The sequence below is a fragment of the Curtobacterium sp. NPDC089991 genome (assembly GCF_044748425.1).
In the GTDB taxonomy this organism is placed as follows: domain Bacteria; phylum Actinomycetota; class Actinomycetes; order Actinomycetales; family Microbacteriaceae; genus Curtobacterium.
Window position 1 is genome coordinate 171942 of sequence record NZ_JBIVGB010000002.1, and the last position, 57671, is coordinate 229612.

The 57671-nt window shown below is 70.4% G+C and carries 46 protein-coding genes, 3 tRNA genes, 1 other RNA gene and 1 pseudogene (2 of these 51 cut by a window edge); 17 read left to right on the forward strand and 34 right to left on the reverse strand.

The features are described from left to right. Positions 1-141 carry the 3' end of an HAD family acid phosphatase gene (locus tag ACIPV1_RS05925; RefSeq protein WP_123938666.1) on the forward strand. 1539 nt of this gene lie to the left of the window's left edge, so 141 of the gene's 1680 nt are visible here — the last part of the coding sequence; its start codon lies beyond the left edge, outside the window; it ends in the stop codon at positions 139-141. Positions 142-144: 3 nt separating this feature from the next. Here the strand turns inward: ACIPV1_RS05925 and ACIPV1_RS05930 are convergent, their stop codons facing one another. The 10 genes and pseudogenes from ACIPV1_RS05930 to ACIPV1_RS05975 all read right to left on the reverse strand — a co-directional run. Beyond that, positions 145-585, reverse strand: coding sequence for a BLUF domain-containing protein (locus ACIPV1_RS05930; RefSeq protein ID WP_123938665.1), 441 nt, complete (start codon positions 583-585; stop codon positions 145-147). A gap of 127 nt (positions 586-712) precedes the next feature. Further along, positions 713-1516 (reverse strand): glycoside hydrolase family 16 protein, encoded by an 804-nt coding sequence (locus tag ACIPV1_RS05935; RefSeq protein WP_123938664.1) that lies wholly within the window; start codon positions 1514-1516, stop codon positions 713-715. 194 nt (positions 1517-1710) lie between these two features. Beyond that, positions 1711-1783 (reverse strand) — tRNA-Thr (locus ACIPV1_RS05940). 46 nt (positions 1784-1829) lie between these two features. After that, positions 1830-2465: a TetR/AcrR family transcriptional regulator gene (locus ACIPV1_RS05945; RefSeq protein ID WP_402725931.1), complete on the reverse strand. Its 636-nt coding sequence runs from the start codon at positions 2463-2465 to the stop codon at positions 1830-1832. Between the two features lie 48 nt (positions 2466-2513). After that, positions 2514-3656 carry a DNA polymerase III subunit delta' gene (locus ACIPV1_RS05950; protein WP_123292158.1) on the reverse strand — a complete coding sequence of 381 codons (1143 nt, stop codon included), beginning with the start codon at positions 3654-3656 and terminating at the stop codon, positions 2514-2516. Positions 3657-3717: 61 nt separating this feature from the next. Beyond that, positions 3718-4353 (reverse strand): dTMP kinase, encoded by a 636-nt coding sequence (gene tmk / locus ACIPV1_RS05955; protein WP_123938662.1) that lies wholly within the window; start codon positions 4351-4353, stop codon positions 3718-3720. Next, positions 4350-7157, reverse strand: coding sequence for a type I DNA topoisomerase (gene topA / locus ACIPV1_RS05960; RefSeq protein WP_402725932.1), 2808 nt, complete (start codon positions 7155-7157; stop codon positions 4350-4352). The genes tmk and topA overlap by 4 nt, the downstream gene beginning before the upstream one ends. Beyond that, positions 7133-7582 carry a hypothetical protein gene (locus ACIPV1_RS05965; protein ID WP_402725933.1) on the reverse strand — a complete coding sequence of 150 codons (450 nt, stop codon included), beginning with the start codon at positions 7580-7582 and terminating at the stop codon, positions 7133-7135. The genes topA and ACIPV1_RS05965 overlap by 25 nt, the downstream gene beginning before the upstream one ends. A gap of 16 nt (positions 7583-7598) precedes the next feature. Next, complete coding sequence (locus ACIPV1_RS05970) at positions 7599-7961, reverse strand: TadE family type IV pilus minor pilin (protein WP_402725934.1); 363 nt, start codon at positions 7959-7961, stop codon at positions 7599-7601. Beyond that, positions 7945-8049 (reverse strand): annotated as a pseudogene (locus tag ACIPV1_RS05975) (DUF4244 domain-containing protein); the annotation flags it as partial. The gene ACIPV1_RS05970 and the pseudogene ACIPV1_RS05975, both read right to left, overlap by 17 nt. A gap of 67 nt (positions 8050-8116) precedes the next feature. Here ACIPV1_RS05975 and ACIPV1_RS05980 point away from each other — a divergent pair. Together ACIPV1_RS05980 and ACIPV1_RS05985 are read left to right on the forward strand one after the other, a co-directional pair. Beyond that, the gene (locus ACIPV1_RS05980) at positions 8117-8842 is read left to right on the forward strand and encodes a hypothetical protein (RefSeq protein WP_402725935.1); all 726 of its coding nucleotides are present in this window, start codon (positions 8117-8119) and stop codon (positions 8840-8842) included. Continuing rightward, positions 8829-9320, forward strand: coding sequence for a hypothetical protein (locus tag ACIPV1_RS05985; protein WP_402725936.1), 492 nt, complete (start codon positions 8829-8831; stop codon positions 9318-9320). Before ACIPV1_RS05980 ends, ACIPV1_RS05985 begins: the two co-directional genes overlap by 14 nt. A gap of 49 nt (positions 9321-9369) precedes the next feature. Here ACIPV1_RS05985 and ACIPV1_RS05990 read toward each other — a convergent pair whose 3' ends face one another. Then, positions 9370-10521: a TIR domain-containing protein gene (locus ACIPV1_RS05990; protein WP_402725937.1), complete on the reverse strand. Its 1152-nt coding sequence runs from the start codon at positions 10519-10521 to the stop codon at positions 9370-9372. Positions 10522-10606: 85 nt separating this feature from the next. Beyond that, positions 10607-10849 carry a helix-turn-helix transcriptional regulator gene (locus ACIPV1_RS05995; protein WP_402725938.1) on the reverse strand — a complete coding sequence of 81 codons (243 nt, stop codon included), beginning with the start codon at positions 10847-10849 and terminating at the stop codon, positions 10607-10609. A gap of 52 nt (positions 10850-10901) precedes the next feature. On the opposite strand from ACIPV1_RS05995, the gene ACIPV1_RS06000 reads away from it, so the two are divergent. After that, a complete protein-coding gene (locus ACIPV1_RS06000; protein WP_402725939.1) occupies positions 10902-11525 on the forward strand; it encodes a hypothetical protein in 624 nt (207 codons plus the stop codon). On the opposite strand, the gene ACIPV1_RS06005 is transcribed toward ACIPV1_RS06000, so the two are convergent. Further along, the gene (locus ACIPV1_RS06005; protein ID WP_402725940.1) at positions 11522-12376 is read right to left on the reverse strand and encodes a DNA-processing protein DprA; all 855 of its coding nucleotides are present in this window, start codon (positions 12374-12376) and stop codon (positions 11522-11524) included. The genes ACIPV1_RS06000 and ACIPV1_RS06005 overlap by 4 nt on opposite strands. Before the next feature lie 3 nt (positions 12377-12379). Next, positions 12380-13231, reverse strand: a complete 852-nt coding sequence (locus tag ACIPV1_RS06010; protein WP_402725941.1) for a ComF family protein — start codon at positions 13229-13231, stop codon at positions 12380-12382. 574 nt (positions 13232-13805) lie between these two features. On the opposite strand from ACIPV1_RS06010, the gene ACIPV1_RS06015 reads away from it, so the two are divergent. The 4 genes from ACIPV1_RS06015 to ACIPV1_RS06030 all read left to right on the forward strand — a co-directional run bounded on the left by ACIPV1_RS06015 (position 13806) and on the right by ACIPV1_RS06030 (position 18824). Next, positions 13806-16085 carry a bifunctional DNA primase/polymerase gene (locus ACIPV1_RS06015; RefSeq protein ID WP_402725942.1) on the forward strand — a complete coding sequence of 760 codons (2280 nt, stop codon included), beginning with the start codon at positions 13806-13808 and terminating at the stop codon, positions 16083-16085. A gap of 520 nt (positions 16086-16605) precedes the next feature. Next, positions 16606-16920 (forward strand): WhiB family transcriptional regulator, encoded by a 315-nt coding sequence (locus ACIPV1_RS06020; RefSeq protein ID WP_402725943.1) that lies wholly within the window; start codon positions 16606-16608, stop codon positions 16918-16920. An 87-nt stretch (positions 16921-17007) separates the two neighbouring features. Continuing rightward, on the forward strand, positions 17008-17250 hold the full coding sequence (locus tag ACIPV1_RS06025; RefSeq protein ID WP_402725944.1) for a hypothetical protein: 243 nt from the start codon (positions 17008-17010) through the stop codon (positions 17248-17250). Beyond that, the gene (locus ACIPV1_RS06030; protein ID WP_402725945.1) at positions 17247-18824 is read left to right on the forward strand and encodes a recombinase family protein; all 1578 of its coding nucleotides are present in this window, start codon (positions 17247-17249) and stop codon (positions 18822-18824) included. The genes ACIPV1_RS06025 and ACIPV1_RS06030 overlap by 4 nt, the downstream gene beginning before the upstream one ends. 190 nt (positions 18825-19014) lie before the next feature. On the opposite strand, the gene ACIPV1_RS06035 is transcribed toward ACIPV1_RS06030, so the two are convergent. Next, positions 19015-19815 carry a type II secretion system F family protein gene (locus ACIPV1_RS06035; RefSeq protein ID WP_402725946.1) on the reverse strand — a complete coding sequence of 267 codons (801 nt, stop codon included), beginning with the start codon at positions 19813-19815 and terminating at the stop codon, positions 19015-19017. Between the two features lie 59 nt (positions 19816-19874). Further along, positions 19875-20771, reverse strand: coding sequence for a CpaF family protein (locus tag ACIPV1_RS06040; protein WP_402725947.1), 897 nt, complete (start codon positions 20769-20771; stop codon positions 19875-19877). A gap of 920 nt (positions 20772-21691) precedes the next feature. Here ACIPV1_RS06040 and acs point away from each other — a divergent pair. Further along, positions 21692-23644 (forward strand): acetate--CoA ligase, encoded by a 1953-nt coding sequence (gene acs, locus ACIPV1_RS06045; RefSeq protein WP_402725948.1) that lies wholly within the window; start codon positions 21692-21694, stop codon positions 23642-23644. Positions 23645-23722: 78 nt separating this feature from the next. Here the strand turns inward: acs and ACIPV1_RS06050 are convergent, their stop codons facing one another. Together ACIPV1_RS06050 and ACIPV1_RS06055 are read right to left on the reverse strand one after the other, a co-directional pair. Further along, on the reverse strand, positions 23723-24184 hold the full coding sequence (locus ACIPV1_RS06050; RefSeq protein ID WP_402725949.1) for a RidA family protein: 462 nt from the start codon (positions 24182-24184) through the stop codon (positions 23723-23725). Then, complete coding sequence (locus tag ACIPV1_RS06055) at positions 24181-24339, reverse strand: DUF4177 domain-containing protein (RefSeq protein WP_017888699.1); 159 nt, start codon at positions 24337-24339, stop codon at positions 24181-24183. The genes ACIPV1_RS06050 and ACIPV1_RS06055 overlap by 4 nt, the downstream gene beginning before the upstream one ends. 50 nt (positions 24340-24389) lie before the next feature. Here ACIPV1_RS06055 and ACIPV1_RS06060 point away from each other — a divergent pair, with 50 nt between their 5' ends. The 5 genes from ACIPV1_RS06060 (at position 24390) to ACIPV1_RS06080 (ending at position 29859) form a co-directional block, all read left to right on the forward strand. After that, on the forward strand, positions 24390-26951 hold the full coding sequence (locus ACIPV1_RS06060; RefSeq protein WP_402725950.1) for a transglycosylase domain-containing protein: 2562 nt from the start codon (positions 24390-24392) through the stop codon (positions 26949-26951). Then, a complete protein-coding gene (locus ACIPV1_RS06065) occupies positions 26948-27904 on the forward strand; it encodes a metallophosphoesterase (protein ID WP_402725951.1) in 957 nt (318 codons plus the stop codon). The genes ACIPV1_RS06060 and ACIPV1_RS06065 overlap by 4 nt, the downstream gene beginning before the upstream one ends. A gap of 91 nt (positions 27905-27995) precedes the next feature. Then, positions 27996-28069, forward strand: a tRNA-Pro gene (locus ACIPV1_RS06070). 150 nt (positions 28070-28219) lie between these two features. Then, positions 28220-29245: a sensor histidine kinase gene (locus ACIPV1_RS06075; protein WP_402725952.1), complete on the forward strand. Its 1026-nt coding sequence runs from the start codon at positions 28220-28222 to the stop codon at positions 29243-29245. After that, a complete protein-coding gene (locus ACIPV1_RS06080; protein WP_131879233.1) occupies positions 29242-29859 on the forward strand; it encodes a response regulator transcription factor in 618 nt (205 codons plus the stop codon). The genes ACIPV1_RS06075 and ACIPV1_RS06080 overlap by 4 nt, the downstream gene beginning before the upstream one ends. An 87-nt stretch (positions 29860-29946) precedes the next feature. Here ACIPV1_RS06080 and ACIPV1_RS06085 read toward each other — a convergent pair whose 3' ends face one another. From ACIPV1_RS06085 to ffs, 13 genes are all read right to left on the reverse strand, one after another. Then, positions 29947-31008: an LLM class flavin-dependent oxidoreductase gene (locus ACIPV1_RS06085; RefSeq protein ID WP_402725953.1), complete on the reverse strand. Its 1062-nt coding sequence runs from the start codon at positions 31006-31008 to the stop codon at positions 29947-29949. Between the two features lie 279 nt (positions 31009-31287). Next, positions 31288-31914, reverse strand: coding sequence for a thymidine kinase (locus tag ACIPV1_RS06090; protein WP_123292145.1), 627 nt, complete (start codon positions 31912-31914; stop codon positions 31288-31290). Then, positions 31914-32615: a response regulator transcription factor gene (locus ACIPV1_RS06095; protein ID WP_235035937.1), complete on the reverse strand. Its 702-nt coding sequence runs from the start codon at positions 32613-32615 to the stop codon at positions 31914-31916. Before ACIPV1_RS06095 ends, ACIPV1_RS06090 begins: the two co-directional genes overlap by 1 nt. Continuing rightward, positions 32602-33861, reverse strand: coding sequence for a hypothetical protein (locus ACIPV1_RS06100; protein ID WP_402725954.1), 1260 nt, complete (start codon positions 33859-33861; stop codon positions 32602-32604). Before ACIPV1_RS06100 ends, ACIPV1_RS06095 begins: the two co-directional genes overlap by 14 nt. Next, complete coding sequence (locus tag ACIPV1_RS06105) at positions 33858-35111, reverse strand: sensor histidine kinase (protein ID WP_402725955.1); 1254 nt, start codon at positions 35109-35111, stop codon at positions 33858-33860. The genes ACIPV1_RS06100 and ACIPV1_RS06105 overlap by 4 nt, the downstream gene beginning before the upstream one ends. A gap of 153 nt (positions 35112-35264) precedes the next feature. Next, a complete protein-coding gene (locus ACIPV1_RS06110) occupies positions 35265-36371 on the reverse strand; it encodes an Rv2578c family radical SAM protein (RefSeq protein ID WP_402725956.1) in 1107 nt (368 codons plus the stop codon). Positions 36372-36417: 46 nt separating this feature from the next. After that, positions 36418-37905, reverse strand: a complete 1488-nt coding sequence (locus ACIPV1_RS06115; RefSeq protein ID WP_402725957.1) for a malate:quinone oxidoreductase — start codon at positions 37903-37905, stop codon at positions 36418-36420. A 34-nt stretch (positions 37906-37939) separates the two neighbouring features. Next, complete coding sequence (locus ACIPV1_RS06120; RefSeq protein ID WP_402725958.1) at positions 37940-38998, reverse strand: aspartate-semialdehyde dehydrogenase; 1059 nt, start codon at positions 38996-38998, stop codon at positions 37940-37942. A gap of 32 nt (positions 38999-39030) precedes the next feature. After that, positions 39031-40296 carry an aspartate kinase gene (locus ACIPV1_RS06125; protein WP_123292139.1) on the reverse strand — a complete coding sequence of 422 codons (1266 nt, stop codon included), beginning with the start codon at positions 40294-40296 and terminating at the stop codon, positions 39031-39033. A 116-nt stretch (positions 40297-40412) separates the two neighbouring features. After that, entirely contained in the window at positions 40413-41012 is a 600-nt protein-coding gene (gene recR, locus ACIPV1_RS06130) for a recombination mediator RecR (protein WP_111084231.1), read from the reverse strand. Further along, positions 41012-43810: a DNA polymerase III subunit gamma and tau gene (locus ACIPV1_RS06135; RefSeq protein ID WP_123938644.1), complete on the reverse strand. Its 2799-nt coding sequence runs from the start codon at positions 43808-43810 to the stop codon at positions 41012-41014. Before ACIPV1_RS06135 ends, recR begins: the two co-directional genes overlap by 1 nt. Before the next feature lie 164 nt (positions 43811-43974). After that, the gene (locus ACIPV1_RS06140; RefSeq protein ID WP_402725959.1) at positions 43975-51588 is read right to left on the reverse strand and encodes a choice-of-anchor G family protein; all 7614 of its coding nucleotides are present in this window, start codon (positions 51586-51588) and stop codon (positions 43975-43977) included. 185 nt (positions 51589-51773) lie between these two features. Beyond that, positions 51774-51870: signal recognition particle sRNA small type (gene ffs, locus ACIPV1_RS06145), an RNA gene on the reverse strand. Between the two features lie 37 nt (positions 51871-51907). Between ffs and ACIPV1_RS06150 the strand changes: the two genes are divergently transcribed. Beyond that, positions 51908-52582 (forward strand): SDR family oxidoreductase, encoded by a 675-nt coding sequence (locus ACIPV1_RS06150; RefSeq protein WP_123292136.1) that lies wholly within the window; start codon positions 51908-51910, stop codon positions 52580-52582. A gap of 508 nt (positions 52583-53090) precedes the next feature. Here the strand turns inward: ACIPV1_RS06150 and ACIPV1_RS06155 are convergent. Beyond that, the gene (locus ACIPV1_RS06155) at positions 53091-54287 is read right to left on the reverse strand and encodes an acetate/propionate family kinase (RefSeq protein WP_402725960.1); all 1197 of its coding nucleotides are present in this window, start codon (positions 54285-54287) and stop codon (positions 53091-53093) included. A 66-nt stretch (positions 54288-54353) separates the two neighbouring features. Beyond that, positions 54354-56462, reverse strand: coding sequence for a phosphate acetyltransferase (pta, locus tag ACIPV1_RS06160; RefSeq protein WP_123292134.1), 2109 nt, complete (start codon positions 56460-56462; stop codon positions 54354-54356). A gap of 121 nt (positions 56463-56583) precedes the next feature. Between pta and ACIPV1_RS06165 the strand changes: the two genes are divergently transcribed. Further along, a tRNA-Ser gene (locus tag ACIPV1_RS06165) sits at positions 56584-56671 on the forward strand. A gap of 292 nt (positions 56672-56963) precedes the next feature. Continuing rightward, positions 56964-57608 carry a hypothetical protein gene (locus ACIPV1_RS06170; RefSeq protein ID WP_132100064.1) on the forward strand — a complete coding sequence of 215 codons (645 nt, stop codon included), beginning with the start codon at positions 56964-56966 and terminating at the stop codon, positions 57606-57608. A gap of 19 nt (positions 57609-57627) precedes the next feature. Here ACIPV1_RS06170 and ACIPV1_RS06175 read toward each other — a convergent pair whose 3' ends face one another. After that, on the reverse strand, positions 57628-57671 hold the 3' portion of the coding sequence (locus ACIPV1_RS06175) for a helicase HerA-like domain-containing protein (RefSeq protein WP_402725961.1). It continues 1975 nt past the right edge of the window; only the last 44 of its 2019 coding nucleotides appear in the window; its start codon lies beyond the right edge, outside the window — the gene reads right to left on this strand; it ends in the stop codon at positions 57628-57630.

A 57671-nucleotide genomic window follows, 5' to 3' on the forward strand; every position in this document is an offset into this window, starting at 1 on the left:
CAGACTCGGGCGCACATCGAGTCACGATCGGGCGGCCGCTACGACGTGGTCGCGAACTTCGGCGACCAGTACAGCGACCTGCTCGGGGGCTCGGCGGACCGCAGCGTCAAGCTGCCGAACCCGACGTACTACCTGCCCTGACCCTCAGCGCCGGTGCTTGCCGAGTGCGGCGTCGGGCGCGGCCATCGGGTGGGTGCGGAACCAGCGCAGCAACGCTCGCGCCTTGCTGGTGTCCGCACTCCGGTCGCCGTCGGACAGGAACGTGTCGAAGCCATCGGGGAGCGCGGTCTCGTGGTCGCGGTCGAACGCCATCGTCCACTCGCCGAACCGCGGCGTGTGGATCCGCTCCTCGACGAGCAGCCCGACGTCGGTGTGCCGGGGGTCCTCGGTGATGCGCTGGTACGTCTCGAGGACCGCGGCCTCAGGACCCTCGAGCAGCTGCATGAAGCGGCCGTCCTTGTACACGAGCAGACCGGACAGGCCCGATGCGGCGTTCCGGGCCCTGGCGTGTTCGAGGAGCGCGTCGAGGCGGGGCTGGTCGAAGGGTTCGTCGGCGGCGCTCATGTAGACGAGTGACAGGAGCATGACGACCTTCCGAACGGAGAACACGGCTTCGGTTCGATCGTCCCGCACGACGGAGGTCCGGCGCAGCCCCAGAACGGGGAGCGGGCCGGCGCGGCCCGGCGTCACCGCGCGTCGGCGCGGCCCGGGCTCACTGCGCGTCGTAGGTGCGGACCCAGTCGATCTGCAGGTGGCCGGCCTTGCCCCAGTCGCCGACCTGCACCATGTAGCGGTGCGGGGTCGTCGGGACGTTCCGCGCGACCGTGAAGACGAGCTTGCCGTCGAGGTAGTAGTGGATCGCCCGCCCGGGGATCCACTCCGTCGTGTAGGTGTGCCAGTCCCGCCAGGACACCCGGGTGTTGTAGTTGTCCGACGCCTTCTCGTCCCCGGGCAGCATCGAGTGGTGGAACACCCGCGGCGAGCCGTCGAAGTTGCCCTCGGGGTAGTTGAGTTCGCCGTCCGCCCAGTCGTTCGACGTCGGCCAGAGCATGATCGCTGCGCCGTTCTTGTCGCCGCCGGTGGCACGGGCGCGGACGCTGAACGACCCGCCGACGTGCGACCAGGCGTCCTCGGGCGTGCCGAACGTTCCGGCCGAACCGTGCTCGCCGTCGAGGGCGATGTCCATGTACCCGTCGTGGGCGCTGACCATCTTGCTCGACCAGTACTTGCCGCCGGTGCCGTCCGGGTACGGCTGCCACGACTGCGCGTACGTCGCCGCGAACGGGCCGTTCGCCGCAGCCGGCGTGTCGAAGTCCACCGAGAAGGTCGGCGTGCGCCCGATGGTCGGATCGGTGGCCACCGTGGTCGGGTGCGGCGTCGGGGTCGCGCTGCTGCTCGATCCACCGGCCGGGGCCGCCGATGACGTCGCCCGCGACTCCGGTACCGCGGCGGCCGTGATGGCCAGCGCAGCAGCCGCAGCAGCCACCAGGACGACGGTCGTCGCACGCTTGAACACGGTACCTCCGTCGGTCGTCCGCCGAGGGGTACGGGGCGGTGCAGGTGGTCGGTCGCGGGGATCCCCGCGTCCTGACGAGGCTAACCCGCGGCCTCCTCCGCTGTCTGGTCCGGAGCCAAGGGGTGCGGTTTCCCGCAGATGCAGAAATCCCCGGTCAGGACCTGTTGCAGATCCGTGACCGGGGACGTGTTCTGAGCCGCCTGTCGGAATCGAACCGACGACCTATTCATTACGAGTGAATCGCTCTACCGACTGAGCTAAGGCGGCGCGCTCGCTCCGAACCCGGAGCGGCACGATCAATGACTATACAGGTTCAGACGAGTGAACGCGAAACGAGCACGCCGAGCTCGGCGAAGGACCTGCGGAGCTCGTCGACCAGGTGCGAACCGGCCTCGGACCCGGACCACTCCCACCACGCGTGCCGGAGCGCACCGAGCGCCACGATCGACGCCAGGCGCGCCCGACGACGGAGCGCATCGGGGTCTGCGGCGAGTTCGGGGTCCTCGCGTTCGAGCCGCCGGGCGACCGCCGCCTGGATCTCGGCCTGGAACTCCTTCATCGACTCCATGCGACGGCCGAAGAGTTCGGGGTTCGCCCGGAGCACCTGCTGCCGCTCCTCGATGAGTCCGCGTTCCTCGATGAGCTCCTGCGTCGAGTGGACGAGCAGTGCGCCGAGGTCCGACAGCAGGTCGCCGCCCGGTCCCCCGTCGACGAACTCCTGCAGCGCGGCGTCGTCGGGCAGCTCCGGGTCGTCCCCGAGGATCGCCTGTTCCTTGCTCGGGAAGTAGTTGAAGAACGTGCGGGGTGAGACGTCGGCGCGACGCGAGATCTCGTCCACGGTGACCGCTCCGAGGCCGTCCTCGATCGCGATGCGGAGCGCGGCCGCCTGGATGGCGCGGCGGGTGGCGCGGCGTTTCCGTTCGCGCAGGCCGGGTTCAGCGTCGGGCATGCCGCGATTGTCCCATGCCCCACTCGTCGCGGGGAGAGTCCGTCACGGTCAGTGCCGGACGCGGGCGATCGTGACGAGCAGCGCCTCGAGCGCGAGCAACGCCGCCACGTTCGCCGCGATCCGCTGCCGGGCGAGGGCGATCGCGTCGAGCACCTCGAGCGCCGCGGCCGGCGTGACCGACTGCAGGGCCTGGTCGAGGTGGTCGCGCATCGCCAGGTTGACGGGTTCCGCCGGGGCACCGAGACCGAGCAGGAGCAGGTCGCGGTACAGCGAGGACACGTCGACCAGGATGCGGTCGAGACCGTCGCGCAGGCTGCGGGTCGCACGGCGCTTCTGGTCGTCCTCGAGCAGCCGGAGCTGCGAGCGGAGGGCCGGCGGGATCGTCCCGCCGGGTTCGATGCCGAGCGATCGCAGTGCGGCGTCGCGTTCTTCGGAGTCGCGCTGCTGCGTGATCGCCTTGGCGTCCTCGTCGGCGACGGCGAGCAGGTCGGCGGCGGCCATCACGGCGTCGCCGACGCTCCGGACGCCGAGCACGGTCGTCAGGGTGCGGCGGCGACGATCGCGGGCGTCCTCGCTCGTGGCCAGGCGCTGCGCCATGCCGATGTGGCTCTGCGCCTGCCGTGCTGCGTCCATCGCGAGGGCGCGGTCGATGCCGGTGCGGGCGACGAGCAGGTCGGCGACGGACTCGATGCCGGGGACCCGGAGGCGTACGGAGCGGACGCGCGACCGGATGGTGGGCAGCAGGTCGGCTTCACTCGGGGCGCAGAGGATCCAGACGGTGCGCTCCGGAGGTTCTTCGAGCGCCTTGAGCAGCAGGTTCGAGGTGCGTTCCGTCATGCGGTCGGCGTCCTCGATGATGACGATGCGGTACCGCCCGACCGAGGGCGAGTAGTACGACGAGGTCACGAGCTGCCGGATCTCGTCGATCGTGATGATCACGCGCTGCGTCGTGAGCACCGACACGTCGGGATGGGTCTTCGCGGTGATCTGCTGCAGGGTGTGGTCGTCGTCGGGACCGTTGCCCACGAGGGCCGCGGCGAACGCCGTCGCCACGTTCGACCGGCCGGACCCGGGCGGCCCCGTGATCAACCACGAGTGCGTCATGCCGCCGGTGCCGTCGGTCGACTCCGCGGCGTTCCGGAGGGAGGCGACTGCTTCTTCCTGACCGGTCAGGCCGTCCCACACGCTCACGGGACCATCCTGTCAGCGACCACCGTCATGCGGGCGACCACCACCATGCGGGCGACCACGGTCATGCCGGGTCGATCGCGACGAGCGGGGCGACCGCGGCACGGATGGCACGCTGCACGTCATCGGTGGATCCGCCGGCGTCGACCACCAGGAAGCGGTCGGGCTCGGCCGCCGCCATGTCCAGGAAGGCCCGTCGCACCGACTCGTGGAACGCCTCGGCCTCGGACTCCAGGCGGTCGAACGTGTCGCCACGGGCCGCGGCAACCCGGGCGCGTCCGACCGTCACGTCGAGGTCGAGCAGGATCGTCAGGTCCGGCGCCAGGCCGTCCGCCGCCCACTCCGACACCGAGCGGATGTGTTCGGCGCCGAGGCCGCGCGCGACGCCCTGGTAGGCGACCGACGAGTCGATGTAGCGGTCCTGCAGCACGACCTCGTCGCGGGCGATCGCGGGACGCACGACCGTCTCGACGTGGTGCGCGCGGTCGGCCGCGTACAACAGCGCCTCGGCCCGGGGCGACACGTGCCCGCGCTCGTGCAGCACGATCTCGCGGATCCGGAGGCCCAGGTCGGTGCCGCCGGGCTCGCGGGTGCGCAGGACGGTGCGGCCGTGCTCGACGAGCCACGCCGAGAGCAGCTCGGCCTGGGTCGTCTTGCCCGCGCCGTCGCCGCCCTCGAGCGTGATGAACCGTCCGGTCACTTCTTCTTCGCCGGCGCCCGTCGGGCCGGCGTCTTCTTCTTGACCGGACCCTTGGCGCGCTTGTCCGCGATGAGCTGGACCGCACGGGCGTGGTCGACCGCCTCGACGTCCTCGCCCTTCGGGATCGTCGCGTTCGTCTCGCCGTCGGTGACGTAGGGGCCGAAGCGGCCGTCCTTCATCTTGATCGGCTTGCCGGACACGGGGTCCGCCTCGAACTCCTTCAGCGCGGAGCTCGCGGCACGGTTCCCGCCGTACTTCGGCTGCGAGAAGATCTCGAGCGCACCGGGGAGGTCGATGTCGAAGATCGCGTCCTCGCCCGGGAGCGTCCGGGTGTCCGTCCCCTTCTTCAGGTACGGGCCGTAGCGACCGTTCTGCGCGGTGATGTCGTTGCCGGTCTCCGGGTCCTGTCCGACGACGCGGGGCAGGTCGAGGAGCTTCAGCGCGGTCTCGAGGTCGACGGTCGCCGGGTCCATCGACTTGAAGAGCGAGGCGGTCCGTTCCTTGGGCGCCGCGGCCTTCTTCGTCGTCTTCTTCGCGGGGGCCTTCTTCGCCGGGGCCTTCTTGCCGGTCGTCGTCTCGGCGGGGGCCTCGGCTGCTGCGGGCTCCGGGGCGGCGGCCGCGGCGTCGACGACCTCGCCGGTCTTCGGGTCGACGGTGGGCTCGGGCTCGGGGGTGCGCTCCGTGACGTAGGGGCCGAAGCGGCCGTCCTTCGCCAGGACCTCCTTGCCCGTGTCCGGGTTGATGCCCACGACGCGGTCGCCGATGACGGGGGCGTCGACGAGTTCCTTGGCCTTCTCGACGGTCAGCTCGTCGGGTGCCAGGTCCTCGGGGACGTTGACGCGACGCGGCTTCTCCGGGTCGTCGCTCGGCACCTCGATGTAGGGGCCGTAACGACCGATCCGCAGGGTGAGGCCCGGTGCGAGCTCGACCGAGTTGATCTCACGCGCGTCGATCTCGCCGAGGTTGTCGATGACGGTCCGCAGGCCGCGCTGGTCGTCGGCGCCACCACCGAAGTAGAAGCCCTTGAGCCAGTCGACCCGGTCGGCGTCGCCGCGGGCGATCCGGTCGAGGTCCTCTTCCATCTCGGCGGTGAAGTCGTACTCCACCAGTTCGCCGAAGTACTCCTCGAGCAACCGGACCACGCTGAACGCGATCCAGTTCGGCACGAGCTGGGTGCCGCGCAGGGACACGTAGCCGCGGTCGATGATCGTCGGGCTGATCGTCGGGTAGGTCGACGGACGCCCGATCCCGAGCTCTTCCAGCGTCTTGATGAGGCTGGCCTCGGTGAAGCGCGGCGGCGGCGTGGTGTCGTGCCCCTTCGCCAGCACGTCGTGCACCTCGAGGTGCTCGCCCTGCTTGACGTCGGGCAGTGCGACGTCCTGACCGGCACGCTCGCTCGACTCGTGGCGGTCCTCGTCGCGGCCTTCTTCGTAGGCGCTGAGGAACCCGCGGAAGGTGATGACGGTGCCGGACGCGGTGAACTCGGCGTCCGTGCCGTTCGCGGTCGACGTGATGCCCTCGACCGACTCGGTCGACGAGATACCGAGCACGATCGATGCGGTCGACCCCTTGGCGTCCGCCATCTGGGAGGCGACGGTGCGCTTCCAGATGAGGTCGTAGAGCCGCCACTCGACACCGGTGAGCGTGCCCTGGAGCTCCTGCGGAGTGCGGAAGGAGTCGCCCGAGGGACGGATCGCCTCGTGCGCCTCTTGCGCGTTCTTGCTCTTGCTCGCGTACAGACGGGGCTTGTCCGGCACGGTCGCGGCGCCGTACAGGTCGGCCGCCTGCTTGCGGGCCGCGTCGATCGCCTGCTTCGAGAGCGAGACCGAGTCGGTACGGATGTAGGTGATGTACCCGTTCTCGTACAGCGTCTGCGCCGCACGCGCCGTCTGCCGCGGCGACAGGCGCAGCTTGCGCGCTGCCTCCTGCTGCAGGGTCGACGTGGTGAACGGCGCCGCCGGACGGCGGGTGTACGGCTTCGAGTCGACGCTGCGGACGGTGGCGTCCCCGGCGCGCTCGAGCACGGTGGTCAGCGAGGCGGCTGCGGCCTCGTCGAGACGCACGACGTCACCGCTGAGCGCACCGCGGTCGTCGAAGTCGCGCCCCGAGGCGACGCGGGTGCCCTGGATCCGGGCGAGTCGCGCCGAGAAGGAGGACTCCCCCGTCTTCTCGAACCGAGCGGAGAGGTCCCAGTAGTTGGCCGAGACGAACGCGAGACGCTCGCGTTCGCGGTCGACCACGAGCCGGGTCGCGGCGGACTGCACACGACCGGCGGAGAGGCCGGGAGCGACCTTGCGCCACAGGACCGGCGAGACCTCGTACCCGTAGAGACGGTCGAGGATGCGGCGGGTCTCCTGCGCGTCGACGAGGGCGGTGTCGAGCTCACGGGTGGCCTCCTGCGCCCGCTGGATCGCCTCCTTCGTGATCTCGTGGAAGACCATCCGCTTGACGGGGACCTTCGGCTTGAGGACCTGGAGCAGGTGCCAGGCGATCGCTTCCCCCTCGCGGTCTTCATCTGTTGCGAGGTAGAGCTCGTCGGCATCCTTGAGCGCACGCTTGAGTTCGGCGACCGTCTTCTTCTTGGCGTCGGACACGACGTAGTACGGCTCGAAGCCGTTGTCGACGTCCACCGAGAACTTGCCGAGGGAGCCCTTCTTGAGCTCGGCCGGCAGGTTCTTGGGCTCGACGAGGTCGCGGATGTGTCCGACCGAGGCCTGGACTTCGTATCCGTCACCGAGGTATTGCGCGATCGTCTTCGCCTTCGCAGGGCTCTCGACGATCACGAGCTTCTTCGTGCCTGGCACGTGTCTCCTTGATCCGTGGTGCTGGTCGGCCCTGGACACGAACGTGTCCGGGTCGCCCGGGACATCGGTGACCGGTGGCCGACAGGCACACCATACACACCGTGGTCGGGGTGGTCGTCCGCCGGACCGGCGACCGCGGATGCGCCGACGGCGAACGGTCCGGAGCCGACGACCACCCGCACCCGGGCCGTCGCGGCGGCGAGGTCGCAGGCCACGAGGGCCGAGCCGTTCGCCCGTGCGACCCGCTCGGCGACGTCGCACGGCGAGCCGGTCAAGAGTCCGACGGACGTCGCAGCGGCCGAGGTCGCGGCGGCGTCGGCGGCGTCCCCGGCCCGGACCGCCTGCGTGCGGTGTCCGGCGCCGGCGAGCGCTGACGACGCGACGAGCACCCCGACGCCGAGCACGGCGGCGACGAGTACGGTCACCGAACCGCGCTCGAGGTCAGCGTCCCCCGGCCGCAGCACACGCCGTCGCCCGGAGCGGCAGCGCCGAGAACGGACCGGTGCCGCCGCGCGTGGCGTCGACGCACACGAGGTCGTCGGTGCGCCGGACGGTGACGGAAGATCCCGGCGCGATCCGCTCGGCGTCGGCGAGTCCGACGGCGTCGTCCCCGCGCCCGACGCCCCGCGCAGCCGCCGCGGCGGCCGACTGCAGGCGTCCCTGTCCGTCGACGACCAGCACGGCCGCGACGAGCAGGGTGAGGACGAGTGCGACGGCGGGCAGCACGACCGCGAACTCGACCGTGACCGAGCCCCGGTCGGAGTCCCGGTCGGGGCGCCGCGCCTGGTCACAGCGAGAGGGCACCGCGGACGAGCTCGGTGAGGATGGTCTGCACCTCGCCCGAGCGCATGACGGCGACGAGCACGCCAGCGAACGCCACGGCGGCGAGGGTCCCCCGTCGCAGAGTTTCCCCGTTTCGACTTCCGCCTTGCAGCCTGACAACGGAAGGAAACCAACCAATGAGTACATACGCCGACGCCTACGTCGCATTCCGCAAAGCAGAGCGGGAGGCTGTCCTCTTCGACAACTCCGACTGGCACCGCCGCGCAGTCCACGACGAACGCATCAAGCGGCTGGAGTCCGCGCGTGAGACCCTCGAGAAGGCGATGCCCGCTCCCGCAGCCACCGACATCTCCGCGGTTCAGGAGAAGGCCGCGGACGCTCTCCGGAGCCTGCGCCCGGCCAACGCCGACGCGGTTGCGGTGACCAGCAACGAATGGGCCAAGGTCGAGGCGCGGCTCAACGCCGGACAGAACCTCGCCAAACTGATCGAGGCGGCCGACCGGGAGACCCTCTCCGCTGTCATCGACCGGATGCCGACGCGCCTCGTGTCGACGTCCCCGGAGCCGGAAGACGCGATCGCCGAGATCGAAGCGCTGGCCGTGCGCCGCCTTGCGGAACTCGGCGACGAGACCGCCGCCTCGGCTATCGCTGCGCAGCGGACCGCCTCGGTGGCCTCCGCGTGGGGAGCGATCCTGGAACAGGCGTCGACGCGCCACTCGATCACCGCTGACGCCTCGGCGCTGCTGTACAACGCCGACGTGGACGAGTGGCGGGCTACCCTGGCCGAAACGCCGCAGGACGACCACCTGATCGAACAGGCCATCCGTGAGGTCGGAGCGAACCTGGACTTCGGCGGGTCGCCCTTCGAGACCGCCTCGGGAGGTCTCGATGGCACTCGATGAGGCCAAGCGCCGCAGTATCGTCGCGATGATCGAAGAGGGCACCGGGCGGAACGAAGTCGCCCGGTCCGTGGGGGTTGCTGCTTCCACCGTCTCCAGCGTCGCCAAGCAAGCCGGACTGACGTTCGACCGGCAGCAGACCGCCGTGGCATCGGTGGCGCAGGCATCCGATGCGAAGGCAAGGCGGCAGGCGCTCGGCGCACGGATGTTAGGCGACCTCGAGGAGGCCCGGCTCCGACTGGCGAAAGAGCCGCAGGCGCGTGGGTTCCAGGCCGCGGCGCAGGGTCTCGACGCGCTCGCCCGGGCTTATGGCAACATCGCCAAGATCGACGGTCCGGACACCACCGAGCAGGACCAGGCTGTGTCGATGCTCGGACGCCTCCAGATCGACCTGCAGGCGGTTGTGGCCTCCTCCGGGTGGGGGCCGAGCGGTCCGGACTCTTCGCCGAGTGATCCGCCCATCGTCGGGGAGCCAACGTAGCTCGGCATGACGGAAGGGGAGGATGCGTAGAGGCGTCCTCCCCTCATCGTCACTCTGGATCGGGCAGGTCCCAGCCGAGTCGGTCAATCTGCTCGATCCATCCGTGGATAACTGCCACCCCTTCTTGCACGTGCACCAAACCGTTCTGTAGTGCTTGGACCGGCTTCTTCATGTCACGCGAGGTCTTGGTGATCGGCCGAACTGATTCGAGCAAACCGGACACACCGATGACCGCCCCCTGGGCCTCGCGGTCGAGACCCTTCAGACTGGCAAAGAACTTCGCCAGACCTTCCCGTGCCTCCGTGTCCCCCTCGGCCGCTTCATCTGCTCGGGCAATGAGGATCTGCACTCCACGATCAACCGAAGCGAGTCTCGTGGCGAACTCCCCTCCGTGAACTTCCGCTGCGTCTGCCGGTACTTGTAGCTGCTGCGCCATCTGCCGCACAAGCGTCAGGCGACCAGCGAAACTCTTGGTCTGAGGCGACTCCGAGTTCAGGTCCGCCGCGCCCGCCTCTGCAACCGTGCCGAACGCCTTGACGTCCTCCGTGATGTCGGACATCGCCTCGATCCAGTTGGGCATCGCCTCTTCCATTTCGGCGAGGCGCTCCATGTCGTCAGGAGCCTCGTCCTCGACCTCTTCAGCTGCAGTCGCGAGGTGAGCGAGATCCAACTCATCTACAGCAGCGTTGACGGATGAAATGCGGGCCGCCAGCGACTCGACGGCCTTCGTGTACTCAGGCGAGTCGCGGGTCGCGTGACGGAGGTTCGTGAGGGGCTCCCACTGGAAGTCCACGACCATATCCATCACGTCGTCGCGCTTCGCTGGGTCGTGGAGGTCTGGAACGTCGATCCAAAGGATTGGCATGATGAGTTGCTTCACGCCGAGGGCCTTGGCGCGGTCGGCAAACTGCTTGAGTTCCCGGCGGCACTCCACACTCTTGAAGAACCGTGGCGTGACGACGGGGATGAAGAACGCCACCGAGGCAAGGGCCTCATCAATGACGCTGCGCCACGCATCGCCCCACTTGAGGTCGTCGCGATCCAGGAACAGTTGGATCTTCTCGGTGGTCTGAGCCTCGTACTCGGCCACGATGTCTCTTGCGAGTTGCGCGATGCGGCCGTGAGTCGCCTCGTCATCAGCATGTACGTAGGACCAGAAGCCGCTGGCCGATGCGGTTGTACTTGGCGTGATAGTTGTCATGTGCTCATGTTACGAAGCTCCGCCGACACAGCGACCGGTCGGCTTTCGCGCGCGCGAGTCGCGCGTGAGCCCATTGAATAGAGACTCAGTCTTCGAGCGAGAGCGGAGCGAGCAACTCTCCGAGAGGCAAGTCGAACGCCTCAGCGATGCGGAACCAGGAGTCGAGCGCACCTCGTGTGGCCCCGGTCTCGATAGAGATCAACGTTCTCCGAGTCACTCCAGTCTTCTCGGCAAGCAGATCGTAGGACCAACCGCGGTTCGCGCGAAGACGTGACAGGTGCAGGCGGAGAGCCGGGAAGTTTGGCTCTCTCGTCGGATGCTGCACCACACAAGTTCAACGGCGGCGTGGCTTCGCGCGCAGTGTCGAAACCTTCACTACCGTGAAGACTTCTTCACTGCTCGGAGGTGCCGTGGAAGCGTTCGAACAGTTTGTCGCGCTCGCGATGGAGGGCGAGGGCCTGGTGGTCTCGGGGGCACTCAAGTTCCCAGTTCGACTACAGACCCGCAAAGCGGCGTACGCCGAGTTTCAGACACACGGCTTCGAGGTCGACCTCGTGGGGGCGCGCCACGATCGGCTGGTGCTCGCGACTGTCAAGTCGTTCTTCGGGTCACGAGGCGTGGTTGCAGACGAAGTGACAGGTGCGCATCCGACGAACTCTGGCAGGTACGCGATGCTCAACAACCTCGCCGTGCGAACCGCCCTCGTCCAAGGGGCAGCGAACCGGTTCGGCTTTGACGAGCCTGACGTGGAGTTGCGTCTCTACGTCGGCCGCTTCGCCAGCGGCCACGAGGAGCGCGTGCGGTCGTGGTGCGCAGCCCAGGAGTTGCCATCTGGCCCGATCCGTGTCGTCGGAGCGGGTGAGGTCGTGACACACGTGCGAGACATCGCCAGGGCGAAGCAGTATCGCGACAACCCGGTGCTCGCCGCACTCAAAGTGCTAGAGGCTACCGGTTCCCTCACACAGGTTTCCTCGGGGCATCTGAGTTCCCTGGAAAAGCTCTAGAAGAGCGGCACCTGGTCGTCGGCCTCGGGGACAGCTGAAGCAACCCAATCAAGCGCCGCTTTCAGCGCGCCAGCGCTCCGGATTGGATGAGCCCCTTGCTCCAAGAGTTTGACGTTGCCCGGAGGTGTTTCATCGGCGAAGTCGACAACAAGCACTGGCCGACCCAGTTTCAGTGCTCCCTCTCCGGCAGCGAGAGTTCCACCACGCTCACCCGCCTCGATCACGACAAGGGCCTTTGACAGGCCAAAGATTACACTGTTTCGCGCCATGGCAGCGTGTGCTTGCCAGGTCTGGGTGGGGCCAAACTGGGACACAACTAGAGCACGGTCTGGGTCGTAATCATGGGCGAAGTCGCGCTTGACGCGCCAGAAGTCGATCCCTTCCGCGAGGACAATTACCGTATTACCCCCGGATCGGAGCGCGGCAAGGTGCGTCGCTGTGTCAACGCCCTTGGCATACCCGGAGACAATTGTCCAATCGCGGGAACTAGCAGCGACTCCGCATCTATCCGCCGCCTCGAGCCCCTTCATCGAAACATTCCTAGACCCGCACATGCCCACGCCGTCTCGATAGAACAGCTCTTTGTTTCCCATGTAGAAGAGGATCGGCATCAACGGTCGGGTTTCATGGACGAGCGATTGAGGGAAGTCATCGTCCCGCCAGAGCATCGCATCGACGCCCTTCGCAGCTAATTCTCTAGCCTTTACCCGGATGTCTACCTGATCTTGCTCAGGAAGATTTTGGTACTCAGCAACGATCCCTTCACGTCCGCCAGAGCGTAATGCATTCGTGATTCGCACCGGCGTGCGAAAGACTAGGAACGCGGTCAGGGCCACTTGAAGTGAATCCATTTACTACCTCTTGAGCGTGCGTGTTGTTGTGAGCACAAGCACCTCTGTCGCGCCAGCCTCTCGGCAGGCCATGCTTGCCGCATCCATAGTTGCTCCGGTGTGGTACACGTCGTCGATGATCAGGACGCGGCCATGCAAGCGCTGCGTCACGGCAAATTCTCCCGTCAGGTCGATTTGTCCCGTTTCGCCCGACTTCAACTCAGCCCGCGGGCCCTTCGCCGTCATCGCAACATAGGGCTTGCCAACGGCTACGGCCACGGCGTGCGCAAGACGCTCACCCCAGCTGTTGCCGTCGGCCAGATGGCCGGGCGGGGCAGTAATTGTAGTCGCGTGAGCGTAAATCGGGTGGTGGCGAATGAATTGCTCAAGGGCTTCGACCATCTCGCGCCACGCCTTTCGAGAGCCAGAACCCTTGGGGTACGGAGCGTACTTAGTGTATTGTACCCACCTGCCCGCCTCGGTATTCACTAGCTCGCCTGAGCCGTCGTCCTTCTTGTGCCAATCAAGCGACATGGCCACATTGACTCCCGCGCGTGCATTTAGTGTCAGATGTGCCTGGAGCACTTCGAGCAGCGAGACTACGCATTGGGGGACTCCGTCCGGGAAATGAAATCCGGCTGTGTATTTTAGTGCGGCGGATTCGTTCAACTCTCGCTTCGATGCCCCGGTACCAGCCACCGCCACGAGCTGAGCCTCGATCTCTGGAGAAGCGCAGATGAGGAGGACTTCGCCGCTTGCGTGGGTAGGCGTCGCTTTCGGCTTTATCTTGTAATTGACCATCCTTGCGGCTCGAGAATCTCGCTGGTAAGGATGGAATGGAACGATCGGCACGGTGCCCCCCTCTTGATTGTTCACGGTACAGGAACCCTCTGACATGGGGTCCCCGGTCAGGGTATGGGACGCCTGTCAGCGGTAAGCAGGCCCAGATGGGGGGGCTTGCTCCGAGGACGAGTCAGATGTTTTGCTGGTTTGGCAGGCGTGGCGCTTGCACGACTCAGTGATCGACCCCGGAGCTTCAGTGGCATGGCTCCGGGGTCGAGCCGTGTCCGGGGATTGACAGCGCGAGAATCCTCATGCTTGGCTTGTCATCCACAACACAACATCACGTGGTCCTCTACGTCACGCCGGAGAGGCCAGCGCAGCCCGGGTTCGACCCCTGAGGCACCTGTAACGGAGGTGCCGGGCGACGAAACCGTCAGCGCAGGTCCGGCATCGAGGCCAAGGAAACACTCGAACTAGCGAATGTGGCTTGAGTGCGTAAGTCCTCCGGGCAGCGCTGAGCGGGAAGCAGCGAGTGGTCTGAAGGGACCACTGTGTCGATACCCGCCACGCCACACTTCAAAACCTCCACGCTGCCGCGCGAGGACCTCGAGCGTCTTCTCGTCCTCCTGTTCGGTGAGGACTCCGAACACGGCCAGGCGGTGGCCGCGTGAGTCCGCGGCTCACCCCCGAGCAGCTGCCGGACGACTACGGCGTCACCTTGGCCACCCGCTCCAGATGGGAAACCGAGCGGTGGCACGTGTTCCCGGTCGGCCGCGACAAGGCCCCCTTGGTGAGGTGGAAGACCGCCGCGACAAACGACCCAACCATGGTGGCCACCTGGCAGGCACGCTACCCGAACAGCAACAGCGGCATCGCCTGTGGCCCCTCCGGGCTCCTGGTCATGGACGCCGACACAGCGGGTGAGTTCGAGCGATTCTGCGCAGCACACCACCAGCCCGTGCCCGAGACGTTCACGGTCGAAACGGCGAAGGGTCGCCACTGGTATTTCCAGTACCGCGGCCCGGTCAAGAACGCCGTCCGGATCGACGGGTTCGAACTAGACGTGCGCGCTGACGGCGGGTACGTCGTCGCCCCCGGAAGCGTCCACGCGAGCGGAGTCGTGTACGAGCCGGTCGATCCCGACGCACCGGTCGCCGACCTCCCTGAGTGGCTGAGCGAAGCGCTCACGCAGCGTGCAACCCCACGGAGGACTGAGGTTCCCCAGGGAAACCAGGTCCGGCGGACAATTGCCGACCTCCTAGCAGACCCTCCGGAGCGCGGCACTGGCCAGACCAACGAGTGGCTGACGAAGGTTGCGGGACACCTCGCCGCGAAGCACCGTAACAACCGGGAGTCCTACGACGTCGCGCTCGCTGAGGCAGTCGCCCGTGTCGATCCGGCCTACGACGACACGAAGAAGATCGCGAACTCCGTCTGGGCCACCGACCAGGCGAACCACCCGGACGAGAAGCCCGCGAAGGAGCAGAAGGAACAGCCGCTCGCGCAGGTGTTGCGGTTCCTCCGAGACGAATACGACTTCGCCGCGACTGCCGAGTCCGAGGTGTACGCGGTGCCGAAGAACGGACCGCGTCGTCCCCTGATGATGACCGACGCCGGGTCGCCCACACTCCGAGCACGCGTGACCTCAGCACTGTTCCACGAGACCGGGCGAGCGCCGTCCACAGCCACAGTTGATGAAGCGCTCCGGATCGTGCACGCCGACGCGTTCCTCGGGACGGAGCGCCAGGACCTGGACCTACGCGTCGCACAACGCGGCGACCGGCTCGTCCTCGACCTGGCGCAGCCCGGGAGCGCCCGGTGCGTGATCGTGACGGGCGACGGTTGGACTGTGGAGGAGCAGCCACCAGCGGGTGTGCTGTTCCGGACGACGCGGACGACCAAGCCACTTCCAAGGCCTGACTCGAATGGGAACCTCGACGCCCTGCGGGCGCTGCTGGGCTGGTCGAACGAGGAACGGCGGTGGACGCTCACCCGCGGGTGGCTGGTGGCTGCGTGTCTGCCGGACATACCACGGCCCCTGCTGCTCTTCACTGGCCAACCTGGATCGGGAAAGACCACCCGGGCGAGGCTGGTCCTCTCGGTCATCGACCCCCGCGAGGAGTTGGGGTCGTCGTTCGGCAAGAACGAGGGCGACGAACAGGCGATGGCCGCGGGCCGGTACCTGGTCGGTTTCGACAACATAAGCCGTGTGTCGGACGAGACCTCCGACCGGCTCTGTCGGTTCGTCACCGGCGAGGAGTCGGTCAAGCGGAAGCTGTACACCGACGTTGACCAGTCCGTCGTGACGTTCCGCCGCACCGGGGCCATAACGGCGGTCACCCAGCCGAGCCTTCGAGCTGACGCGCTAGAGCGGCTGATCCCGGTGTCATGCGACCGGATCGACGCGGGTGAACGTCGGAGTGAAACGCAGTTGCGGGCGGACTTCGAGCGGGACCATTCCGCGATCCTCGGTGGGCTGTTGGACGCTCTGACGGTGGCTCTCGGGAACCTCCCCGCCAGCCGGGACCGGAAGGCAGACCGAGTGCGGATGGCGGACTTCCAAGACGTGCTGCACGCGTTCGATCCGGCCACCGCCGAGACCTACGCCGAGTCGACCCGGAACGTGATGGAGGAGGCGGCAGAAACGGACCCGTTCGTCGCGGCTGTCACGGAGTGGCTCGGGGACCAGAAGTTCCCGTTGACTGTTGTGCCGGAAACTGCGCGGCAGGCGGCAGAACTTCGGCTGCCGACCAACGGCCGCGGAGACCGCCCGTGGTGGCCCAACAACCCCGCCCGTTTCTCGGCACTGCTGCAACGGAACACGGAGCCGCTATGGGCGCTGGGCTTCCGAGTGGACCGGATTCGCATGGGCGGGGGCCTGCGTGGGCTGCGCTTCTCGCGAGTCGGACAGTCCGTGCCGGTGACCCTGGACGGAGCGGACCAGTGACCGCCCCTCGGGTGACGCTCGGTGACGCCCCTTCCCTCGGTCTCGCCTCTCAGCGTCACCAGTCGCGTCACCCGCACTTGCCCGGAACGACGCGGAGGAGTGTCGCGGTGACGCGAGTGACGCTCCCGGCGGGTGCCGGGACGTCCGTTCTAGAGAGAAGAGATACCGGGGAAGCCCCGGGAAGCCCCCGAGAGGCCCTCGGAAGCCCGGTGCAGGGCGTGCCCGCCCGGGTGCCCGCGGAACGCGTCACCAGCGTCACTCGCGTCACCTATTCCCGACAGCAGCCCCTGAGTGGCCAAGAGGAGGCCGACCATGCCTGACGCCGACTGGCTCCGGAACAACTGGTCCGAGATCGTTGCACTGCCCGCGTTCGCGGGTTCCGCCCGCGGTTGCGCAGTTGCCTTGTGTGATCGCGACGCATGGGCCGGCGGCCTTTGCAAGAGCCACTATCAGGTGGCGAAGCGCCGTTTCCGTGGGGAGCTGCAGTCCCCCGAACAGTTGCCCACCGCAGGGACTTGCGATGCGTGACGCCCGACCAGCTGAGAACACGGAGCCGGAGCGAGGCCGGGCGCTGCGCCGCTTGCGTGATCAGGTTGCAGCCGAGGTCGCGGGCGGAACGCCGCCGCCGTGTGTTGTAGACCCCGAGGGCGGTTGGACCTCCGCGGACCTGGATGCCGCCGAACGCGCAGCAAGCGCTTGTCACCGGTGCCCCTTGCTCGATCTGTGCCGCGGGTACGTCGCCGACTGGCCCGAGAGCGCCGGAGTCTGGGGTGGCCTAACGGCATCCGACCGGCGTGCTGTCGAGCGTTTGAAAGCTCGCTCTGCCCCGTCCTGACGCGGCGACCGCTGTCCGACCACCTTGTCCCGCGAATACCCGAAATTGTAAAATTGAACTACTGAGTCGAGAAAGGAAATCAACGCCATGAATGCCACAAATGAGATCGTTGGATCCGAAGAAACGGAAACCCCATGGACCGGGGATTTGGTTTATGGTCTATGGGACGAGGGCTTCGATCCGGTGCAGATCTCCGAGGCTCTCGCCGCGGCTCTTCGCGAACTGAGCGTCCGAGTCCTTGACGGAGATTTCGAAGGTTACGAAATCAGCCGCGAAGACTTCAACCGGATCGAGGAGTCCATGCGCGCCCGCTTGGTGGCTGGTCGATGAAGGCAGCGATCTACACCCGAGTCAGCACCACTGATCAGGTGGACGGCACGTCGCTTGAGGAACAGCGTCGCATGTGCGAAGCCGCGGTCGCCGCCCATGCCTGGGAGGTGGCGGAGGTCTACTCCGACCGGGGCGCATCCGGCACTTCCCACGACCGCCCCGAGTGGCAGAGGATGCTGGCCGACTGCCGGTCGGGCCGGGTTCAAGCAGTTGTTGTAGCGAAACTCGACCGCTTCGCCCGTAAGGCTGCGGACGCAATTACGGAAACCGACCGATTTGGCGACCTCGGCGTCACGCTGGTTGTGGTAAAAGAACAGATCGACATGTCCACGCCAGCAGGCCGGATGATGCGCACTATGCTCGCCGGAATTGCCGAGATGGAGCGCGACCTGATCGTCGACCGGACCACCAGCGGCCAGCGGGCGAAGGCCCGCAACGGTGAGTGGCCAGGAGGCCAACCGCCGTTCGGCTGGCGGCTGGAGGGCAAGTCCCGGGACGCCCGCCCGGTGCCCGACGAACGGGAACGGCGAGTACTCGCTACTGCTTACGAACTGTTGGTACGGAAGCGCCTCACTGCGGGGCAGGTGGCCGACCGCCTGAACGACGCGGGCCTGTTCCCTCGTCTCGCTCCCCGATGGAACTTCGATGTTCTCCGGCGCACGCTCGTCAATCCGACGCTGTACACGGGCCAGACCGTCTGGGGCGGTACCGCAGCAGGTTCGATCTACAAGCGGTCGCACCACACCCGGCTGAAGCACGACGGCACACCGATGTACGGCGACCCGATCCCCGTCCACGTACCTGATCCGCCATTCTCAAAGGCGCAGCACCAGGCCGTGATGCGGGCCTTTGCACGTCGAAGCACCCGGGGGCAGTCACAGGCGTCGGTAACGCAGATGCTGTCGATCCGCCTCTACGGCGAGTGCGGCAAGCCGTACCTCGGCGTGACCCTCTCGGCGAAGGATTACGACGTGTACCGCTGCACCGGCCGCAGGCATACCGCAGGTCCGGCCAAGTGCTCCTGCCAGCAGGTGCAGGTGCAGGCGCTCGACGCCCGAGTTTGGGCCGAGGTCGAGCAGCTGCTGGGCGACCCCGAGCGGTTGGAAGCGATGGCCCGTCTGTGGCTGGCCGTCCCGGACGACACGTCGGAGGACGACGCCGCGCAGCAGGTGGCCGGGATCGCGCAGCAGATCGACAAACGCTTGCGCGCTCGCGTCCGCGCCGCCGAGGAACTGCTTCTGGCCGACGACCCCGAGCCGATCCGCGCGGCGCTTCACAAGGTCGAGGGCGAACTGGTGGAGTTGCAGCAGCGGAAAGCCGCCTACGCCGCTCTGGTGGCCTCCGACGCCGAGCGCGCAGAACGCCTCACCGACCTGGTGCAACTCGCCCACCGTGCCCGCGGACGCCTCGCGACCATGAGCCGCGAACAGCGCCGTGAGGTGATTGAGATCTTGGGTATCGAGGTCACCATGGCCGGGCCGATCCACAAATCAAAGCCGGAGTCGATCACGATCACCGGCCACATTGACCCGCGGATGTTCGCGGAGAAACCTGCCGCCGGGGTACCAGGATGACGACCGCGTACTCGGCGGTCGCGGACCCCTGGTCGTCCTGCGCGACGGCGCGGAGCCGGTCGACGACGCGGCTGGTGCGACGGATTCGGTTCGGGGTGGTGCTCATGGGTTCGTCCCTTCTGTTGCGGTGATCCCAGCGTGGCGCGTGGCCACCGCACGATCAGCGCCTCGAGCGGCATCTGTGGAGAGGTCATCGCGCACCGACGACGGTGGAGGAGAGGACGCCGACCACGACGGGGACCACTCCGACGAGCACGAACGCGGGCAGGACGCAGACACCGAGCGGCAGCACCAGTCGGACGGCCAGGCGCTCGGCCGCGGCGAGGCCGGCGGCAGCAGCGTCGTCACGGACGTCCTCCGCGGCGCGGCGCAGCAGTCCCGCCGCGGGCACGCCCGCTCGCACGGCCAGGTCGAGGACCTCGCGCAGGCGAGCCACGTCGGCAGCCGGCGGGACGATCCCGTCGGCGGCACGACGGACCGCCTCGCCGGCGGCGATCCACGAACCACCGCCCGAGACGGCCACCGCCCAGGCGTCGAGGACGACCCCGGGCACGCGTCCGTCCGGCGTCGCCGACCGGACGAGCCGCGCGGTCCAGGCGCGCCCGGACAGGACGAGCACGGCCGCGAGCGCCGAGCAGACCCAGCCGAGCGGCGAGCTCGTGAGGACCTGCACCGCTCCGGCCCCCCACGCGGCCCCGAGTCCGAGGCCGAACAACGGCAGCGCCAGGACGACGCGGGCACTGGTGCGCGGGCCGGCGAGGGCGACCCGGATCGCCCGGTCCGACGCTGCCGATCGGCGGAGCGCTCCGGCGAGGGCCCCGAGCGTCTCCGCGACGGGGGCGCCGGTCCGGTCCGCGACCCGCAGGACGACGGCGATGTCCGCGGACGCGGGAGCGGTCCCTGCAGGGAGCCTGCCGACGAGCTCCCAGGCCCGCGGCGGCGGGACCCCGGCGGCGACGAGCGTCGCGACCCGGTCCAGGGTGCCGGCCACGCGCGCCGGGTCGAACGGCGCGGGACGCCGGACCCGACGTCCCAGGAGCGACCCCCTGCTCACGGTGCCCCGTCCACCGGGCGCACCCCGAGCCTCCCGTCCGACCCGACGTGGAACGCGCCCACCGCAGCGAGCCGTCGTCCGCCTGTCCGACGCTCGACGTGAAGCACCAGGTCGAACGCGCTGACCGCTTGTCGGGCGAGCGCCTCGACGCCGAGCCCGGCGAGGGCGCCGAGCGCCTCGAGCCGAGCGGCGACGTCCGCGACACCGTTCGCGTGCACGGTGCCGGCACCCCCGTCGTGTCCGGTGTTCAGCGCGGACATGAGCTCGCGGACCTCGGCGCCCCGGCACTCCCCCACGACGATCCGGTCCGGGCGCATCCGCAGGGCCTCACGCACGAGCCGGTCGAGGCCGAGCGCGCCGACGCCCTCGGCGTTCGCCTGCCGCGCCTCGAGTGCGACCACGTGCGGATGGGCGATGCGCAGCTCGGCGACGTCCTCGACCGTGACGATCCGCTCGTCGGCCGGGACGGCGCCGAGCATCGCGGCGAGCAGGGTGGTCTTGCCGCTGCCGGTCGCACCGGTGACCAGGACGTTGCGGCGCTGGTGCACGGCGGCCTCGACGACGGAGCGCGGCACGTCCTCGAAGGTGCCGGCGCGGTCGAGTGCTGCGAGGGTCGGCCGGTCTGGGTGCGGGAGCCGGATCGAGATCGCCGTGCCACCGACCGAGACCGGGGCGAGCACGACGTGCACCCGGATCCCGTCGCCGTGCCGGACGTCGGCGCACGGAGTGGTCTCGTCGACGTGGCGTCCGCCGAGCGCCACCAGCCGCGTGGCGAGCTCCCGGGTGCGCGCCTCGCTCAGACGCGGCGCGGCGGCTTCGAGTCCGCCGCCACGGTCGGTCCAGGTGCCGACGCCGCCGACGACCAGGACGTCGGTGACCCCGGCGTCCGTCACGAGACCGGCGAGTTCCTCGAACTCGACGACACCGTGCGGTTTGCGCCGAAGAGCGGCAGCGGCAGCCCCGGGTGGGAAAGGCCCGACCCCGGGCGGAAGAGGCCCGGCCCCGGGCAGAACGGACCCGGCCCCGGGCAGGAACGGTCCGGCCCTGGGCGGAACAGGCCCGGACCCGGGCAGGAACGGCGTGGCACGGTGACGGTGCATGACGCCAGAGCGTAGGAGGAGAGCCGTTTTCGGCATCCGGTGCCACAACCAGCCTGTGGGGAGGTAGGCGCCGATGGCACCAACGGACCGATTTGTCCCCCGAAACGGAAAGCCGTACCCCACTCGGCGAGGAGCGCCCGACGCAGCGCGACGACAGACCACACGAGCAGGTCCCCTCGATCACGGGCACCGGGACGGAGTAGCAATTGCTACGAGCCCGTCGAACGTTCCATGCGTGAGCATGTACCGGTCTGTCCACTCGACCGGCGTGCCCGTGCGGATCGCCGCCGATCACCGGCGGCCGACGAGCGCTGATCGCTCGAGCCGGACCCCGGACAAAAGAAGAGGCGGCACCGGTTGGGGGGAACTGGTGCCGCCTGGACATCGAAGGATTGGGGGGAATCCGATTCGATGCCGCCGGAAACGAGTCCAGCAGGAACTACTGTACCCCACGATCCGCCCCTCGGGGCAACCCCCGACACGACCGCCGGGCGTGCCGCCGCGACCAGGACACACCGGTGTGCGCCGTCGCGGCCCCGCTGCCCCAGACCCGCGCCTGCCGCCGCGGCCCCGCGCCCCCGCTCCCGGGCCGCCGCTCGTCACGGAACCGCACAGCACCCGGGCCGCCGCTCGTCACGCAACCGCGCAGCGCACGGGCCGAGGGGTAGTCTCCGTGGCGCACCCTGAGGACGCAACGACGCGAAAGGACATCGATGTCCACTCCGACCCAGACCGACCACCGCGAGGACGACGGCGCCACCTTCCCGCCGACACCCGAGTTCGTCGCCGACGCCGTCGCGCACGAAGACCTGCACGAGGCCGCCGCCGCCGACCGCGAGGCCTTCTGGGCCGAGCAGTCCCGCAGCCTGATCGACTGGCGCACCCCGTTCACGCAGACCCTCGACTGGTCCGGCGCCCCGTTCGCGAAGTGGTTCGCCGACGGAACGCTCAACGTGGCCGAGAACTGCCTCGACCGGCACGTCCGCGCGGGCAACGGCGACCGGGTGGCCATCCACTTCGAGGGCGCTCCCGGCGACACCCGCCGGATCACCTACGCCGAACTCACCGCTGAGGTCCAGCGCGCCGCGAACATGCTCACCGACCTCGGCGTCGGACAGGGCGACCGCGTCGTCGTCTACCTGCCGCTCATCCCCGAGGCCGTCGTGACGATGCTCGCCGTCGCCCGCATCGGCGCCGTGCACTCCGTGGTCTTCGGCGGGTTCAGCGCCGAGAGCCTCCGCGCCCGCATCGAGGACGCCGGCGCGAAGCTCGTCGTCACGGCGGACGGCGGCTGGCGCCGTGGCGCGGTGTCGGCGCTCAAGCCCGCCGTCGACGAGGCACTCGAGGGCGAGGGCACCGACAGCGTCGAGCACGTCCTGGTCGTCAAGCGCGGCGGCAACGAGATCGCCTGGAACGACCGTGACCTGTGGTGGCACGACGAGGTCGCGAAGGCCGCCCCGGAGCACACGCCAGAGGCCTTCCCCGCCGAGACCCCGCTCTTCATCCTGTACACCTCGGGCACGACCGGGAAGCCGAAGGGCATCGTGCACACCTCCGGCGGGTACCTGACCCAGGCCGCGTACACGCACAAGAACGTGTTCGACATGCACCCGGAGAAGGACGTCTACTGGTGCACCGCCGACATCGGCTGGATCACCGGGCACTCGTACGTCGTCTACGGCCCCCTGGCGAACGGCGTGACGCAGGTGCTCTACGAGGGCACACCAGACGAGCCGAAGCCCGGCCGCTGGTGGGACATCGTCGACTCGTACGGCGTCACCGTCCTGTACACCGCGCCGACGGCGGTCCGTGCGGCGATGAAGGCCGGCCGCGAGATCCCCGAGGCCCGCAGTCTCGAGACCCTGCGCCTGCTCGGCAGCGTCGGCGAACCGATCAACCCCGAGGCGTGGAACTGGTACCGCCAGGTCATCGGCCATGACCGCACGCCGATCGTCGACACGTGGTGGCAGACCGAGACCGGCGCGATCATGATCTCCGCCTTGCCCGGTGTGACGAAGCTCAAGCCCGGCGCCGCGCAGACGCCGCTGCCCGGCATCGTCGCCGAGATCGTCGACGACGACGGCAACCGCGCCGACCCCGGCGAGAGCGGCTACCTCACGATCACGGAGCCGTGGCCGTCGATGGCGCGCGGCATCTGGGGCGACCCGGACCGCTTCGTCGAGACGTACTGGTCGCGGTTCCCCGGCCGGTACTTCGCCGGCGACGGAGCGCGGCTCGACGGTCAGGGCGACATCTGGATCCAGGGCCGCGTCGACGACGTCATGAACGTGTCGGGCCACCGCTTGTCGACGGCCGAGATCGAGTCCGCCCTGGTCGGGCACGAGGGCGTCGCCGAGGCGGCCGTCGTCGGAGCCGCCGACGAGACCACCGGACAGGCGGTCGTCGCGTACGTCATCCTGACCGCGGAGGCAGCAGCGGACGTCGACCGCGAATCGGCATCGACCGAACTCCGCAACTGGGTGGGCAAGCGCATCGGTGCGATCGCGAAGCCCCGCCAGGTGGTCATCGTCCCCGAACTGCCCAAGACGCGCTCCGGCAAGATCATGCGGCGCCTGCTCCGCGACGCGGCCGAGGGGCGCCGCATCGGCGACACGACGACGCTGGCCGACCCGACGATCATGGCGACCATCGCGGAACTCATGTAGTCCCGGAAACGTGAGCAGGGCCTCCCGTCCATCTCGGACTGGAGGCCCTGCTCACGTTCGTTCCGTCGCTCGCTGCCGTCAGGCGGCGAGTTCCACCACCAGCTCGACCTCCACAGGAGCGTCCAGCGGCAGCACCGCCACGCCCACCGCGCTGCGCGCGTGGACGCCGGCGTCACCGAAGACCTCGCCGACCAGGGTGGACGCGCCGTTCGCGACCCCGGGCTGGCCCGTGAAGGACGGCTCCGACGCGACGAACACGGTGACCTTGACGACCCGGGCGACGCGGTCGAGCGAGCCGGCGACCGACTCGACGGCGGCCAGCGCGTTGAGCGCGGCCACGCGGGCCTGCGCAGTGGCGGTCTCGGCGTCGACCGACGCCCCGACCTTGCCGGTGACCGGCAGTGCGCCGTCGACGAACGGCAGCTGCCCGGCCGTGTAGACGTACTGGCCGGTGACGACCGCGGGGACGTACGCGGCGACGGGTGCAGCGACCGGCGGAAGCGTCAGCCCCAGCTCGGTCAGGCGGTCCGCGACGCTCATGCGTCGGCCTTCGGGCGCTTGAGGTACGCGACGAGCCCACCCTCGGGGCCGGTGACGATCTGGACCAGCTCCCAGCCCTCGTCCCCGTAGTTGTTGAGGATGGCGGTGGTGTTGTGGATCATCAGGGGCGTGGTGAAGTACTCCCAGCGAGTCATGCGGTTCCTTGCCAGCCTTTCAGTCGTGGGTGTCGTTTAGGCTGCATCCTATGTCTGCCCAGAAGACGTCTGCCTCGCGGACCAAGCCCGTCTCAGCAGTCGGCGCCTTCATCGGATTCGTCGGGTTCAGTGCCCTCGCCGGCCTGCTCGTCACGATCGGGGTCACCCCGGCCATCGCGGTCGCCGGTGTCACGACGACGTCGACGATCGGTGTGTTCGAGTCGCTGCCGGAGTACATCGAGATCGGTGACCTGCCGCAGCGCAACGAGCTGTACGCGTACTCGGGCGGCAAGTCGGTGCACTTCGCGACGCTGTACGACCAGAACCGGCAGGAACTGAAGTTCGACCAGATCAGCGACCAGCTGAAGAACGCGGCCATCGACGGCGAGGACAAGCGCTTCTACAGCCACGGCGGCGTCGACATGACCTCGCTCATCCGCGCCGGCGTGGGCAGCATCGCCGGTGGACTCGGCGACTCGGGCGGTGGGTCGACGTTGACCATGCAGCTCGTCCGCAACATCAAGATGAACGAAGCGCTGAACCTCCCCACGAAGAAGGAGCAGCAGAAGGCCTACAACGAGGCCGTCGAGCAGACCATCCCCCGCAAGCTCGAGGAGATGAAGCTCGCGATCGGGCTGGCGAAGAAGTACTCCAAGAAGGAGATCCTCACCGCCTACCTGAACATCGCCTACTTCGGCGACCAGACCTACGGTGTGCAGGCTGCCGCGCAGCACTACTACAACAAGAGCGCGACGAAGCTGACCCCGGCCGAGGCCGCCTCGCTGATGGCCATCGTGCAGTACCCCGAGGCGCGCAACCTGTCGACGCCGAAGAAGTACGACGCCAACGTCGCCCGGCGCAACGTCATCCTGCGCTCGATGTACGACCAGAAGAACCTGACCGAGGCCGAGTACCGCACGGCCCGCCTGTCGAAGCCCGCGGACTACGTGCACCTGACGCAGCCCTCGCAGGGCTGCCGGGCATCGGTCGGCGACGGCTCGCAGTTCTTCTGCGACTACGCCAAGAAGGTCGTGCTCGAGATGTCGCAGCTCGGCTCGTCGCAGAAGGCACGCGACACCGCGTGGCGGAACGGCGGCTACAAGATCCAGACGACGCTGAACATCGACCTCAACGCCGAACAGAAGCAGCTCCTCAACACCTACGACAACAAGGCCGAGACGAACCTGGCCTTGGGCGCGACGCTCAACTCGATCGAGGCCGGCTCCGGCCGCATCGTGACGATGGCGCAGAACAAGGACTTCGACGAGTCGCTGAAGTCGGCACCGACATCGACCTCGTTGAACTACAGCGTCGACTACAAGTACGGCAACTCCGGCGGGTTCCAGACCGGCTCGACGTACAAGCTCTTCACGCTGCTGGATTGGATCAAGACCGGCCACGGGCTCAACGAGACCGTCAGCGGTGCTGAACGTGTGGTCACGCCGTGGACCATCTGCGGTCAGACCGACTACACGAAGTTCGACGTCTCGAACGACGCTCCGGGCGAGGGCGGCAACTGGAGCGTGCTCGGGGCCACCGCTGGCTCGATCAACGGCGCGTTCGCGTCGATGGCCCAGAAGCTCGACCTCTGCGACATCCGGGACATCGCGCAGTCGCTCGGTGTGCACCGCGCTGACGGCGGCGAGCTGCAGTACCAGAACCCGTCGGCCATCCTCGGTACCAACGAGATCGCCCCGATGACGATGGCCGCTGCCTACGCCGCTGTCGCGAACAACGGCATCTACTGCAAGCCGATCGCCATCGACCAGATCACCTCGCCGTCCGGCAAGCAGCTCGGCGGCCAGACGAAGGACTGCCAGCAGGCAGTTGACCCGGCGTTCGCACAGGCTGCGATCTACGCCATGAAGGGCACGATCACCAGCGGTACCGCGCGCGGTGCACAGACGCCGGACGGCACCCAGATGTTCGCCAAGACGGGCACGACCGACGAGGCTGACCAGATCTGGCTCGTCGGCGCGAGTTCACGCGTCGCCACCGCCTACTGGCAGGGCAACACCGACGGCAAGAAGAACAACCTCCGGCACTACAGCAACGGGGTCAACGGCACGTACGCCGGATCCCGCGCCGATGTGTGGCGGCAGGCGATGACCGCGATCAATGCCACCTATCCCGCCGGTGCCTTCACAGACCCGCAGCCCACGGCGATCCGTGGCAACGCCAAGGCACTCCCGAACCTGCAGGGGAAGACCGCTGACGAAGCCCGCGCAGCGATCTCCGGCGCCGGCTTCACCTACGTCGACGGTGGCGCCCGCCCCGGCACCGGCAACCCCGGTTCGGTGTCGTCGACCTCGCCGTCCGCTGGTGCACTCCTGTCCTCCGGTTCGAGCGTGACGGTCTACACCTCGGACGGCTCGCAGGCCAACGTGCCGGAGATCGGCGGTGACTCGCTCGGCGATGCCCGCTCGGCGCTGAACGACGCCGGCTTCGGCAACGTCAACGTGTCGGACGACTACGCCAAGGGTGGCGGCAACAAGACCTGCAAGGTCGCAGCCGTCGAACCCGCGATCGGCGCTGCCGCCGACAAGAACGCCGACGTGAACGTCCAGCTCTACGGCGACAAGAACGGCAAGGCACCCAAGGACTGCAAGTGACCCGCGGTCGCGCCGCGCTCGCGGTCCTCGCAGCCGGCGCGGCCGTCGGCGCTGCCTCGTTCGCCTGGGGCTCGCTCGTCGAGCGTCGACGCTTCGGCATCCGGTGGGAGACCGTCCCGGTCCTCCCGCCGGGGTCGCGTGACGTCACCGTCCTGCACCTGTCCGACATCCACATGGCCCCGTGGCAGGCCGACAAGCAACAGTGGCTGCGCGACCTGTCCTTGGTGGAGCCGGACTTCATCGTCAACACCGGCGACAACCTCGGGCACCCCACGGCGAACGCGGCCGTGGAGTACGCACTGGAGCCGTTCCGGGGTGTTCCCGGCGTGTTCGCGTACGGGTCGAACGACTTCTTCGGGCCGTCGCCGCGCAACCCGCTGAAGTACTTCTCCGGCCCGAGCCGCACGCACAGCGAGGCGAAGCCCGTCGAGCTCGACATCGACCGGCAGACGGCGTTCTTCGAGTCCCTCGGGTGGCTCGACCTGAACGACCACGCCCGCGCCATCGAGCTCCGCGGCTCGCGGTTCGAGCTGTTCGGCACCTCGGACGCGCACCGCGACTGGGACCGGCTCGACCTGCTCCCCACGAACGTCGACGAGATGCGCGGCGAGGTCCCCTGGTCCGAAGACGAGGACGGCCCCGCCCCCGTCGCGATCGGTGTCACGCACGCGCCCTACCGCCGCGTGCTCGACGCCTTCGTCACCCAGGGTGCGGACATCATCTTCGCTGGCCACACCCACGGCGGCCAGGTCCAGGTGCCCGGGGTCGGTGCCCTCGTCACGAACAGCGACCTGCCCCGCCGGTACGTCAGCGGGCTGCACAAGTGGGAGCACCGGAACCACTGGTCGTGGCTCGAGGTCTCGGCCGGTCTCGGCACCTCGATCTACGCGCCGGTCCGGTTCGCCTGCCGGCCCGAAGCGGTCGTCGTCACCCTCACCGCCCGCACCTCCTGACGACGCGCCCGGGAGTTCGCCGGATGGTCGTGAGCACCCCCGATCATCGGATAGTATTGTCGGGTTGCTCCGGTACGGAGTGATCACACCGCGGGGTGTGGCGCAGCTTGGTAGCGCGCCTCGTTCGGGACGAGGAGGTCGCAGGTTCAAATCCTGTCACCCCGACACTGTGTTGAGACAGTACGAAGAAGGCCCTGGTTCTCCGGAACCGGGGCCTTCTGCTTTTCCACGGTCGGGCGCTCGGCACTACACCTCCCGACACACGACGTGGCCGCCGCTCCCCCGGCTGCGACGACGCGGATAGCCTCGACAGCGATGTCACGCGCCGACCACTTCCGCCCCGTCCTCGAACGGATCGCCGCACAGTTCCCCGAGCTCGCCGACGACCCGATCCTCACGCAGAACCTCGTCGACAACGTGACGTCGATGATCGCCGAGGCACACGCGCGCTACGCCGCCGGTGCCGAGGACAGTGTGGTGAGCGGCGCGTACCTCGATCCGGAGCACCTGGCCTCCGGCTCCCTGCACGCCGAGCAGTCCCAGCACCCCGCCGGCGCGATGCTCGCCGCGGAGATGCTCTTCGACGCCTACCTGCCGCTCTTCGTGGACGAGGTCGGCGCGGAGTCCACCGTCGAGGTCCTGCGTGCCACCAGGGCGCTCCACGCGGGCATCTGGAGCCGGTTCCCCGCCGGGGCCGTCGCCTACACCGAGGCGCTGCGCCAGCGCGTCACGACGGCGCACCTGGACTCCCGCACGCAGATCGCCCGTGACCTGCACGACCGCGTGGCGCACGGTATCCTCGCCGGGCTGCAGCGGCTCGACCTGGTGCTGCTGACCGATCCCCCGGCCGGCGAACGTGCCGACCAGCTCGACGACGCCGCACGGCTGCTGCGCGGAGCACTCGGCGACGTGCAGGACCTCGCGGTGAGCCTGCACGCCCGCGTCGGCGACGCCCTGCTCGACGATGCGCTCGCCCGGCACGCCCAGGACCTGTTCTCCGACGACGACCGTTTGTCGTTCAGCACCACGGGTACGCCCGAGCACCTGCCGAACTGGCAGGCGGAGGAAGCGCTGACGATCCTGCTCGAGGCGCTCACGAACCGCCGGAAGCACGCTCCGGACTCCGCCGCCGAGGTGCACTTCGCGTGGACCTCGGCATCCCTCGTCGTGACGGTCTCCGACGACGGTCAGGGCTTCGACCCCGATGCCGACGCCGACGGACGCCTCGGGCAGCAGACCATGCGCGAGCGGGCCGCGGTCATCGGCGCGCGACTCGACGTCGAGAGCACCCCAGGCACCGGCACCACCGTTCGCCTGACGGTCCCGAGGGGCACGCTGTGACCGTCACGCACGTCGCCATCGTCGACGACCACCAGCTGTTCCGCGAAGGACTGGCGACGATCCTCGCCGCCGTCCCCACGATCCGCGTGGTCGCACACGGCGAGCGTCCGTCCGACGTCCTCGACTCCCCTGAAGCTGCCGCCATCGACGTCCTGCTCCTCGACGTCGAGCTCGACGGTCCGCCGGCACGCACCACGATCGCCACGGTGCGCCGCACCCGTCCGGACGTCCGCGTGGTGGTGCTCACGATGCACCGCGATGCCGTCCTGCGTCGGACACTGCTCGACGCCGGTGCGGTCGACTTCGTGACGAAGGACACCCCGAGCCGCGAGCTCGTCGACCGCATCGCCCGGGCCGCACACGCCGATGCCGCGCCGGTGACGTTCCCGGTCGACCTGGTCACCGAGGCCCGCGCGGGATCACCGCTCAGCGACCGCGAGCTCGAGGTCTTGCGGCTCCTCGCGGCTGCGCGCACCAACGCCGAGATCGCGACGGACCTGCAGCTCGCGATCGGCACGGTCAAGCGGCACGTCTACAACGTGTTCCGCAAGCTCGACGTCGGTTCGCGAGTCGGCGCCGTGGCTGCGGCGACGCGCCTCGGTCTGCTCACCTGAGGCTCCGCTCCACTTGGTGAGCAGAAATGGTCGGGTGCCCGACGGCGACCCGACCATTTCTGCTCACCAAGCGAACGAACGAGCGAGCTAGACCGACGCCGGCGCCGACGCCGACGCCGACGCGCCCGCGCGCACGAGCCGCCCGGCGGCGTGCAGCCCAGCCACCACGTCGAGCGCCTGGTGCCGGTACCGCGCCTGCGCAGCACCCGGAGCGACGATCACGCCGTTCGCCCCGGTGGACTCCACGAGCGCGTTGATCTTGTCCGCCACCTGGTCAGCGTTGCCGTACGCCTGGCGCTCGGTACGCGCGGCGATGAACCGACGCTCGAGGTCGTTGAACTCGTACGCGCGGGCCTCGTCCATCGAGACCGGCTCGGGCTTCGCCCCCTGCCGCATCCGGATGAACGAGATCATCCCGGGAGCGCTCTGCTCGTCGACGACGGCCGGGTCCTTGTCCGTGACGACCTGCACGCCGATGAGGGCGTTCGGGGTCTGGCGGAACCGCGAGGGCCGGAACGAGTCGCGGTACAGCGCGAGCGCCGCCTCGGTGTTGTCCGACGCGAAGTGGTGGGCGAAGGCGAACGAGACGCCGAGCGCCCCGGCCACCTGCGCGCTGTACCCGGAGGACCCGAGCAGCCAGAACTCCGGCACGTCGCCGTAGCCCGGCACCGCACGGATGCCCGACAACGGGTTGTCCGAGGACATCCCGGTGAAGAACCCGATCAGGTCGGCGAGGCGGTCCGGGAAGTCGTCGACGTCGAGCCGGTCGGTGCGGCGCAGCGCCATCGCGGTCGCCCCGTCGGTACCCGGCGCACGGCCGAGCCCGAGGTCGACGCGGTCGCCGTACAGCGCTCGGAGCGTGCCGAACTGCTCGGCGATGACGAGGGGTGCGTGGTTCGGCAGCATGACGCCGCCGGAGCCGATGCGGATGGTCGAGGTGGCCGCGCCGACGGCGCTCAGCAACACCGCGGGGGCCGACGAGGTGATGCCGGGCATGCCGTGGTGCTCGGCGACCCAGAACCGCTCGTAGCCGAGCTTCTCGGCGTGGACCGCCATGTCGATCGAGCCCTGCAGGGCTTCGGTGTTGGACTGGCCGTACTCGCGCGTCGCCAGGTCCAGGACGGACAGGTGCAGGGTGTCGTCGCTCATGTGGTCACCAACGCGCGCCGCGGCGCACGCATTCCACGAGGAGACCGCCTCCACCACCAGTCAGGACACGCCGTCGTCCGCCGGCCGACCGGTCACCAGGCGTCGCCCGGACGTCGCACAAGCGACGGTTCGCGACCGAACGGCGGACGCATGCGGCGCGCCTTGGACGTCAGGCGCGACGGCCGGGAGGCCCGTGGCGGGGCTGCACCGCGCCTCCAGGCCGTCTGCGGTCGCGTCTCGAGCGCCGAGCGGTGTGTGACGATCTGCCCGCAGAGCGGATCAGGCGCCGTCGAGCCGGCCGCCGGACTCCGTCAGGTAGCAGTTGGCGCAGAGCGACTCGTAGGCGACGTCGACGCCGTCGATGGCGACCTGCGAGCCGTCGAACACGAACCGGCCGTCGACGGTGCGGGCGTTGAAGACGGCCTTGCGTCCGCACCGGCAGATCGTCTTGAGCTCTTCGAGCGAGTGCGCGACCTCGAGCAGGCGGGCGCTGCCCGGGAACGCCTCGGTGCGGAAGTCGGTGCGGATGCCGTACGTGATCACCGGGATCTCGTCGAGGACCGCGATGCGCAGCAGGTCGTCCACCTGCTGCGGCGTGAGGAACTGCGCCTCGTCGACCAGCACGCAGCTGACGGCGCGGACCATGCCGTCGAGGCGGTCGGACTCGGGGTCGACGGCGCCGGCCGCGGCGACCGCGGACCGGACGTCGGCATCGGGGGCGAAGACCAGGTCGACGGTGCGGGTCACGCCGAGGCGGGACACGATCTCACGGTCGCCCTTGGTGTCCACCGCGGGCTTCGCGAGCAGGACCCGGTGGCCGCGCTCCTCGTAGTTGTAGGCAGCCTGCAGGAGCCCCGTGCTCTTGCCGCTGTTCATCGCGCCGTAGCGGAAGTAGAGCTTCGCCACTACGCGAGGAACCCGTCCTCGGCGGCCCGCCGGATCAGGTCGGACTTCTTCGAGGCGGGACGGCCGACCTTGCTGTACTTCTCGCGGACCCGGCGCAGGTAGGTCTTCGCGGTCTCGTACTGCACGTTCATCTGCGCGGCGACTTCGTTCGTCGAGTAGCCGGACACGTACAGCCGGAGCGCTTCTTCCTCGCCGTGGCTGAGCTTCGGACGCTGGTGCGCAGCCGCTCCGGTGGGCAGCGGACGCCACTCCCGCGGCTGCGGGGTCTCGCGTGCGACGCCCATGATCTCGCGGGCGACGTCCATGACCTCGCGCATCGGCAGGGACTTCGACAGGAACGCCGCGGCGCCTGCTGCCAGGGCACGGTCGCGGGACTCGCGGCTGTCGACGCTGGAGAGCACGATGACCTTCGCGCCGGCGGCACGGCAGGTGCGGACACGGGCCTCGATCGAGACGGGTTCCTTGAGCTGGAAGTCGAGGAACACCAGGTCGGTCGGGAAGCTGTCGCTGTGGACCATCTCGAGCCAGGTGTGCGCGGTCAGGGCCAGGTCGAAGTCGAACGCGTTCACCGCGATCCAGCTCGACAGGCTGTCCAGCAGCACCTCGTGGTCGTCGAGGATGGCCAACCGCACACGTCGTGCCCCCGGGTTCGGGAGGGACGGGGACCCCTCCGAGAGCCTGTTCGGGTCAGTGCTGGTCATAGGAGAACCTTAGTGCGAGGGCGGACGGACGAACCGCGACGTCGAGGTCGGGGAACGTCACACGGAGGACGGCGAAGTAGGGGTCGAAGGTGCGGTGGATCCCGATGTCGGAGTCGGCCACGGCGAGGTCGAGTTCGAGCAGGACGCGGGCGTCGCGGGCGGTGTCGGTGCGGGCGGTGTCGGTGCGGGCCGGGTCGGTGCGGGCTGGGTCGGCGCGGGCCGGGTCGGTGCGCGCTGCATCGCCGCGGGTGGCCGCGTCGTCCTGCCCGTCCGCGCGTCGGAGCGTTGCCCGGAACCCGGCCGGGTCGACGGTCGAGGCACGGAACGCGGCCCGCAGGAACGTCCGCACCACGGAGCGCTGGTCGGCGTCGAGCATCGCGGCGAGCCCGTCCGGGTCGTCGACGACCGGGGCGTCCCCACCCTCGACGCGCACGGCCTGCTCGAACCAGGTGCGGTCCGCGTCGGCGACCATCGCCCGGCGGATGCCGTCGGCGATCAGTCGTGCCCGCTCGCGGTCGGCATCGGTGATGACCTCGCGCGTGCGCAGCTCGGCGAAGAACGGTGCGACGTCGCGGGCGAGGATCGTCGACCGGTCCTGCTGCACGCTCGCCGCGATGCCGTCCCGCTCCGCACGCTCAACGGAGTAGGAACCGGCCCTGATCTGCACCCGCTCGGCCAGGCCCGCGAACGTCCACGCGAAGACGGCCGACGCAGCGGTCAGCACCAGGGTCGGTGCCGCCGCCAGGAAGGCCGCGACGGCGACGGGGATCTCGTGCGGGAACGTCGCTGCACCGACGCCCCAGGTCGCGGCGTTGACGACGGCGAGCAGCGCGCCGCCGATGGTCAGGTCCGTCCACGGCCGGTACGGCGCGACCATCACGATGCCGGTCGCCGTGATGAGCGACATGAAGTCGTTCAGGGCGCTGCGGTCGGGTCCCCACTGCGCGGCGACGCTCGTCACCGACGCCAGGCCGAGCAGCCCGACGTGCGCGACGAACGCCCACCGCGGGAACGGTGCGCGGAACGGGCTCGAGGCGGTGAACACGACCGCTGCCGACGCCGCGACCAGGATGACGGTGAGCGCGCTGAGGGTGGGGCTGCCCACGACGTCACGGTCGAACACGGACACCAGGAGCGCCCAGACGATGCTGGCCGCGCCGAGCCCGATCGCGAGCGGACGCGACCCCATCGCGCCGAGCGGGTCGTACTGCTGCGCGGTCCGACGGGCCTCGGTCGTGGTGCTCACCGGTCGGCTCCGTGCACGCCGCCGACCTCGTCGGGCACCACGGTGCCGACGTGGTCGGTGGCCACGGCGTCCGTCGTGGCGGTGACCGGTCCGAACGGCACCGTCATCATCACGCTCGTGCCCGAACCGGGCGACGACCAGATCTGGACGTCGCCGCCCACCCGCCCGATGCGGTCGCGGACCGAGCCACGCAGGCCCATCCGGTCGGACCCCGTGGAGTCCTCGTCGAAACCGCGACCGTCGTCGACCACCATCACGGTGCACGACGCACCGTCGTCGAAGACGCTGACCTCGGCCGCGTCGACACCGGCGTGCTTGCGGACGTTGGCCAGACACTGCCCCACGGCGCGGACGAGCGCGGTGACGGCACGCTGGTCGAGCCGGTCGAGGGCGGACGGATCACCGGAAACCGTGACGTCGAGACCGGCCGCACGGTGCTCGTCGACCATGACGGCGAACGCGTCGACGGCTGCACCCGGTCGCTGCCGGGCGGCCGGTGCCAGCCACCCCTTGCCGGTCAGGACGGCGACGTCGGCTTCGACGGTCCGTGCCAGGTGCGGGTCCATCGGTCCGTCGGGCGCCAGGGCGATCGCGTTGAGGTGGTTCAGGACGGTGTCGTGCAGGATCGCAGCCGCCTCGGCCTCGACCCCGGCACGGTACGCGGAGACGTGCTCCTCACGCGCCGAGCGCAGCAGCTCCGGCTGCACCCGCTCCGACCGACCGGTGCTCCGGCTCGTGAACAGCACCAGGACGACCACGAAGCCGAGCGTCACCCAGGCGAGCACGAGCGGACGCGGCGGGCCGTCGGCCTGGACGACCGCGATCCACGTCGCCACGCGTCCGGTCAGGAACCCGAGGAAGGACCACAGCACGACGCGGCTCGGCACCGCGCCGGCACCGCCGACCAGGATGAGCGGGATGACCGCCAACGACAGCAGGTACGAGGTGACCCAGCCCAACGGGACCTGTTGCTGCACGATCATCGCGAACCACCACGCACAGACGCCGCCGACGACCAGGAACGCGACCGCGGAGCGCCAGGTGCCGAACTGCACGTGCACGCCGATCATGCCGAGCATCGGGACGAGCGCCAGGACCGCACTGATCACCTGCACGTCGGGCTCGGACAGCCGGTACAGCAGCAGCGCGATCGCCGCCGCCACCAACGATCCGATCGCGCCGGCGTGGAAGGCCCGCACCGTCGACCACGCGTTCACTCGCGGAGCGAGGTGCGTGGGGATGCCGAGCACGAGATGGGTCCTTCCGGGTGGCGGGAATGCCGCCCACGATCAAACACCTTGGTGCTGACCGTGTACCCCGAAACAGCGTCCGTTCGGCGACCCGGTCGATGATACCGGCCCCCACGACACACCGATGTCCCCCGAACGCGCAACCTTCGTTGCTCAGAACAACGTCTGCGGCGCGACCGGTCGGAGCAGACGGCGGTCGAAGCCCGGATCCGCGCGCTTGAGCGGCGACGTCGTGGGGATCGACTGTTCCTGCGGCACCGTCGAGGGGTCCGAGAAGCCCATCGACCCCGTCGCCGGGTCCACGCGCCCGAGGCCGATGCCGTGCGCCGCCAGGATCGGTCGGATGCGCTCCGACAGCCAGCGGCGGTAGTCCTTCGGCGCGAAGGTGTTGTCGAGGTACATCGCCCGGTAGCGCGCCACCAGGTCGGGCCGTTCGCGTCCGAGCCACTCGAACCACCACGGCTTCACGCCCGGCCGCAGGTGCAGCGCGGAGTACATGACGCTCGTGGCACCGGCCGCCGCCGCCCGACCGACGGCGTCGTCGAGGTGTGCACGGGTGTCGGTGATGTACGGCAGCACGGGCATGAGGAACACCGCGCAGTCGAGCCCGGCGTCGCGGATCGCCCGCACGGTGGCGAGCCGCGCAGCCGTCGTCGGCGTGCCGGGCTCCACCGACTGCTGCAGGTCGTCGTCGTACACGGCGATCGACATCGCGAGGTCGACCGGCACCACCTTCGCCGCCTCGGCCAGGAGCGGCAGGTCGCGCCGGAGCAGCGTGCCCTTCGTCAGGATGCTGAACGGTGTGCGGCTGTCCGCCAACGCCTGGATCACCCCGGGCATCAGTCGGTACCGACCCTCGGCACGCTGGTACGGGTCGGTGTTCGTGCCGAGCGCGATCGGGTGACGGTCCCACGTGGGCTTGCCGAGCTCACGCCGCAGGACGTCGGCCACGTTCGTCTTCACGACGATCTGCTGGTCGAAGTCGGCTCCACCGTCGAACTCGAGGTAGGTGTGCGTCGGCCGCGCGAAGCAGTACACGCACGCGTGACTGCACCCCCGGTACGGGTTGATGGTCCAGCCGTAGGTGCCGGAGCCGTCAGCGCTCGGCACCCGGTTCAGCGCGCTCTTCGCCAGGACCTCGTGGAACGTGACACCCGCGAACTCGGGCGTCGTCACACTCCGGACGAACCCGCTGTTCGACTCCATGCCCGGCAGTGCGTCGCTCTGCTCGGCATCGATCGCCTGTCCACTCCACCGCATGCCGTCATTCGAACACATGTTCGAACGGGCCGCAAGCCGAAGCTGGTCAGTGGTGCAGGCCGAGCACCTTCGCCGTGCGCTCGAGGGTGGCGTCGGCCAGGGTAGCGTCGTCTCCGAGGTCCTGCCCGTAGGTCGGGACCATCTCGTGGACCGCGTCCTGCCAGCCGTCCCACCGGTCGGGGAAGCACCTCCGGAGCAGGCCGAGCATGATCGGCACCGCGGTCGACGCCCCCGGCGAGGCCCCGAGGAGCCCGGCGATCGAACCGTCAGCAGCCGTGATGACCTCGGTGCCGAACTGCAGCACCCCGCCCTTGTCCTTGTCCGGCTTGATGACCTGCACCCGCTGGCCCGCGATGATCTTGTGCCAGTTCTCGGGCTCGGCGCTCGGCATGAAGTCGCGCAGCGCGTCGAACTTGGTCTGCTTCGAGGCGAGCAGCTGGCCGATCAGGTAGCGCACCAGGTCGAAGTTCGAGAACGCGACGCTCAGCATCGGACGCAGGTTGTGCGGTCGGATCGACTTGAACAGGTCGAGCATCGACCCCTGCTTCAGGAACTTCGGGCTGAACCCGGCGTACGGCCCGAACATCAGCGACGCGTTGCCGTCGACGATGCGGGTGTCCAGGTGCGGCACCGACATCGGCGGCGCCCCCACGCTGGCCTTGCCGTAGACCTTGGCTGCGTGCTTCTGCACGACCTCGGGGTCGTCTGTGCGCAGGAACTCGCCGGAGACCGGGAAGCCGCCGTACCCGCGGATCTCCGGGATGCCGGACTTCTGCAGCAGCTGCAGGGCCCCACCACCGGCACCGACGAAGACGAACTTCGCGGCGATCTTCTGCGTCGACCGACCGACCTCGTTCAGGACGTCGAGCGCCCAGCCGTCGAAGTCCTTGCCCCGCGAGATGTTCTTGACCTGGTGGTTCGGTTCGAACTCGAGCCCGTCGAGCTCGAGCTGGTCGAACAGCTGCCGGGTGAGCGACCCGAAGTCGACGTCGGAGCCCGCCGCCGAGTAGGTCGCCGCGATCGGCTGGTCCTTCTTGCGGCCGGGGATGAGTGCGGGCGCCCACTTGCGGATCTGAGCGGGGTCGTCGGAGAACTCGATCCCGGCGAACAGCGGGTGTCCCCGCATCGCCTCGTACCGCTTGCGCATGTACTCGACGTTGTCCGCACCCCAGACGAAGGAGATGTGCGGGGTCGGGTTGATGAAGTTGGACGGGTCGGGCAGCGTACCGATCTCGACCAGGTGCGACCAGAACTGCCGCGAGACCTGGAACTGCTCGTTGACCGTGACGGCCTTCGCGATCTCGACGCGACCGTCGGCGAGCTCGGGCGTGTAGTTCAGCTCGCAGAGCGCGGAGTGCCCGGTGCCGGCGTTGTTCCACGGGTTCGAGGACTCCTGCGCGACGGCGCCGAGACGCTCGTACACGCGGATCTTCCACGAGGGCTCGAGCCGGTGGATGATCGCGCCGAGGGTGGCGCTCATGATGCCTCCCCCGACGAGGACGACATCGATCGGGTCCACCTGCTTCACTGCCACCCGTCGATCCTACCGGCGTCGACCGACAGGCCGGTCAGCCGCGCGCGGCGACGGTGCGGCGCTCGACGATCGCCTCGGCGATCTGCACCGCGTTGAGCGCTGCACCCTTCCGCAGGTTGTCGTTGCTGACGAACAGCGCGAGCCCACGGCCCTCGGGCGCGGACTGGTCGGCACGGATGCGGCCGACGAACGCGGGGTCCTGGCCGGCGGCCTGCAGCGGCGTCGGCACGTCCGACAGCTCCACGCCGGGTGCGCTCGACAGGATCTCGGTCGCACGCTCGGGCGACAGCGGACGCTCGAACTCGGCGTGCACCGAGATGGAGTGGCCCGTGAAGACCGGCACACGCACGCACGTGCCGGCGACGAGCAGGTCGGGGAGCTCGAGGATCTTGCGGCTCTCGTTGCGGAGCTTCTTCTCTTCGTCGGTCTCCCCCAGGCCGTCCTCGACGATGCTGCCGGCGAGCGGCACGACGTCGAAGGCGATCGGGCGGACGTACTTGACCGGCTCCGGGAACGTCACCGCGGAACCGTCGTGGGTGAGCGCTGCGGTGTCCTGCTCGAGGGCGGCACGCGCCTGGCCGAGCAGTTCCTCGACGCCGGCGAGCCCGGAGCCGGAGACGGCCTGGTAGGTCGTCGCGACCAGACGGCGGAGCCCGGCCTCGGTGTCCAGCACCTTGAGCACCGGCATGATCGCCATGGTGGTGCAGTTGGGGTTCGCGATGATCCCCTTGGGGGCCTGGTCGATCGCGTGCGGGTTGACCTCGCTCACGACGAGCGGGACCTCGGGGTCCATGCGCCAGGCGCTCGAGTTGTCGACGACGAGTGCCCCGGCTGCGGCGAACTTCGGCGCGAGGGCCCGCGAGGCGGTGGCACCGGCCGAGAACAGGGCGATGTCGATGCCCGACGGGTCGGCCAACTCGGAGTCCTCGACCACGATCTGCTCGCCGCGGAACGGCAGGGTCGTGCCGGCGGACCGGGCGCTCGCGAAGAACCGGACCTGGTCGGCCGGGAACGCGCGCTCTTCGAGCAGACGACGCATCACGGCGCCGACCTGTCCGGTGGCGCCGACGACGGCGACGGTGAGGGTGCTCATGCGGTGCTCCTGGTTCAGCGGGTCAGCGTGGGTCAGCGGCCGGTGCCGGCGTGGACGACGGCTTCGGCCTCGGCGTCGAGGTCGAACGCGTTGTGCACGACCCGCATCGCCTCGTTCAGGGTGTCGGCGCGGGTGACGACCGAGATGCGGATCTCCGAGGTGGAGATCATCTCGATGTTGATCGACGCGTCGTGCAGCGCGCGGAAGAGCTTCGCCGAGACGCCGGCGTTCGTGCGCATGCCGGCACCGACCAGGGCGAGCTTGCCGATCTGGTCGTCGTACTGGATGCTCTCGTAGCCGATGTCGGACTTCGCGACCTCGAGCGCCGTGAGCACGGTCTGGCCCTGGTCCTTCGGCAGGGTGAACGAGATGTCCGTCCGCCCGGTCGACGCCGCCGACACGTTCTGGACGATCATGTCGATGTTCGCCCCGGCGCGTGCGACGTTGGTGAAGATCTCGGCGGCCTTGCCCGGCTGGTCCGGGACGCCCACGACGGTGATCTTCCCCTCGGAGAGGTCTCCGGCGATCCCGGTGATGATCGGTTCTTCCACGGTTTCCCCCTCGGCAGGGTTGTAGACGATGGTGCCCTCGGTGTTGTTGAACGAGGACCGGACGTGCAGGGTGACGCCGTGCCGGCGGGCGTACTCGACGGCACGGATGTAGAGGACCTTGGCGCCGGACGCCGCGAGCTCGAGCATCTCCTCGCTCGTGATGCGGTCGACCTTGCGGGCCTTCGGCACGACACGAGGGTCGGCGGTGAAGATGCCGTCGACGTCGGTGTAGATCTCGCAGACGTCGGCGTCGAGCGCGGCGGCGAGGGCGACGGCCGTCGTGTCCGAGCCGCCCCGGCCGAGCGTGGTGATCTCGCCCGTCGTGCGGTTGAACCCCTGGAACCCCGCGACGATCGCGACGTGGCCGGAGTCGAGCGCCTCACGCACGCGCTTCGGGGTGACGTCGACGATGCGCGCCTTGCCGTGCTGCGCGTCGGTGAGCATGCCCGCCTGGCTGCCGGTGTACGACGAGGCTTCGACCCCGAGGCTCTTGATCGCCATCGCGAGCAGCGCCATCGAGATGCGCTCCCCCGCGGTCAGGAGCATGTCGAGTTCACGGCCGGCGGGGATCGGGGTGACCGAGTGCGCCAGGTCGACGAGTTCGTCGGTGGTGTCGCCCATCGCCGACACCGCCACGACGACGTCGTTGCCGGCCTTCTTCGTCTCGACGATCCGCTTCGCCACGCGCTTGATGCTCTCGGCGTCCGCGACGGAGGATCCACCGAACTTCTGCACGATCAAGGCCACTGGCTGGTACTCCCGGAGACGGCGACACCGCGAGGTCACGCGGTCTCACAATGGTAGTCGGTGTTTCGAGGATGTTGCGTGCGAGCCGCCCCGCACGCAACGATCCTGCGTGGGTCTCAGCCGCCGACGACGCGACGGCCCTCGAACGCACGGCCGAGCGTGACCTCGTCGGCGTACTCGAGGTCGCCGCCGACCGGCAGGCCCGAGGCCAGCCGGGTCGTCCGGATGCCCATCGGGACGAGCAGCCGGCTCAGGTAGGTCGCCGTCGCCTCGCCCTCGAGGTTGGGGTCGGTCGCGATGATGACCTCTTCGACCGTGCCGTCGGCCAGGCGCGTCATGAGCTGCTGGATCCGCAGGTCGTCCGGGCCGATGCCGTCGATCGGGCTGATCGCGCCACCGAGCACGTGGTAGAGCCCGCGGAACTCACGGGTGCGTTCGATCGCCGCGACGTCCTTCGCCTCTTCCACCACGCAGATCGTGGCCGGCGACCGGCGCGGGTCGCGGCAGATGCTGCACTGGACGTTCTCGGTGACGTTGCCGCAGATCTCGCAGAAGCGCACGCGCTCCTTGACGTCCGCCAGCAGCTCGGACAGCCGCGACGGGTCGAACGACTCGGTCTGCAGGATGTGGAACGCGATGCGCTGCGCCGACTTCGGGCCGATGCCCGGCAGGCGACCGAACTCGTCGATGAGGTCCTGGACGATCCCGTCGTACATCAGGCACCGTCCTGGTGGAGAGCGGTCTCCTCGATGAACTGGGCGTTGAGGATCTCACGCACGACGGCCTCGCCGTAGCGACCGGCGACCGGCGCACGACGTGCCGGTGGTGCGGTCCGCGGCGCGGCCGGCGGAGCGATCTGCGCGCGCGGGGCGGCCGGCGCCTGCGCGGGCGCTGCGGCGGATCGGCCGTGACCGGGGTCCGGGAACGGCGCGCCGTCGTCGTACGGTTCGTCGTCCAGCGGGTAGTCGTCGACGGGCACGCCCGGTACGACGGGTCCTCCGGGAGGCGCGGCGACCGTCGACGACGCCGCCTGCGGGCCACCGTCGGTCGGCTGCACCCCCTGCGGTGCAGTGGCACCGGCGGGTTGCGCAGGCGCCTCGGACCGGGGCTGCTGCGGGTCGACGGACTCGGCCGGGGCGACGGGCGCGGCGGCCGGAGCGGTGCCGAAGGGTGCCGCCCAGCCGGGTTCGACGGACTCGGGCACGGCGTCGGCGGTGGGGTCGCTCGCGGGGATCGTCGCGACCGCCCAGTCGGTGACGGGTGCGCCGGACGGTGCGGGCGCCTGCGCGGGAGCGGGTGCCTGCGTCGGAGCGGGTGCCGACGCAGCAGCGGGAGCCGGCGCCGACGCCGGAGCGGGTGCCTGCGCCGGACGGGGCTCCGGCTCGGTGGCGGCGGGACCGGACTCCGGCGTGGACGCCGCGGGTTCGGGTGCCGCCGTCGTGTCGGGCGCTGCGGAGGCGGCGGCCTCAGCAGGGGCGGCCGGACCGTCCCCGGTGGCTGCAGCGGCCTCGGAGGCCGGGGCCGGGGCCGACGTCGGAGCGGGCGCGGCGGACTGCGGCGCCGACGACGTCTGCGGCTGCGGCTGCGACTGCGGCTGCGCCTGCTCAGCGGGCTGGCTCGCCGGCGCCGGACGGCCGGCCGGGGCGGACGGCTGCTGCGTGGGGACCGGGGTGCGCTGTTGACCAGGCCCCCCGGGACCGCGGGCGACGAACTTCACGCGGAGCCCGATGACGTCCATGATCGCGGCGCGGAGCAGTTCGCTGACGCTGGCCGAGGGGTCGGACATCTCCTTGAACGAGGCAACGTCCTGCTGGCTCGGGAAGGTCAGGGTCAGCACGTCGTCGCGCAGCGCGGTCACCTGTGCGGTGACGACGACCGACCACGCCGACCGCTTGGCGTGCTGCACGTGCTCGACGATCTGCGGCCAGGCGTCGCGCATCTGCTGGAAGCCCACGGCGCCGACGGTCCGGACCGCCGGCTCGTCACCGATCGTCGTGCCCTGGCCCGTGGACGAAGCACTGACTTGTTCGGTGGTCGGAGCAGCGGGCTCGGGAGCGCTCGGGACGGCTGCGGCCCAGGAGGCTGCGGCGTCACGTGCCGCACTTCCGGCGTCGGACTGAGCCGCCGCAGCCGCGTTCGCCGACGCCGCGGCGGGCTCCTGCTGCGCCGCCGGCGCTTGCTGGACGGCCGGGGCCTGCTGCGCGGCGGGGACCTGCTGCGTGGCGGGGACCTGCCGACGCGGTGCCGCAGTCGACGACGGGGCCGGAGCGGGCGCCGTGCTGGTGGCGGCCGGCTGTGCCGACCCCTGCGCTGCGACCGCGCCGGACGGTGCCTGGTGGCCGCCGGCGTCCCCGACACCGACGCGGCGCTCGAGCCGCTCGACCCGGGCGAGGGCACCGCGCTGGGTGTCGTCGGCCTCGGGCACGAGCATGCGCGCCGTCATGAGCTCGAGGTGCAGCCGGGGCGAGGTCGCTCCGGTCATGTCGGTCAGCGCCTTGTTCGCGATGTCCGCGCCACGGGACAGCCCGGTGGCACCGAAGACACCGGCCTGCCGGGTCATGGTGTCGAGCTCGTCCGGCGAGACACCGCGCAGGACCGCCGCGGCGCTCTCGTTCGTCGCCGCGACGACGATCAGGTCGCGCAAGCGCTCGAGCAGGTCCTCGACGAACCGACGCGGGTCCTGACCGGTCTGCACGACCCGGTCGATCGCAGCGAAGGCGGAGGCCGGGTCGGCCACGGCGAGGGCGTCCACGACGTCGTCGAGCAGCGCGGCATCGGTGTAGCCGAGCAGGGCGACCGCGCGTTCGTAGGCGATCGCGCCGTCTTCGCTGCCGGCGATGAGCTGGTCGAGCAGGGACAGGGTGTCGCGGACGGAACCGCCGCCGGCGCGCACGACCAGGGGCAGGACGCCGGGAGCGACCGTGACCGATTCCTGCGTGCAGAGCTGCTCGATGTACTCGAGCATGACGGCGGGCGGCACGAGCCGGAACGGGTAGTGGTGGGTACGCGACCGGATGGTGCCGATGACCTTCTCCGGCTCGGTCGTCGCGAAGATGAACTTGACGTGCTCCGGCGGTTCTTCGACCAGCTTGAGCAGCGCGTTGAACCCCTGCGGGGTGACCATGTGCGCTTCGTCGAGGATGAAGATCTTGTAGCGGTCGCGCGCGGGGGCGAACACGGCGCGGTCACGGAGGTCGCGCGCGTCGTCGACACCGTTGTGGCTCGCGGCGTCGATCTCGATGACGTCGAGCGAACCGCTGCCGTCACGGGCGAGCTCGACACAGCTCGGGCAGACGCCGCACGGGGTGTCGGTCGGCCCCTCGGCGCAGTTGAGGCACCGCGCCAGGATGCGGGCCGAGGTCGTCTTGCCGCAGCCGCGCGGACCGCTGAACAGGTAGGCGTGGTTGACGCGGTTGGTGCGGAGCGCCGTGCGGAGCGGGTCGGTGACCTGCGACTGCCCGATCAGCTCGGCGAAGTTCTCGGGCCGGTAACGGCGATACAGGGCGGTGACCACGCGACCAGGGTAGCCGGGACGACCGACACCCGCGTGCCCCTCCACAGGTCCACGGGCACTGGACCGGACCGCCTGCGCGGGCTGGGCCGAGCGCACGGACGGCACCGCGCCTCCCGGCCGACACGGGGTCGGACAGGAGGCGCGGTGCGGGACGTTGCTCGGGCTCAGCCGCGGCTGCGGCGGCGGGCGCCCCTGGCCAGGCGGGAGAGCCCCAGCAGCAGGAACCCGAGGACCACGAGTCCGGCTGCCGTCCCGGCGATCGGGGCGACCTCCGCGCCGGTCCAGGCGAGTCCGCCGGGGCCGGTGCCGGACCCGGTGCCGGCACCCGTGCCGTTGCCCGGGTTGCCGGGCGCACCGGGCGTTCCCGGGGTCCCGGGCGTGCCCGGCAGGCCGGGCGTCCCCGGGGTTCCCGGCGTTCCCGGCGTTCCCGGCGTTCCGGGGTTCCCCGGGGTGCCGGGCGTCCCGGGGTCACCCGGGGTCCCGGGCTCACCCGGCGTCACCGTGGCGGCGTCCACCACCACGCTGATCGTCTGGACGGCCGAGGTCGCACCCGCCACCGTCTGGGTGATCCGGAGGGCGTGCGGACCGACCGCGAGCCGGACCGTCACCGACCAGGCGCCGGTCTCGTCCGCCGTCGTGGTGACCGGTGTCCCGTCGTCGGCGACGACCGTGACGGTCGCTCCCGGCTCGGCGGTGCCGGTGACCAGCCAGTCGACGTACCCGGCGGCCGAGGCCGTCTGGTGCGCACCCGGCGTGGGCGACGTGACCGCGAGCGGGTCCACGGCGTCGACGACGATCGGCACCTCGGGTGCGGCGGTCGTCGTGCCGTTCACGGACTGGGTCGCACGGATCGTCCACTCGCCCTCGGGCACGCGGTCGAACGTGACGCTCCAGTCACCGTCCGCGTCGGCGGTCGTGGTGCGCACCTGGCCGTTCGACAGGGTGACCGTCACCGTCGCCCCCGGGGTTGCGTGCCCGGTCACCGTGAAGGAACCGGTGTCGCCGGGACCGTTCGCGGGGATGAGCTGACCCGGGGTCGGGCTGGTGATCGTGATGTCGGTCGCCTGGGCGATCACGACGGTGACCGCGCTGGTCACCGGGTCGGAGGTCCGACCGCCGACCGTCTGCGTCACCGACACCGTGTGCTCGCCTGCCGGTACGCCACCGACCGTGACCGTCCACGAGCCGTCGTCGCCGGCGGTCGTCGTCGCGGTCCGTCCGTCGACGTCGACCGTGATCGTCGCCCCGGGCTCGGCCGTGCCGCTCACCGGGATCGACGCCGTCGTGCCGGTCGTCGGGACCACCTGTCCGTCGGTCGGGCTCGTCACGGTGACCGGGGTCGCAACGGTCACCCGGAAGCCGACCTCCGGTGCGTCCGTCGTGGCGCCGTCGACCGTCTGGCTGGCGGCGATCGTGTGCGGACCGGTGCCGACGCCCGGGACGGTGACCGCCCAGTCGCCGTCGTCGTCCGCGGTCGTCGTGACCGCGGTGCCGCCGTCGATGCGTACCGAGACCGCGGCATTCGGCGCCGAGGTGCCGACCACGCGGACGTCCGTCCGTCCGCCGAGCACGCGGTACGCGGTGCCGTCGGCCGGAGCCGTGACGACGATCGCGTCCGCCTCGGCGACCACGACGGTGACGTCGCGCTCGACCGGGGACGACGTGGTCCCGTTCACGACCTGGGTGACCGACACGGTGTGGTCACCGGCCGGCACGCCGGTCAGGCTCGTCGACCAGCGGCCGTCGGACCCGACCCGCACCGTCACCGGGTCGTCGTCGTCCAGGACGATCCGGACGTCGGCGCCGAGCTGGCCCTGGCCGCTGACCGGGACGGTCGCGGTCGGGTCGGAGTCCGGCACGGTGAAGGTCGCGTCGTCGGCGGGGGCGGTCACGGTCAGGGCGGCACCGGGGGCCACCGTGAAGGTGCTCCGGACCTGCTCGGACGTGGAGCCGTCGACCGTCTGGGTCGCGCGGATCGTGTGCTCCCCGACGTCCAGGCCGGGCAGCGCGAGGGTCCAGGTGCCCGCGTCGGTCGCGGTCACGGTCGTGGGGTCGCCCCCGTCGATCGTGACGCGGACCCGTGCACCGGGCTCGGCCGCACCGCCTGCGGTGAGGGTGACGACCGAGTCACGCTGCGCGACCCGCACCGTCGAACCGTCCGCCGGGGTCGCGATCGTGATCGGGGCGGCGACGAGGACGCGGATGCGGACCGTCACCGGAGCCGACTCCGTGTCGCCCACGCGCTGGGTGACGCTCACGGTCCGGTTGCCGGCCGGCACCCCGGGGACGGTGACACTCCAGGCGCCGTTGTCGTCCGCGGTGGTCGACTCGCTGCGGCCGCCGCCGAGGTCGACCACGACGGTCGCTCCGGGCTGCGCGGTGCCGCTGACGTCGACCGCGGTGGTCGCGTCCTCACCGGCGACCGTGTACTCCTGGCCGACGGTCGGTTCGTCGATCACGACGGGGGCGCCCGGCACGATCTCGAAGGTGCTCGAGGCCGGTGTGGTCGAGGTGGAGCCGTCGACGGTCTGGGTCACCTCGACGGTGTGCTCGCCGACTCCGAGGTCGGGGACGTCGACCGTCCACGAGCCGTCGTCGCCCGCGGTGACCTCGACGGGGTCGCGGTCGTCGACCGTGACCGTCACGGTGGAGCCCGGCTCGGCGTCGCCGGCGACCGTCACGGTCGTCGTGGCGTCGTCGTCGGCGACCGTGATCGAGTCGTCGCCCGGCTGCCGGATCGTGAGCGCGGCGGCGGCCACGACCGACACCGGTCGTTCGACCGCGGCGCTCGTGGTGCCGTTGACCGACTGTGTGACCGAGGCCGTCCACGACCCGGTCGGCACGCCGTCGACCGTGGTCGACCACCGTCCCTGCTGGTCGACCCGTGCCGTCGCGCTGCCGCCGTCACCCAGGTCGACCGTGACGGTCGCGCCGGGCTGGCCGGTGCCGGCGAAGTCGACGTCGGTGGTGGCGTCGCCGTCGGCGACCGTGACGGCGGTGGCACCGGCGGGCGTCGAGACGACGAGCGGGGAACCGGCACGGACCGACACCGCCGCCGTGACCGGCGTCGACGTCTGGCCGCCGACGACCTGGGTCGCGGTGACGCGGTGGTCGCCCACGGGCACGTCCGCGAACGTCGCCTGCCAGGCGCCGTCGTCGTCGGCCCTGACCGTCTGGGTCTCGCCCGTGGAGAGTCGCACCGTGACCTCGGCGTCGGCCTGCGCGAGGCCGCTCGCCGCGACGTCGGCGGTGCCCGCCGCGTCCGCGACCGTCAGGACGTCTCCGTCCTCGGGGGTCGCGATGGTCAGGGCCGTCCCTGCCCGCACCGTGACGGTCTGGGTCGGACTGGAGGCAGTGGTCCCGCCCACGGTCTGGGTCGCGGTGAGCGTCGGGGTACCGACACCGACCCCGCCGAACGTGACCGTCCAGTCACCGTCGCCGTTCGCGGTGGTGGTCTGCGTGCTGCCGCCGAGCCGCACCGTGACCGGCGCGTCCGGCTCCGCCGTCCCCGAGACGACGACGTCACGCGTCGCGTCCGCGTCCGGCACGAGCAGGACGTCGTCGGCGTCGGGCGAGGTCACCGACACCGCGTCGGCGGCCTCGATCGTGATCGTGCGCTGGGCTGGTGCCGAGGTGCGCGGGTCGGACACGGTGCCCGGGAGCGTCTGCGTCACCGACACGGGGTGCGGTCCGACGCCGAGGTCCGGGAACGTCACCGACCAGGTCCCGTCGGCCGCGATCGTGTCCAGCTGGTCGTCCGCGCCGGCGGTCGACGCGGTGACCCGGGCACCGGGCTGACCGGTGCCGGAGACGGTGACGTCGCGCTCGACGTCCGGACCGGCCACGGTGATCGGGTCGGTGCTCGGAGCCGTGATGGTCAGTGCGTTCGCCGTGACGACCTGGAAGGTCGTCGGGATGGCGCTCGTGACGACGTCCTCGATCTCCTGGCTCGCCGTCACCGTGTACACGCCCGTGGGGGCGAGGCCGGTGGCGTCGACGGCCCACGCGCCGTCGGCGTCCGCGGTCGTGGTGAACTGTGTGCCCGGTCCGACCGAGACGGAGACGGCGGCCAGCGGTTCGGCCGAGCCCGTGATCCGGACCGTCGCGGTGGCGTCGTCGTCGACCACGACGAAGCGGGTGCCGCTCGCCGGGGTGTCGATCACGATCGCGTTGCCCGGCACGACGGTGAAGTCCCGCGTGACGACGGGACCGTCGGTGCCGTTCACGGTCTGGACCGCGGTGACGGTGTGGTCGCCGATGCCGAGCTGGGTGCTCGGGACCGCCCAGTTGCCGGCCGTGTCCGCGACCACCTCGACGGCGTCCGCGTCGTCGATCGTCACGGCGACGGTCGCACCCGGCTCGGCGGTCCCCCGGACGACGACGTTCGCCTGTCCGCCGGTACCCGCTGGGATCTCCTGCGCGTCGCCCGGTGCCTCGATGACCAGGGCGTCGCCGGCCTCGACCGTGAAGTCGCGGTCGATCGGGGCCGAGGTCGCTCCGCCGACGGTCTGCGTGACCGAGGCGGTGTGGTCGCCCGTGCCGACGTCCGACAGGGTCACCGACCAGGCGCCCTGCGCGTTCGCGGTCGTGGCGACCGCGGCGCCGCCGTCCAGGACGACCTCGACGTCGGCGTCCGGCTGGGCGGTCCCCCGCACCGTGACGTCCACCTCCGAGTCGTCGGTCGCGACCGTGACGGTCGCGTCCTGCACCGGGGCGGTCACGGCGAGCGGAGCGCCCGCCTGCACGGTGACGACCTGACGGACGGCGGGCGAGGTCGTGCCGTTCACCGTCTGCGTCGCGGCGATCGTGTACCGACCGACCGGGACGTCCTGGACGGTGACGGTCCACGAGCCGTCGTCCTCGGCCGTGGTCGTCGCGGTGCGCCCGGAACCGAGCGAGACCCGGACCTCGGCTCCGCCCTCGGCCGTGCCGGTCAGCTCGAGGTCGGCCGTGGTGTCCGCGTCGAGGACCGTGACCACGTCACCGTCGTCGGGCGAAGTGATCGCGATGGGGTCACCGGCCGCGACGGTGAAGGTCGAGGTCACCGCTGCCGAGGTCGTGCCGTCGACGGTCTGCCGGGCCGTGACCGTGCGGTCGCCGGTCGGGACGCCCACGAAGGTCGCCGTCCAGTCGCCGTCGTCGTCCGCGTCCACCGTGGTGGTGAACGAGCCGCCGATGCCGACCGCGACCCGCGCGTTCGGGGCGGCGGAGCCGGAGACCGTGACCGGGGTCGTCGACGTGGCGTCCGCGACGGTGATCGTGCTGCCGTCGGCCGGTTCGTCGATGGTCAGCCCCGGAGCCGCCGTCACCGTGAAGTCGCGCTCGACCGGGCTGCTCGTGGTGCCACCGACCGTCTGGGTCACCTGCGCCGTGCGGTCACCCGCGGGGACACCGGTGACGCTCGTCGACCACGTGCCGCCGGCGTTCGCCGTGGTGGTCGCGGTCAGGCCGTCGCCGAGGTCCACGTCCACGCGGGCCCCTGGCTGCGCGCTGCCCGAGAACGGGATGGACCGGGTGTCGCCCGCGAGCGGGAAGTCCTGGTCCGCCGTCGGGGTGTCGATCGTCAGGCCCGCGGCGGCCACGACGCGGAACGCCCGGGTGACGGGGTTCGAGGTCGTGTCGCCGACCGTCTGGGTCACGCTCGCGGTCTGGTCGCCCACGGGGACGCCGGGCACCGTGACGCTCCACGCGCCGCTGCCGTTCGCCGTGGTGGTCGCCGTGCGGCCGCCGCCGAGGTCGACGTCGATCCGCGCGTTGGCGGTCGCCGTGCCCGTCAGGGTGACCGGCGTGGTCGTCCCGGTGGTCGTGGAGGTCTGACCGGCCGTCGGGGTCGTGATGGTCAGTGCCTGCTGTGCGACGACCGAGAAGGTCTGGATCGCGGAGCCCGCCGCCGTCCCGTTGACCGTCTGGTTCGCCGCGGCCGTGTGGTCGCCGACCGGGACGTTCGGGATCGAGGTCGTCCACGTGCCGTTCGCCGCCACGGTGGCCGTGCCGGTGCGTCCGCCGCCGAGGCTCACGGCGATGGTCGCGCCCGGCTCACCGGCACCGCTGACGGTGATGCTCCGGGTGGACGAGGCCGAGGGGACGCTGAACTGCTGGTTCGCCGTCGGGGCCGTGATGGTCGGCGGAGCGATGGCCGTCGCCCGGACCGTCGAGGTGGCGAGGTCGACGGTGGCGACGTTCGCGCCGGGCAGCACCGAGAGCCGGAGGGCGTGCACGCTGCGCGACCCCGGGTCGTACCCGCGCTGGTCGCGGAAGCCGGTGGTGGTGTCCTGTGCGTTCACGGTCAGGTCGATCACCTGGCGGAGCAGCAGCACGACGGGGCGCAGCAGCGTGGACACCGCGGTGGTCGTCGCGGTGAGCGTGGTGCCGAGGGTCGTCAGGGCCGTGCCGGTGACGAGCGGCCGCACGATGGTCTGCAGTGCCGGGACCACGATGGAGTTCACGGCGGGGGCGAGCAGGTTCCCGAGGACGGTCAGCCCGAGCGGGCCCCCGGTCGCGGTGACGGTGGCGTTCGCCGGGGCGGTGCCGGCCAGGGCGCCGAGCGTGGTGTCCGCCCGGAGCGCGAGGGCGGTGAGCGGGACGCCGGCCAGGTTCACGTTGGCGGTGACGTTGACGGCCACCGCGGTCGAGTTGATCGTGTTCACGACGGCGGTCTGCAGGGCCGTCGGCAGCTGGGTGCCGAGGATCGTCGTGATGCTCTGGTTGATCGAGCTGACGGCCGCTTCGGTCAGCACCGGGGTGTTCGCCGGCTGGTTGTTCAGTGTCGTCAGCTTGTCGAGGTCGACGGTGATCGCGCCGGTCGCCGGCGTGATCGTCACCGCGCCGTCCGTCAGCGGCTGTGCGAGTACCTGCTCGAGCGTGCCGTCGAGGTTGAGGTTCACCGAGGCGGTCACGTTCGTGCCGTTGAGGTTGACGAGTCCGAGGGCCGTCGACCGGAGCAGCCGCTGGAGCTCGGCGGTCAGCGCCGTCGTCGTGCCGGACAGGGCACCGTTCGCCCCGACCGTGGTGTTCACGGAGTTCGAGAGCGTGCGCAGGTCGGTCCGCAGCGACGTCGTCAGGCCCGCGACCGCGGGGCTGGTGAGGTTCAGGTTCGCGCCGGCGATGCGGTAGTCGGTCGTGGTGCCGACCGTGGCGCCGCGCGTGGACTGGATGCGGGACGCCAGGGCACCGATCTGCAGCTGCGCGTTCGACAGCACCGTGGTGTCCGCGCCCACCCGCGAGAACAGCGGGTTCAGGTTCAGGGTGCTGGCTCCGGTGCCGAGTCCCGTGCCGACCCCGATGCCGCCGTCGTTGGTCAGCAGGCCGGACGACGCCGTGGCCCCCGATGCCGAGGTGGTGGCGTACTGCCCGTTGACCCCGAGCGTGAGGATGCCGTTGGTGCCGAGCAGGTCGATGTCGTTGCCCAGGTCCACGCCCACCGCGTTCAGGGCGGTGAGGTTCAGCGGCTGGTTCGTCGTGCCGCCGCCCGTGGTCGCCCCGCGTGCGGAGTACGCGCCACCGAGCTGGGCGATGTCGTCGACGTTGACGATCCCGGAGCCGCTGAGCAGGACGCCCTCGCCCTCGGCGACGTCGGTCTGTGCCGCCGCCGCCGGTTGGATCGCCACGGTGGCGGCGACGAGCGCCGTCACCGTGGCGATGACACTGCCGCGCAGGAGGAGACGCCGATCGTCCGATGCTCGTCGTCGAGCTCGGTCGCCAGCATCGATGATCCGTCGTGTCCAGTTGTTCGCTGCGGTCGGTACCCGGGTACCGCGCTGCGACGCGTGCCTGCGCATGCGTGTCTCTCATCCTGGCGGGCGCACCCGCCACCTGATCCTCGGATCTCCCCCGCTGGTGAGGCGGTGGAGTCAGGAACCCTGGTTGGGAGTTCCTGAGGCAGATCTTTACACACGATCAGGTTGCTGTCCGCAACCCGTTACGAAACAGACATGCGGAAGCGGTGCGGAGACCGCGCGGAGACAGAAAAGACTCCCCACGCACCCGCCAGAGCCCGGCTACCCTTGCTGCGTTTCCGCCCTGGGGGAGTTCACCTGGATGGCGTCACGTGAGGAGCCGCCGACAACTCTACCGGATGCGACCGGGCAGGATTGACACATGAAGATCGCCATCGCCGGAGGACACGGCCAGATCGCACTGCTCCTCGCCCGCCAGATCACCGACGCCGGACACGACGCCGTCGCGATCGTCCGCAACCCTGCACACGTCGCCGACGTGGAGCAGCAGGGTGCCACGGCGATCGTCGCGGACCTCGAACAGCTCGGCGACGACGACCTGGCACTGCGCCTCCGCGGGGTCGACGCTGTGGTGTTCGCCGCCGGCGCCGGGCCGAACAGCGGTGCGGAGCGCAAGCTCACCGTCGACCGGGACGGCGCGATCCTGCTCGCGGACGCCGCGGAGCGCGCGGGCATCGACCGCTACGTGATGGTGTCGGCGATGGCGGCGGACACCTACGACGCCGAGGCCGCGGTGGTCCCCGCGAAGGACGACGCCGCCGTGTTCCAGGTCTACCTCCGGGCGAAGGCCGAGGCCGACGCGAACCTGCGCGCCCGACGGCTGCGGTGGACGATCGTGCGGCCGGGAGGCCTGCTCGACACGCCGCCGCAGGGAACGGTCGACGTCGGGCGCACCGTGCCGCGCGGCTCGATCCCCCGCGCCGACGTCGCCACGGTCGTGCTGCACGCGCTGCTCGACGACTCGGCCGTCGGGGTCCAGTTCGAGGTCACGAGCGGGAACACGCCGATCCCCGCGGCCCTCGACGCCCTGTCCTGAGGCGCGCGCCCCGTCCGCACCGTGCGCACCTCGTCACCCCGTGCGAGCTTGCACGCTCCGGTGCCGCGCCACAAGCGCGCACCCAGCCACCAACCCCGCACCAGCCCACCCAGGCCGCACCGTGCGGTGACCGCGACCCAGCGCCGGACGGGAGGCACGGCGCCAGCCCGCCCCGCGCCTCCCGTCCGCACCGTGCGCACCTCCTCACCCCGTGCGAGCTTGCACGCTCCGTGCCGCGCCACAAGCGCGCACCCAGCCACCAACCCCGCACCAGCCCACCCAGGCCGCACCATGCGGCGACCGCGACCCAGCGCCGGACGGGAGGCACGGCGCCAGCCCGCCCCGCGCCTCCCGTTCGCACCGTGCGCACCTCGACACCCCGTGCGAACTTGCACGCTCCGTGCCGCGCTACAAGCGCGCACCCAGCCACCAACCCCGCACCAGCCCACCCAGGCCGCACCGTGCTGGCGCCAGGCAGCGCAGCGCGCACCGCGCAGCGCGCTCCGCGTCAGAGCGCGACCGCAGCCGACTGTCGGGCGATCTCCAGTTCCTCGTTCGTCGGGATCACGAGCACCGCGACGCGTGAGGTGTCCGTGGAGATGACCCGGGCCTCCCGGGATCCCAGCTCGTTGCGGTCCGCGTCGATCTCGATGCCCAGGTGCTCGAGCCCGGCGAGCACGCGCCGGCGCAGCAGCGCGTTGTTCTCGCCGACGCCGGCGGTGAAGACCACCGCGTCGAGCCCGCCGAGCTGCGCCGTGTAGGCGCCGACGTAGCGACGGATGCGGTGGCGGTACACGGCGAGCGCCGCTTCGGCGACCTCGTCGCCGTTGAGGGCGGCGTCCTGGACGTCGCGCATGTCGCCGTTGCCGGTCAGGCCGAGCAGCCCGGACTGCTTGTTGAGCATGGTGTCGAGCTCGTCGAAGGACAGCCCGGCTTCGCGGTGCAGGTGCAGCAGGACGGCGGGGTCGAGGTCGCCGGAGCGGGTGCCCATGACGAGGCCCTCGAGTGGCGTGAGGCCCATCGATGTCTCGATCGACTTCCCACCGTCGATCGCTGCGGCCGAGGCACCGTTGCCCAGGTGCAGCACGATGGTCTTCAGCTCGGACAGCGGGCGGTCGAGGAAGACCGCGGCCTGCTCGGAGACGTACTTGTGGCTCGTGCCGTGCATGCCGTAGCGGCGGATGGAGTACTTCGACGCCAGGTCGGCCGGGATCGCGTAGGTGTAGGCGTGCGGCGGCATGGTCTGGTGGAACGCGGTGTCAAACACGGCGACGTGCGGCACGTCGGAGAACGCCTGCTTCGCGGCCCGGATCCCCTCGAGGTTCGCCGGGTTGTGCAGCGGCGCGAGGCTGTTGAGCGCCTCGATCTGTCGTTCGACGTCGTCCGTCACCACCGTCGCGCGGTCGAAGGTGGTGCCGCCGTGCACGACGCGGTGGCCGACGACGGCCGGCGGGTGCTCGTCGAACGACGGACCGACCTTGGCGAACGCGTCGATCATCGCCTGGAACCCGGCGGCGTGGTCCGGCACGGACGCGGCGTCGTTCGACGACGACTCCCCCGTCAGCGCGTTGGTGTGCTTCCACGCGCCGGCCGACTCGCCGATGCGCTCCACGAGCCCGGAGGCGAGCGTGCGCTCCCCCTCGAGTTCGATGAGCTGGTACTTGAACGAACTCGATCCGGAGTTCACGACGAGGGCTGCGGTCACGGGTGGTGTCGCTTTCTGCTCATGGCCTGGTCGGCCGGACGGGAGGCGCGGTGTGCGTTGCGCAGGTCAGGCCGCGTCGGACGCGGTGCCGGCCTGGATCGCGGTGATCGCGACGGTGTTCACGATGTCGCTGACGAGGGCGCCGCGGGAGAGGTCGTTGATCGGCTTGCGCAGTCCCTGCAGGACGGGCCCGATGGCGACCGCACCGGCGGAGCGCTGCACGGCCTTGTACGTGTTGTTGCCCGTGTTGAGGTCCGGGAAGATGAAGACGGTCGCCTTGCCGGCCACCGGGGAGTCCGGCATCTTCGTGCTCGCGACCGTCGGGTCGGCAGCGGCGTCGTACTGGATCGGGCCCTCGACGAGCAGGTCAGGGCGGCGTTCGCGGACGAAGGCGGTGCCGGCACGGACCTTGTCGACGTCGGCGCCGGTGCCGCTGTCGCCGGTCGAGTAGCTGAGCATCGCGACGCGGGGGTCGATGCCGAACTGGGTCGCCGTCTCGGCCGACGAGATCGCGATGTCGGCGAGCTGCTCGCTCGTCGGGTCCGGGATCACCGCGCAGTCGCCGTAGACCAGGACACGGTCGGCGAGCGCCATCAGGAACACGCTCGACACGATCGAGGTGTCCGGACGGGTCTTGATGATCTCGAAGGACGGCCGGATGGTGTGCGCGGTGGTGTGCTTCGCACCGGAGACCATGCCGTCGGCGAGTCCGAGCTGCACCATCATCGTGCCGAAGTACGAGACGTCGGTGACGGTGTCGCGCGCGAGCTCGATCGACATGCCCTTGTGCGCCCGGAGGCGGGTGTACTCCTCGGCGAAGCGTTCGCGGAGCTCGGGGTCGAACGGCGACACGAGCTGGGCGGCGTCGAGGTCGAGTCCGAGCTCGGTCGCGCGGGTGCGGATCGCAGCGGGGTCGCCGAGGATCGTCAGCTCGCAGACCTGGCGGGCGAGCAGCGTCGACGCCGCGCGGAGGATGCGGTCGTCCTCGCCCTCGGGGAGCACGATGTGCTTGCCGTAGCCCCGTGCCCGGTCGAGCAGGCCGTGCTCGAACATGAGCGGCGTGACGACGCCGGACGGCGTGAGCTGCAGGCGGTCGCGCAGGGACTCGGCGTCGACGTGCTGCTCGAACAGGGCGAGCGCGAGGTCGGCCTTGCGGGGCGAGTCCGCCGCCAGGCGCCCGCGGGTCTGCGTGATGCGGAGGGCGGTGTCGTACGTGCCCAGGTCGTTCTGCGCGATCGGCAGCGAGCTCGACAGGCCCTCGAGCAGCCGGGAGATCTGCGGTGCGGTCTCGAACCCGCCGTTCAGGATCACGCCGGCCAGGCTCGGGAACGTGTCCGACTGGTTCGCCAGCAGGGTCGCGATGAGGACGTCGCTGCGGTCGCCCGGGACCACGACGATGCCGCCCTCGATCAGGCGGGGCAGGACGTTCTCCATGCTCATGCCGGCGACGACGGTGCCGAGTGCCTCGCGGTCGAGCAGGGCGTCGTCCCCGCGCACCAGGGTCGCGTCGGTCGCCTGCAGCAGCGCACGGACGGTCGGGGCGACGAGGACGCGGTCCTCCGGGATCGCCCACACGGGCACGTCCGGGTGGTCGTCGTGCACGGCCCGCTCGACACTCGCCACGATCGCGGCGAGGGCCTCCGGGTCGGCGCGGTTCACGACGACGCCGAACAGCTGCGCGTGTGCCGCTCGCAGCTCGCTCGTCGTGACGTCCGCGACCTGCGCCATCCCCTCGGGCGTGCGGGCACCGCGCTCGGCTGCGTCACGACCACCGAGGACGAGGAGCACCGGGGCACCGAGGTTCGCGGCGACCTTCGCGTTGAACGACAGCTCGGTTGGGCTGCCGACGTCGGTGTAGTCGGACCCGAGCACGACCACCGCGTCGCACTGCCGCTCCACCTGGGCGAAGCGGTTCACGATGGTGCCGAGCGCTGCGTCCGGATCCGCGTGGACGTCGTCGTAGGTGACCCCCACGGCGTCGTCGTACGAGATCCCGACCGCGGTGTGCTGCAGCAGCAATTCGAGCACGTAGTCGGGTTCGGCGACCGAGCGGGCGACGGGGCGGAACACGCCGACGCGGCCGACGGAGCGCGCGAGGGTCTCGAGGACACCGAGGGCGACGGTGCTCTTGCCCGTGTGCCCTTCTGCTGACGTGATGTAGATGCGGGTCGACACGCGCCCCAGGGTAGTCGCCGGACATGTCACGACAACTGGGAGCACCGGCCTCGACGACACACGGTCGTGAGCACCCCTGGGAACCTGTACCATTGGGTGTCGCCGTCGCGAGACAGCACAAGGAGAATTCGCCTAGTGGCCTATGGCGCACGCTTGGAAAGCGTGTTGGGTGCAAGCCCTCGGGGGTTCGAATCCCCCATTCTCCGCCAGCAAGGCCCCGCACCGAGTGCGGGGCCTTCGTCGTTCCGGGCGGCGCGCGTCGTGATCGCGCCGGCTGGTCCCCCACGCGGCGGACCCGTCTGTCCCCTGTTCGCCAAGGACTGGCCGTCAAACGCCGATCCGGGGTGGAACGGGCTGTCCCCGGTCCCCGTCGTGCACCTATGCTTGCCGGAGCGGACGACTCCGGGACGAGTCGACCGCGGTGCATCGAGCGGCAGGGGCGTCGCTCGCAGGGCGGCCGATTCGGCGTGCCCGGGAGACCCGAGGGTTCAGGAGACGCGCATGGGGGACATGACGGTGCCAGCGACGCCGCACCTGCGCGCCACCGTGTACGACGTCGTCCTCCGCCCCCGCCGGTCCCTGGTCCGTTCGACGGCGCTGAGCATCGTGTTCTCGGCCGTGCCGCTCGCCGTCGCCCTGGTCTGGGTGTCGTTCCCGTTCCGGACGTGGGCGATGGTCGCGACCGTGGTCGTCGCGCTGGCGGTCTTCGTCGGCGTCGTCTTCGTCCGACTGAGCACGGCGTACATCGGCATCGACCCTGACGGCCTGACGATCCGGGGCGTGGTCACCGCGCACCGTCGGATCCCCCGCGACCGCGTGCACAGTCTGGTGCTCGCCACCACCTACGGCAGCTCGGTCGACCGCACCATGCGCGAGCTCGTGGCGTTCGACGCGACGGGTGCGCACCTGTTCCGCATCCGTGCCGACGTGTGGGGCGACGACGGGCTCGCCCAGGTCGTCGACGCCCTGGGCGTCCAGGTGACGGAAGAGGCACGTCCGGTCTCGGCCCGGGTCTTCGCGAAGCGCTACCCCTCGAGCCGCGCCTGGTACGAACAGCGGCCGGCCTACCTGCTCGTCGGCGGCGTGGCAGCACTCGTCGTCCTGGGTCTCCTCGTCGTCGAGTTCACCGGCCTGCTCGGTCGCTGACGCTCGGAGCTGCCGGACGTCACCGACGTCGGCGCAGCGTCGAGAAGATCCCCTGCACGACCT

Coding starts and splice junctions, on each gene's coding strand:
- ACIPV1_RS05990 (WP_402725937.1), bottom strand. CDS start 10,521: ATGACAACTATCACGCCAAGTACAACCGCATCGGCCAGCGGCTTCTGG.
- ACIPV1_RS06170 (WP_132100064.1), top strand. CDS start 56,964: ATGGGGGACATGACGGTGCCAGCGACGCCGCACCTGCGCGCCACCGTG.
- ACIPV1_RS06085 (WP_402725953.1), bottom strand. CDS start 31,008: ATGAGCGACGACACCCTGCACCTGTCCGTCCTGGACCTGGCGACGCGC.
- ACIPV1_RS06030 (WP_402725945.1), top strand. CDS start 17,247: ATGAAGGCAGCGATCTACACCCGAGTCAGCACCACTGATCAGGTGGAC.
- ACIPV1_RS05945 (WP_402725931.1), bottom strand. CDS start 2,465: ATGCCCGACGCTGAACCCGGCCTGCGCGAACGGAAACGCCGCGCCACC.
- ACIPV1_RS06120 (WP_402725958.1), bottom strand. CDS start 38,998: ATGAGCACCCTCACCGTCGCCGTCGTCGGCGCCACCGGACAGGTCGGC.
- ACIPV1_RS05930 (WP_123938665.1), bottom strand. CDS start 585: ATGCTCCTGTCACTCGTCTACATGAGCGCCGCCGACGAACCCTTCGAC.
- ACIPV1_RS06095 (WP_235035937.1), bottom strand. CDS start 32,615: ATGACCAGCACTGACCCGAACAGGCTCTCGGAGGGGTCCCCGTCCCTC.
- ACIPV1_RS05985 (WP_402725936.1), top strand. CDS start 8,829: ATGGCACTCGATGAGGCCAAGCGCCGCAGTATCGTCGCGATGATCGAA.
- ACIPV1_RS06060 (WP_402725950.1), top strand. CDS start 24,390: ATGTCTGCCCAGAAGACGTCTGCCTCGCGGACCAAGCCCGTCTCAGCA.
- ACIPV1_RS06110 (WP_402725956.1), bottom strand. CDS start 36,371: ATGCGGTGGAGTGGACAGGCGATCGATGCCGAGCAGAGCGACGCACTG.
- ACIPV1_RS06055 (WP_017888699.1), bottom strand. CDS start 24,339: ATGACTCGCTGGGAGTACTTCACCACGCCCCTGATGATCCACAACACC.
- ACIPV1_RS06150 (WP_123292136.1), top strand. CDS start 51,908: ATGAAGATCGCCATCGCCGGAGGACACGGCCAGATCGCACTGCTCCTC.
- ACIPV1_RS05980 (WP_402725935.1), top strand. CDS start 8,117: ATGAGTACATACGCCGACGCCTACGTCGCATTCCGCAAAGCAGAGCGG.
- acs (WP_402725948.1), top strand. CDS start 21,692: ATGTCCACTCCGACCCAGACCGACCACCGCGAGGACGACGGCGCCACC.
- ACIPV1_RS06050 (WP_402725949.1), bottom strand. CDS start 24,184: ATGAGCGTCGCGGACCGCCTGACCGAGCTGGGGCTGACGCTTCCGCCG.
- recR (WP_111084231.1), bottom strand. CDS start 41,012: ATGTACGACGGGATCGTCCAGGACCTCATCGACGAGTTCGGTCGCCTG.
- ACIPV1_RS06140 (WP_402725959.1), bottom strand. CDS start 51,588: ATGCGCAGGCACGCGTCGCAGCGCGGTACCCGGGTACCGACCGCAGCG.
- ACIPV1_RS06020 (WP_402725943.1), top strand. CDS start 16,606: ATGCGTGACGCCCGACCAGCTGAGAACACGGAGCCGGAGCGAGGCCGG.
- ACIPV1_RS06025 (WP_402725944.1), top strand. CDS start 17,008: ATGAATGCCACAAATGAGATCGTTGGATCCGAAGAAACGGAAACCCCA.
- ACIPV1_RS06075 (WP_402725952.1), top strand. CDS start 28,220: ATGTCACGCGCCGACCACTTCCGCCCCGTCCTCGAACGGATCGCCGCA.
- ACIPV1_RS06005 (WP_402725940.1), bottom strand. CDS start 12,376: ATGGATTCACTTCAAGTGGCCCTGACCGCGTTCCTAGTCTTTCGCACG.